Annotated in this window: 42 protein-coding genes and 2 pseudogenes; 16 read left to right on the top strand and 28 right to left on the bottom strand. The window is 71.4% G+C overall.

Translation table 11 applies throughout. From position 1 onward, the window contains the following. The 13 genes and pseudogenes from SSQG_RS43190 to SSQG_RS32350 all read right to left on the bottom strand — a co-directional run. Window positions 1-508: pseudogene (locus SSQG_RS43190) on the bottom strand (UbiA family prenyltransferase); the annotation flags it as partial. Window positions 509-551: 43 nt separating this feature from the next. Continuing rightward, window positions 552-1691, bottom strand: coding sequence for an inositol-3-phosphate synthase (locus SSQG_RS32400; RefSeq protein ID WP_003994186.1), 1140 nt, complete (start codon window positions 1689-1691; stop codon window positions 552-554). A gap of 80 nt (window positions 1692-1771) precedes the next feature. Then, window positions 1772-5494, bottom strand: a complete 3723-nt coding sequence (locus SSQG_RS32395; protein WP_003994185.1) for a ThuA domain-containing protein — start codon at window positions 5492-5494, stop codon at window positions 1772-1774. 121 nt (window positions 5495-5615) lie between these two features. Further along, complete coding sequence (locus tag SSQG_RS32390) at window positions 5616-6614, bottom strand: sugar phosphate isomerase/epimerase family protein (RefSeq protein ID WP_003994184.1); 999 nt, start codon at window positions 6612-6614, stop codon at window positions 5616-5618. Between the two features lie 15 nt (window positions 6615-6629). Then, complete coding sequence (locus tag SSQG_RS32385; RefSeq protein ID WP_003994183.1) at window positions 6630-7841, bottom strand: Gfo/Idh/MocA family protein; 1212 nt, start codon at window positions 7839-7841, stop codon at window positions 6630-6632. A gap of 53 nt (window positions 7842-7894) precedes the next feature. Next, a complete protein-coding gene (locus SSQG_RS32380) occupies window positions 7895-8941 on the bottom strand; it encodes a substrate-binding domain-containing protein (RefSeq protein WP_003994182.1) in 1047 nt (348 codons plus the stop codon). A 17-nt stretch (window positions 8942-8958) separates the two neighbouring features. After that, window positions 8959-9975, bottom strand: coding sequence for an ABC transporter permease (locus SSQG_RS32375; protein ID WP_003994181.1), 1017 nt, complete (start codon window positions 9973-9975; stop codon window positions 8959-8961). Next, on the bottom strand, window positions 9972-11489 hold the full coding sequence (locus SSQG_RS32370) for a sugar ABC transporter ATP-binding protein (protein ID WP_003994180.1): 1518 nt from the start codon (window positions 11487-11489) through the stop codon (window positions 9972-9974). The genes SSQG_RS32375 and SSQG_RS32370 overlap by 4 nt, the downstream gene beginning before the upstream one ends. A 125-nt stretch (window positions 11490-11614) precedes the next feature. Continuing rightward, on the bottom strand, window positions 11615-12796 hold the full coding sequence (locus tag SSQG_RS32365) for an ROK family transcriptional regulator (RefSeq protein WP_039934108.1): 1182 nt from the start codon (window positions 12794-12796) through the stop codon (window positions 11615-11617). 200 nt (window positions 12797-12996) lie between these two features. Then, window positions 12997-13674, bottom strand: coding sequence for a GntR family transcriptional regulator (locus SSQG_RS32360; protein ID WP_003994178.1), 678 nt, complete (start codon window positions 13672-13674; stop codon window positions 12997-12999). A gap of 176 nt (window positions 13675-13850) precedes the next feature. Beyond that, window positions 13851-14789: a beta-ketoacyl-ACP synthase III gene (locus tag SSQG_RS32355; RefSeq protein WP_003994177.1), complete on the bottom strand. Its 939-nt coding sequence runs from the start codon at window positions 14787-14789 to the stop codon at window positions 13851-13853. Window positions 14790-14940: 151 nt separating this feature from the next. Further along, window positions 14941-15081, bottom strand: coding sequence for an MFS transporter small subunit (locus SSQG_RS41980; protein ID WP_167545800.1), 141 nt, complete (start codon window positions 15079-15081; stop codon window positions 14941-14943). Next, window positions 15050-16384, bottom strand: a complete 1335-nt coding sequence (locus tag SSQG_RS32350; RefSeq protein WP_003994176.1) for an OFA family MFS transporter — start codon at window positions 16382-16384, stop codon at window positions 15050-15052. The genes SSQG_RS41980 and SSQG_RS32350 overlap by 32 nt, the downstream gene beginning before the upstream one ends. Before the next feature lie 237 nt (window positions 16385-16621). Between SSQG_RS32350 and SSQG_RS32345 the strand changes: the two genes are divergently transcribed. Genes SSQG_RS32345 through fdhD form a run of 5 tightly spaced genes read left to right on the top strand, consistent with a single transcriptional unit; the run spans window position 16622 to window position 23053 of the window. Then, window positions 16622-17593: a 2-dehydropantoate 2-reductase gene (locus SSQG_RS32345; protein ID WP_003994175.1), complete on the top strand. Its 972-nt coding sequence runs from the start codon at window positions 16622-16624 to the stop codon at window positions 17591-17593. After that, entirely contained in the window at window positions 17590-19509 is a 1920-nt protein-coding gene (locus SSQG_RS32340) for a molybdopterin oxidoreductase family protein (protein ID WP_003994174.1), read from the top strand. Before SSQG_RS32345 ends, SSQG_RS32340 begins: the two co-directional genes overlap by 4 nt. Window positions 19510-19515: 6 nt before the next feature. Further along, window positions 19516-21339 (top strand): NAD(P)H-dependent oxidoreductase subunit E, encoded by a 1824-nt coding sequence (locus tag SSQG_RS32335; protein WP_003994173.1) that lies wholly within the window; start codon window positions 19516-19518, stop codon window positions 21337-21339. Beyond that, window positions 21336-22196: a 2Fe-2S iron-sulfur cluster-binding protein gene (locus tag SSQG_RS32330; protein ID WP_003994172.1), complete on the top strand. Its 861-nt coding sequence runs from the start codon at window positions 21336-21338 to the stop codon at window positions 22194-22196. Before SSQG_RS32335 ends, SSQG_RS32330 begins: the two co-directional genes overlap by 4 nt. An 8-nt stretch (window positions 22197-22204) precedes the next feature. Then, window positions 22205-23053, top strand: a complete 849-nt coding sequence (gene fdhD / locus SSQG_RS32325; protein ID WP_003994171.1) for a formate dehydrogenase accessory sulfurtransferase FdhD — start codon at window positions 22205-22207, stop codon at window positions 23051-23053. Between the two features lie 98 nt (window positions 23054-23151). On the opposite strand, the gene SSQG_RS32320 is transcribed toward fdhD, so the two are convergent. Further along, window positions 23152-23592: a MarR family winged helix-turn-helix transcriptional regulator gene (locus SSQG_RS32320; RefSeq protein ID WP_003994170.1), complete on the bottom strand. Its 441-nt coding sequence runs from the start codon at window positions 23590-23592 to the stop codon at window positions 23152-23154. A gap of 104 nt (window positions 23593-23696) precedes the next feature. On the opposite strand from SSQG_RS32320, the gene SSQG_RS32315 reads away from it, so the two are divergent. The 3 genes from SSQG_RS32315 (at window position 23697) to SSQG_RS32305 (ending at window position 27897) form a co-directional block, all read left to right on the top strand. Then, window positions 23697-24614, top strand: coding sequence for a quinone oxidoreductase family protein (locus SSQG_RS32315; protein WP_003994169.1), 918 nt, complete (start codon window positions 23697-23699; stop codon window positions 24612-24614). 155 nt (window positions 24615-24769) lie between these two features. Further along, complete coding sequence (locus SSQG_RS32310) at window positions 24770-26650, top strand: sialidase family protein (protein WP_003994168.1); 1881 nt, start codon at window positions 24770-24772, stop codon at window positions 26648-26650. A gap of 11 nt (window positions 26651-26661) precedes the next feature. Beyond that, complete coding sequence (locus SSQG_RS32305; RefSeq protein WP_003994167.1) at window positions 26662-27897, top strand: DUF4185 domain-containing protein; 1236 nt, start codon at window positions 26662-26664, stop codon at window positions 27895-27897. Here the strand turns inward: SSQG_RS32305 and SSQG_RS32300 are convergent. Further along, the gene (locus SSQG_RS32300) at window positions 27833-28900 is read right to left on the bottom strand and encodes a bile acid:sodium symporter family protein (RefSeq protein WP_003994166.1); all 1068 of its coding nucleotides are present in this window, start codon (window positions 28898-28900) and stop codon (window positions 27833-27835) included. The two genes, SSQG_RS32305 and SSQG_RS32300, sit on opposite strands and share 65 nt — an antisense overlap. Window positions 28901-29071: 171 nt before the next feature. Here SSQG_RS32300 and SSQG_RS32295 point away from each other — a divergent pair, with 171 nt between their 5' ends. From SSQG_RS32295 to SSQG_RS32285, 3 genes are all read left to right on the top strand, one after another. Then, window positions 29072-29950 carry a LysR substrate-binding domain-containing protein gene (locus SSQG_RS32295; RefSeq protein WP_003994165.1) on the top strand — a complete coding sequence of 293 codons (879 nt, stop codon included), beginning with the start codon at window positions 29072-29074 and terminating at the stop codon, window positions 29948-29950. Between the two features lie 298 nt (window positions 29951-30248). Next, window positions 30249-32075, top strand: coding sequence for an AMP-dependent synthetase/ligase (locus SSQG_RS32290; RefSeq protein ID WP_003994164.1), 1827 nt, complete (start codon window positions 30249-30251; stop codon window positions 32073-32075). Window positions 32076-32231: 156 nt separating this feature from the next. Next, complete coding sequence (locus SSQG_RS32285) at window positions 32232-33023, top strand: aldo/keto reductase (protein ID WP_052310488.1); 792 nt, start codon at window positions 32232-32234, stop codon at window positions 33021-33023. A gap of 120 nt (window positions 33024-33143) precedes the next feature. On the opposite strand, the gene SSQG_RS32280 is transcribed toward SSQG_RS32285, so the two are convergent. The 3 genes from SSQG_RS32280 to SSQG_RS32270 all read right to left on the bottom strand — a co-directional run bounded on the left by SSQG_RS32280 (window position 33144) and on the right by SSQG_RS32270 (window position 36723). After that, complete coding sequence (locus SSQG_RS32280) at window positions 33144-33845, bottom strand: SDR family oxidoreductase (protein WP_003994162.1); 702 nt, start codon at window positions 33843-33845, stop codon at window positions 33144-33146. Window positions 33846-33926: 81 nt separating this feature from the next. Further along, window positions 33927-34868 carry a class I SAM-dependent methyltransferase gene (locus SSQG_RS32275; protein ID WP_003994161.1) on the bottom strand — a complete coding sequence of 314 codons (942 nt, stop codon included), beginning with the start codon at window positions 34866-34868 and terminating at the stop codon, window positions 33927-33929. A 133-nt stretch (window positions 34869-35001) separates the two neighbouring features. Then, window positions 35002-36723, bottom strand: a complete 1722-nt coding sequence (locus SSQG_RS32270; RefSeq protein ID WP_003994159.1) for a glycoside hydrolase family 6 protein — start codon at window positions 36721-36723, stop codon at window positions 35002-35004. Between the two features lie 401 nt (window positions 36724-37124). Between SSQG_RS32270 and SSQG_RS32265 the strand changes: the two genes are divergently transcribed. Continuing rightward, window positions 37125-40043, top strand: coding sequence for a glycoside hydrolase family 48 protein (locus tag SSQG_RS32265; protein WP_003994158.1), 2919 nt, complete (start codon window positions 37125-37127; stop codon window positions 40041-40043). A 245-nt stretch (window positions 40044-40288) separates the two neighbouring features. Continuing rightward, the gene (locus SSQG_RS32260) at window positions 40289-42949 is read left to right on the top strand and encodes a cellulose binding domain-containing protein (RefSeq protein ID WP_003994157.1); all 2661 of its coding nucleotides are present in this window, start codon (window positions 40289-40291) and stop codon (window positions 42947-42949) included. A 60-nt stretch (window positions 42950-43009) separates the two neighbouring features. Here the strand turns inward: SSQG_RS32260 and SSQG_RS41565 are convergent, their stop codons facing one another. The 3 genes from SSQG_RS41565 to SSQG_RS32250 are packed head-to-tail and all read right to left on the bottom strand — an operon-like array spanning window position 43010 to window position 44362. Further along, entirely contained in the window at window positions 43010-43282 is a 273-nt protein-coding gene (locus SSQG_RS41565; protein ID WP_003994156.1) for a hypothetical protein, read from the bottom strand. Between the two features lie 26 nt (window positions 43283-43308). Next, window positions 43309-44052 (bottom strand): class I SAM-dependent methyltransferase, encoded by a 744-nt coding sequence (locus SSQG_RS32255; protein ID WP_003994155.1) that lies wholly within the window; start codon window positions 44050-44052, stop codon window positions 43309-43311. Between the two features lie 4 nt (window positions 44053-44056). Further along, a complete protein-coding gene (locus SSQG_RS32250; protein WP_003994154.1) occupies window positions 44057-44362 on the bottom strand; it encodes a 4a-hydroxytetrahydrobiopterin dehydratase in 306 nt (101 codons plus the stop codon). 128 nt (window positions 44363-44490) lie between these two features. On the opposite strand from SSQG_RS32250, the gene SSQG_RS32245 reads away from it, so the two are divergent. Continuing rightward, entirely contained in the window at window positions 44491-45306 is an 816-nt protein-coding gene (locus tag SSQG_RS32245) for a helix-turn-helix domain-containing protein (protein ID WP_003994153.1), read from the top strand. Here SSQG_RS32245 and SSQG_RS32240 read toward each other — a convergent pair. Further along, window positions 45288-45713 (bottom strand): hypothetical protein, encoded by a 426-nt coding sequence (locus SSQG_RS32240; RefSeq protein WP_003994152.1) that lies wholly within the window; start codon window positions 45711-45713, stop codon window positions 45288-45290. The genes SSQG_RS32245 and SSQG_RS32240 overlap by 19 nt on opposite strands. 283 nt (window positions 45714-45996) lie before the next feature. Here SSQG_RS32240 and SSQG_RS32235 point away from each other — a divergent pair, with 283 nt between their 5' ends. Together SSQG_RS32235 and SSQG_RS32230 are read left to right on the top strand one after the other, a co-directional pair. Beyond that, complete coding sequence (locus SSQG_RS32235) at window positions 45997-46860, top strand: helix-turn-helix domain-containing protein (RefSeq protein WP_003994151.1); 864 nt, start codon at window positions 45997-45999, stop codon at window positions 46858-46860. 85 nt (window positions 46861-46945) lie between these two features. Further along, a complete protein-coding gene (locus tag SSQG_RS32230) occupies window positions 46946-47413 on the top strand; it encodes a nitrate reductase molybdenum cofactor assembly chaperone (protein ID WP_039934105.1) in 468 nt (155 codons plus the stop codon). On the opposite strand, the gene dnaK is transcribed toward SSQG_RS32230, so the two are convergent. From dnaK to SSQG_RS32200, 6 genes and pseudogenes are all read right to left on the bottom strand, one after another. Continuing rightward, window positions 47410-49281 carry a molecular chaperone DnaK gene (gene dnaK, locus SSQG_RS32225; protein WP_003994149.1) on the bottom strand — a complete coding sequence of 624 codons (1872 nt, stop codon included), beginning with the start codon at window positions 49279-49281 and terminating at the stop codon, window positions 47410-47412. The genes SSQG_RS32230 and dnaK overlap by 4 nt on opposite strands. Before the next feature lie 64 nt (window positions 49282-49345). Beyond that, window positions 49346-50086 carry a glycerophosphodiester phosphodiesterase family protein gene (locus tag SSQG_RS32220; protein WP_003994148.1) on the bottom strand — a complete coding sequence of 247 codons (741 nt, stop codon included), beginning with the start codon at window positions 50084-50086 and terminating at the stop codon, window positions 49346-49348. Next, window positions 50083-51465, bottom strand: coding sequence for a hypothetical protein (locus SSQG_RS32215; protein WP_003994147.1), 1383 nt, complete (start codon window positions 51463-51465; stop codon window positions 50083-50085). The genes SSQG_RS32220 and SSQG_RS32215 overlap by 4 nt, the downstream gene beginning before the upstream one ends. A 121-nt stretch (window positions 51466-51586) precedes the next feature. Further along, complete coding sequence (locus tag SSQG_RS32210) at window positions 51587-52015, bottom strand: OsmC family peroxiredoxin (protein WP_003994146.1); 429 nt, start codon at window positions 52013-52015, stop codon at window positions 51587-51589. A gap of 120 nt (window positions 52016-52135) precedes the next feature. Next, complete coding sequence (locus SSQG_RS32205; protein ID WP_039935581.1) at window positions 52136-54208, bottom strand: phage holin family protein; 2073 nt, start codon at window positions 54206-54208, stop codon at window positions 52136-52138. A 182-nt stretch (window positions 54209-54390) separates the two neighbouring features. Then, window positions 54391-54793: pseudogene (locus SSQG_RS32200) on the bottom strand (hypothetical protein). Window positions 54794-54826 lie beyond the last annotated feature (33 nt).

The following is a 54826-nucleotide window of genomic DNA, read 5'->3' as shown; positions in this document are numbered from 1 at the left end:
CAGTGCTTCTCGGGCACGGCCGGTCGTGGCGGCGGCTCCGAGGAGCAGGTCGAGTCCGCGGGCCACGGCCATGGCCACGGGGCCCGCGGGGGTGTGCTTCAGGGTGAGGTCGTAGGCCCAGACGGTCGCGGCCAGGGGCGCGGCGACGGCCAGGGCCGGACGGCCGGCGCGGGCCGCCAGGGCCAGTCCGCCTGCGGTGAGGACGCAGGCAGCGGTGAGCGCGGCGGCCGGTCGGACGCGGCCGGAGGGCAGGGGGCGGTGCGGGCGTTCCACGGCGTCGACCTCGCGGTCCGCCCAGTCGTTGAGGGCCATGCCTGCCTCGTACAGGCAGAGGGAGGAGCCGATGGCGAGCAGGGTGCGGGAGTTGGGCTGTGCCCCGGTGGCGGCGGTGCCGGCGAGGGCGTCGCCCGGCACGCTACACAGGGCGGGCAGAACGCAGGAGTTCGGCCCAGGCACGAGCGCGCCCTGAAGCGGCCGTCGCGCTCGGAGCGCGTCTCGGTGGCCGCATCCCCGCGTGCCGTCCCGGCGGCCGGGAGGGTTCTCGCGCGGCGTCACCGGCGGCCCTCCTTGTCCTCGCCAAGGCTCCGGGCGAACCGGACCAGCGCCTCGTACTGCTCACCCAGCCCCGACGGCCCCTCCCCCACCGGGTCCTTGAAGTAGAAGCCGAGGGCGCCGAGCGGTCCGGACAGTCCCGTCTCGTGGGCACGTGCCGTCAGACGGGCGAGGTCGAGGACGAGCGGAGCCGCCAGGGCGGAGTCGCAGCCCTGCCAGATGGTCTGGAGGATCATGCGGGTGCCGAGGAAACCGTCGAAGGCGATGTGGTCCCAGGCGGTCTTCCAGTCGCCTAGGGCGGGGACGTCGTCGATGTGGACCTCGCCCTCGGGGACGGTGCCGAGGGTGTCTGCGAGGACGCGTTCCTTCCCGGCGTTCTTCGCCGCCGCGGCGGCCGGGTCGGCGAGGGCCGCGCCGTCGCCGCCGCCGAGGAGGTTGGTCCCGGACCAGGCGCGGACCGTGAGGGCGCGCTGGGCGAACATCGGGCCCAGCACGGCCCGCAGCAGTGTCTGCCCGGTCTTGCCGTCCCGGCCGGCGTGGGGCAGGCCGCTCCGCCCGGCCTCCGCGGCGGCAACCGGGTGGTGCATGCCCTCGGAGGGGGTGAAGTTGACGTAGGCGCAGCCCGCGCGCAAGGCCGCCAGCGCGTACAGGGTGCTGGCCGGCAGCGGGGCGTGCGGCCCCTGGGACGCGGGTTCGGTGGAGGCGACGTTCACCACCACGGCCCGCTCCAGCTCGTGGCGGTGCACGAAGTCGCGTATGTCGCCGGCGAAGGCCGTGATCAGTTCGGCTTCGCTCCTGGTGTCCCCCGGCGTGGGGCCACCGGGCCTGATCTCCCGGTCGGCGGCGGCGAGTTCGGCGGCGACGGCGGTGGCGACGCCCGGCGGGAGGACACCACCGGCGGTCAGGGCCTCGGCGCGTTTGGGCAGGGGGCAGTCGAGGGTGTCGTGGCCGCCGAAGACGAGGTCGGACAGCGCGGGCAGGCCGCTGCCGGTGAACGCCGGTGTCTCGGTCACCATGCCGGTGGGCGGATGCAGTCCCGCGGTGACGGCGGCGCACCCCGTGACGACGGTGGTGGCGACGGAGCCTCGGGCTCCGATCAGCCACACCCCCACACGCGGTCGGGAGAGGGACGCGGACATGGGCAGCCTCCTGATCGTGCATGAACCCGGGGTGGCAGGAGACGGCGGGCGGGGGTCCGGCGTCCCCCGCCCGCCGCCGTTCAGTCGCCCTTGACGGGCAGTTCTTTCAACTGGATGTCGCGGAAGGAGACCTGGTCGTCGGCACCGTGGTTCTGCAGGCCGATGTAGCCGTCGGTCAGGCTCCGCTCGGGGTCCTTGTTGGTGAAGTCGTTGATCTTGACTCCGTTGAGGAACACCTGGAGGCGTTCGCCCTGGACCTTGATCTCGTAGGAGTTCCACTGGCCGGGCGGCCGCAGAACCTGGTCACGGGCCTTGATGTTGGCCGACTTGAACGAGTAGACGGAGCCCGTGGTGCGGTCGGCCGCGTCCGTGGCGTCGATCTGGATCTCGTAGCCCTTGTTCACGGCGGACCAGGGGTCGTCGGAGGCCGGGAAGCCCACGAAGATCCCGGAGTTGTCGTCGCCCCGCATCTTCCAGTCGAGCTTGAGCGAGTACGACTTCAGCTCCTTGGCCTGGTACCAGAGCAGGCCCATGCCGCCCTCGGTCTCCAGAGTGCCGTCCTTGACGTTGAACGTGCCGGGGCCCGCCTGCTTCCAGCCGTCCAGCGTCTGGCCGTTGAAGATCTTCCGGTAGCCCTTGCCCGGCTTGCAGTCCGCCTTCACCTGGCCGGTGGCGTACTGAAGGCCGCCGAGCAGATGGGCGCGGAAGGCTTCCTCGGCGTAGGACTCCTTGGTGTGGCCGCCGCCGGTGTAGAAGGACCGGCCGCCGCCGTAGCTCTGGCACCAGGCGATCGGGTGGTCGCCCTTCATGGTGCCGCCCTGGTAGGTGGTCTCGTCCAGGGTGGCGAGGACCTTGGCCTGCTCACGCGGGTTGGTGCGGTAGTTGTACCACTCGTCGGTGCGCTCCCAGGTATCGCCGAGGTGCGCGGTGGACGGGTGGTCGTGGTCCTCGACGCGGACGGTGGCCTTCTGAATGGCCGGGTGCGAGTCGAAGTAGGCGCCGACCAGGCCGCCGTAGAACGGCCAGTCGTACTCGGTGTCGGCGGCGGCGTGGATGCCCATGTAGCCGCCGCCGTTCTTCACGTAGTTCTCGAACGCCTGCTGCTGCTCGGCGTTGAGCACGTCACCGGTGGTGGACAGGAAGGCCACCGCGTCGTACTTGGCGAGGTTGGTCGTGGTGAACTGCCGGGCCTCCTCGGTCGCGTCGACCGTGATGCCGGCCGGGCCGCCGAGCTCCTTCAGGGCGGTGATGCCCGCCGGGATGGAGTCGTGCCGGAAGCCGCCGGTCTTGGAGAAGACCAGGACCTTCTTGCCGCCCTTGAACGGCTCCTTGGAGAACTCGAAGTCGTCCACGTCGTACAGCGCGCCCTCGCCGCCCTTGAAGACCAGGTAGATGTCCGTGGTCTTCTTCGGCAGCGACCGCAGGGGCACGTCGACGTTCTGGAACGTCTCCCAGCCACCGGTCGGCGGTATGTACGCCGAGCCGTGCAGCGGACCGTCGGGCGAGCCGGTGCGCAGCTCGATGAAGCCGCCCGCGCCGCCGGAGGAGGCCCGCACGGTCATCTTCTTCTGCCCGTCGAACCGGTAGGGGGCGAAGGAGATGTAGTCGCCGTCGTCGATGTTGCCGACGGTCTTGCCGCCGTTGGCGCCGGTCTTCTCGATGACCGACACGCCCGACTGGGTGGTGAAGTGCTCGCCCTGGCGGTGCAGCGGCTGGAGCACGGCGCGGGCGGTGCCGGTCAGCGTCTCCTGGCCGTTCGCCCCGCCGTCGGTGTAACTGGCGCCGACGACACCGTAGATGTTGGCGTTGGGGTCGTGGCCGCCGTCACCGGGGGGCGGATTCAGGGTGCCCTCGCAGCCCATCTCACTGGTCAGCTCGTGGGCGTGGGAGTCGTGGCCGAGGCTGTAGGCGACCTTGACCTTCGAGCAGTCGACGGTCTCCTCGGGGTCGGTGACGGTCACCTTGAAGGGGACGGGCTTGCCGAACTCGGCCATGGTGCCGTTGCCCGGGACGTCGATCTTCACCTTGGGCTCGGTGTTGCCGACCACGATCCGGGTGCTGGCGTTACCGGTGTGGCCCTCGGGATCCTTGGCGGTGAAGGTCGCGGTGTAGGTGCCGACCTTCTTGTACGTGTGGGTGGGGTTGAGGCCCTCGCCCTTGGTTCCGTCGCCGAAGTCCCAGCTGTAGGTGAGGTTCGGGGAGTCGGCGTCCTTGGCGGAGCCGGTGAACGTGACCTTCAGACCGGCGGCTCCGGACGTCTTGTCGGCGCTGACCTCGGCGATCGGCGAGAAGCCGTCCTCGGCGTTCTCGATGCGGTACAGCGCGGAGTGCTCGTCGCCCTGGAACCAGGAGACGCCGTAGTCGAGGACGTAGAGCGCGCCGTCGGGGCCGAACTCCATGTCCATGATCTGGGTGCCGGTCCACGGGAAGTCGTTGATCTTCGCGACGGAGCCGTCGCCGTTCTGCTCGATCCGCTTGATCCAGCGGCGGCCGAACTCACCGGCGAAGAAGTCACCGTCGTAGGCCTCGGGGAACTTCACCTTGGAGTCGAGCCCTGGGTCGTAGCGGTAGACCGGGCCGGCCATCGGGGACTCGGAGCCGCTGCCGAACTCGGGAACCGAGCTGTCGTCGTACGGGATCCAGGCGGCCTGCGCGGGCGGCAGGTTGGTGAGGCCCGTGTTGTACGGCGAGGTGTTCTTCGGGGCGGCGCAGTCGAACTTCTCGCCGGACTCCTTGGTGGCGAAGTCGTAGTCGACATAGGCGTCGTTGTTGCCGGTGCAGAACGGCCAGCCGAAGTTGGCGGCCTTGGTGACCTTGGCGAACTCGACCTGTCCCCCCGGGCCGCGCTTGGGGTCGGCGGCGCCCGCGTCGGGGCCGTAGTCGCCGACGTAGACGATGCCGGTCTTGTCGTCGACGCTCATCCGGAACGGGTTGCGGAAGCCCATCGCGTAGATCTCGGGGCGGGTCTTCTCGGTGCCCGGGGCGAAGAGGTTGCCCTGCGGGACGGTGTACGAGCCGTCCTCGGCGACCTTGATCCGCAGGATCTTGCCGCGCAGGTCGTTGGTGTTGGCGGAGCTGCGGCGGGCGTCGAAGGCGGGGTTGCGGCCCTCGCGGTCGTCGATCGGCGTGTAGCCGTCGGAGGCGAAGGGGTTGGTGTCGTCGCCGGTCGACAGGTAGAGGTTGCCGTCCGCGTCGAAGTCGATGTCGCCGCCGACGTGGCAGCAGAGGCCGCGGGAGGCCGCGACGTCGATGACCTTCTTCTCGCTGGCCGTGTTCAGCGTGCCGTTGGCGTTCAGGGTGAAGCGGGACAGGCGGTTGACGCCGTCGAACTTCTTGAACTCCTCGGCGGTGCCGGTCTCCGGGGCGTCGCCCGCGGGGGTGTCGAGCGGCGGCGCGTAGTAGAGGTAGATCGCCCGGTTGTTCTTGAAGTCCGGGTCGATGCCGACGCCCTGGAGGCCTTCCTCGTCATGGCTGTAGACGGGGATCTTGCCGGCGACCTTGGTGACACCGCCCTGGTCGGTGAGGCGCAGCGTGCCGTCGCGCGAGGTGTGCAGGACGCTGCGGTCCGGGAGCACGGCGAGCGACATCGGCTCGCCCATCTCGGGTTCGCCCTTGGCGAGCGGCACCTGCTGGAACTGCCCCTCGGCGGCGGCCGGTTCGTCGTGCTCCGGGTGGCCGGGGTGGGCGCCGGCGACGGTGGCCGGGGCGCCCACGGCAAGGAGCAGGCCGGTGAACAGGGCGAGGGCGGAGCGGAGTTCGGGTCGCCTCGAGACGCGGGCGTTTCTCGGTCTGGTTCTGTGCACGAAGTCCCTCCGGGAACGGGGTGGGCCGTACGGGGTGGGTGCGTAGACGTGCGGTGCGGGCGCCGGGGTGCGCCGTCACCCCGGAGGTGTGTGTGACCTGAACACGAGGAAGGTGCGTGGTTCAGCTGTTGAAGGCGGCGTCGAAGGACGCGCTGGGCGGCTCGAAGTCGAAGGCCTTGAGGCGGGTCAGCGCCTCGGGCGCGCCCTGGAGCCGGTCCATGCCGGCGTCCTCCCACTCGACGGAGACCGGGCCCTGGTAGTCGATGGAGCGCAGCATCCGGAAGACGTCCTCCCAGGGGACGTCGCCGTGCCCGGCGGAGACGAAGTCCCAGCCGCGCCTGGGGTCGCCCCAGGGCAGGTGGGAGCCGAGCCGGCCGTTGCGTCCGTCGAGGCGCTTGCGGGCCTCCTTGCAGTCGACGTGGTAGATGCGGTCGCGGAAGTCCCAGAGGAAGCCGACCGGGTCGAGGTCCTGCCACACGAAGTGCGAGGGGTCGAAGTTGAGGCCGAAGGCGGGGCGCCGGCCGACCGCTTCCAGCGCGCGGACCGTCGTCCAGTAGTCGTAGGCGATCTCGCTCGGGTGGACCTCGTGCGCGAACCGCACTCCCTCGGCGTCGAAGACGTCCAGGATCGGGTTCCAGCGCTCCGCGAAGTCCTGGTAGCCGCGTTCGATCATCGCGTCGGGCGCCGGCGGGAACATGGCGACCAGGTGCCAGATGGCGGAGCCGGTGAAGCCGATGACGGTGTCGACGCCGAAGGCCGCGGCGGCGCGGGCGGTGTCCTTCATGCGCTCCGCGGCCCGTTGCCGGACCCCTTCCGGGTCTCCGTCGCCCCACACCTCCCCCGGCACGATCGCCTGGTGCCGTTCGTCGATGATGGCGTCGCAGACGGCCTGGCCGACCAGGTGGTTGGAGACGGCCCAGCACTTGAGGCCGTACTTGTCGAGCAGGGCCCGGCGGCCGTCCAGGTACGAGGGGTCCGCCAGTGCCTTGTCGACCTCGAAGTGGTCTCCCCAGCAGGCGAGTTCCAGGCCGTCGTAGCCGAAGTCACGGGCCAGGCGGCAGACCTCCTCCAGGGGGAGGTCCGCCCACTGGCCGGTGAAGAGCGTGAAGGTGCGTGGCATCGAAACAGGCCCTCCTCAGACCGCGATCGGTGTGTAGACGGAGTTCTTCTCGGCGCTCTCCTCGACCGCCGCGAGCACGCGCTGCACCTGCAGCCCGTCGGCGAAGGAGGGTTCCGGGCGGCGGCCCTCGGCGATGGCGTGGACGAGGTCGCGGGCCTGGTGGACGAAGGTGTGCTCGTATCCGAGGCCGTGGCCCGGCGGCCACCAGGCGTCCAGATAGGGGTGGTCGGGTTCGGTGACGAGGATCCGGCGGAAACCCGCCTCCGCGCCGGGCTCGGTGCCGTCGTGGAAGGACAGCTCGTTGAGCCGCTCCAGGTCGAAGGCGAGCGACCCGCGCTCCCCGTTGAGTTCGATGCGCAGGGCGTTCTTGCGGCCGGTGGCGTAGCGGGTGGCCTCGAAGGAGGCGAGGGCACCGGAGGGGAAGCGGGCGGTGAAGAGGGCGGCGTCGTCCACGGTGACCTGGCCGGTGCCGGCGGAGGAGACGGTGGACAGGCCGCTCGTGGCGCCGGTGGGCAGGGGCCTCTCCCGTACGAAGGTCTCGGTCAACGCGGAGACGCCGACCAGCCGCTCCCCCACGAGGTACTGCGCGAGGTCCACGATGTGCGCGCCCAGGTCGCCGAGCGAGCCCGAGCCGGCCTGCTCCCTGCGCAGCCGCCAGGTCAGCGGGAACCGCGGGTCGACCAGCCAGTCCTGGAGGTACGTCACGCGCACGTGCCGCAGCCGGCCCAGGCGGCCCTCGGCGACCATCCGGCGGGCCTGGGCGGTGGCGGGCACCCGACGGTAGTTGAAGCCGACCATCGCCAACTGCCCGCGCTGGTAGGCCTCCTCGGCGGCCCGCGTCATCGACGTGGCTTCCTCGACGGTGTTGGCGAGGGGCTTCTCGCACAGGACGTGCTTGCCGGCCGCGAGGGCGGCGAGAGCGATCTCGGCGTGGCTGTCGCCGGGGGTGCAGATGTCGACGAGGTCGACGTCGTCCCGTTCGACGAGGGCACGCCAGTCGGTCTCGGTGGACGCCCAGCCGTGCCGGTCGGCCGCCGCCTGTACGGCGTCGGCGTCCCGGCCGCAGATCACGGCCTGCACGGGGTTCAGCGGCAGGTCGAAGACACGGCCCGCGGTGCGCCAGCCCTGGGAGTGGGCCGCGCCCATGAAGGCGTAGCCGACCATCCCCACCCTCAGGGGTGGCTTGCCTGCCTCGGTCCCCTCTGACTGCTCCTGCGGCTGTCTCATACGGGTGTCCTCCTCGTCCTGGTCGGGGTGCACGTGGGGGGTGCGGGGTGGGATCACTTGAAGCCGGTGGACATGTACTGGTCGACGTTGGTCTTGTCGACGACGGCCGAGTAGAGCGTGATCGACGACGGGATCTCGAACTCGGCCATGCCGCCGATGCCCTTGCCCTGGCCGAGGGCGCGGGCGAGGTCGATCGCCGAGGCGGCCATCGTCGGCGGGTACAGCACGGTCGCCTTCAGCACGCCGTCGTCCTGCTTGATGGCCTGGAAGGCGGAGAGCGCCCCGGCTCCTCCGACCATCAGGAAGTCGTCGCGGCCGGCCTGTTCGATGGCGCGCAGCGCGCCCACGCCCTGGTCGTCGTCGTGGTTCCACAGCGCGTCGAACTTCGACTGGGCCTGGAGCAGCTGGGCCATCTTGGCCTGTCCGGACTCGACGGTGAACTCGGCGGCCTGCCGGGCGACCTTCTTGATGTTGGGGTAGTTCTTCAGGGCGTCGTCGAAGCCCTTGGTGCGCTGTTTGGTCAGCTCCAGGTTGTCCAGGCCGGCCAGTTCGATGACGCGGGCGCCGGACTTGCCCTTGAGTTTCTCGCCGATGTAGTGGCCGGCGTTGAGGCCCATGCCGTAGTTGTCGCCGCCGATCCAGCAGCGGTAGGCCTGCGGGGTGTTGAAGATGCGGTCGAGGTTGACGACCGGGATGCCCGCGCGCATCGCCTTCAGGCCGACCTGGGTGAGGGCCTTCCCGTCGGCGGGCAGCACCACCAGGACGTCGACCTTCTTGTTGATGAGGGTCTCGATCTGGCCGATCTGCTGGGCGGTGTCGTTGGAGCCCTCGGTGATCTCCAGGGTGACGTCCGAGTACTTCTTGGCGCGGTCCTTGGCGTTGTCGTTGATGGCGTTGAGCCAGCCGTGGTCGGCCTGCGGTCCGGCGAAGCCGATGGTGACCTGCTTGCCGGGCTTGTCGTCGGCGGCCGGCTGGTTGTTCCCGGCCGGTTCGTCCTTGGACTCGGAGGGCTCGTTGCTCGTGCACCCCGTGAGGAGGGCACCGGCGGAGACGGCGGCGGCCCCGAAGAGCAGCCCTCTGCGGCTCGTGATCTCGGTCATGGCGGGGAACCCTTTCCTCAGGTCGTGCTCGCGGTACGGCGCTGGACCAGCACGGCGGCGACGATGATCGCGCCCTTGGCGATCTGCTGGACGTCGCTCTGCAGGTTGTTCAGGGCGAAGATGTTGGTGATCGTGAAGAAGATCAGGACGCCGAGCACGGAGCCGGTGATGGTGCCGCGGCCGCCGGTGAGCAGGGTGCCGCCGATGATCGCGGCGGCGATGGCGTCGAGTTCGTAGAGGTTGCCGTTGGTGTTCTGGCCGGAGCCGGACAGGACGATCAGCAGGAAGGCCGCGATGCCGCAGCACAGCCCGGACAGCAGGTAGAGGTAGAGCCGCTGGCGGCGGACGTCGATGCCCGCGAGCCGGGCCGCCTCCGGGTTGCCGCCGACGGCGACCGTGCGGCGGCCGAAGGTGGTGCGGTTGAGCACCAGCCAGCCGATGATGGTCACGACGGCGAAGACCAGGACCAGGGGCGGGATGCCGAGGACGTAGGCGTCGCGTTCACCCAGGTCGAGGACGGAGGGCACGGTGACGATCTGTGTCTTGCCGTCGGTGATCTGCAGGGCGAGGCCGCGTGCGGAGGCCAGCATGGCGAGGGTGGCGATGAACGGCACCATCGCGCCGTAGGCGATGAGCACCCCGTTGACCAGGCCGCAGCCGACTCCGACGATGATCGCAGTGAAGAGGATGCCGGCGAAGCCGTACTCCTGGGTGGCGACCGTGGTCGCCCACACCGACGCGAGGGCGACGATCGCGCCGACCGACAGGTCGATGCCGCCGGAGACGATGACGAAGGTCATGCCGACGGTGACGACGCCGACCACGGAGGCCTGGGTGAGGACCAGTTGCAGGTTGCGGGTGTCGAGGAACTCGTCGGGCTTGGTGATGCCGCCGACGACGATCAGCGCGGCGAGCACGCCGAGCAGCGAGAGGGTGCGGACGTCGGCGCGGGCCAGCAGGCCGCGCCAGGCGGGGGGCGGGGCCTCGGGCACCTTGGCGGTGCTGTCCCGCGGCGGGGAGACGGGCTGCGTCATGACGCCGGGCTTCCTTCCATGACCAGGTCGAGTACGCGGTGTTCGTCGAGTTCGCGGGCGGGCGCCGTGTGGACGACACGGCCCTCGCGCAGCACCAGGACGCGGTCGGCGAGGCCGAGCACCTCGGGCACCTCGCTGGAGACCAGCAGCACGGCGAGGCCCTCGTCCGCCAGCCGGCGGATGACGGCGTAGAGCTCGGCGCGGGCTCCGACGTCGACGCCGCGGGTGGGTTCGTCGAGCAGCAGCACCTTGCAGCCGCGCAGCAGCCAGCGGGCCAGGACGGCCTTCTGCTGGTTGCCGCCGGACAGGGTGCGTACGGGCACGGACGGGTTGTCCGGCCGGAGCGACAGCTCGCGGGTCGCGGCCCGGGCGGCGCCGAGTTCGGCGCCCCGGTCGATCCAGCCGCCGCGCGAGAAGCGGGACATGGAGGAGACCGACACGTTGCGGGTGACGGACTCCAGCATCAGCAGGGCCTGCGCCTTGCGTTCCTCGGGTGCGAGCCCGAGTCCGGCGCGTACGGCGGCCCGGACGCTGCCCGGCTTCAAAGCCCTGCCCTCGACCAGCACCTGACCGGACGTCGGTTTCCGGGCCCCGTAGACGGTCTCCAGGATCTCGGAGCGGCCCGAGCCGACGAGTCCGGCGAGGCCGACGATCTCGCCCGGCCGCACGTCGAGGTCGAGCGGCTCGAACTCCCCCTGACGGGTCAGTCCCCGGACTTCGAGGACCGGGTCGCCGGGCGGCGGGGAGACGGGCCGGTCCGGGAAGACGTACTCGACGTTGCGGCCCGTCATCAGTGCGACGACCTCGCGGGTCGGTGTGGTCTTCGCCGGGAGCCCGTTGGCGACGGCACGCCCGTCCTTCAGTACGGTCACCCGGTCGCCGATGCGGCGGATCTCCTCCAGGCGGTGCGAGATGTAGACGACGGCGACACCGGCTGCGGTGAGGTCGCCGACGATGCGGAAGAGGTTGTCGACCTCGTCCGGGTCGAGGGCGGCGGACGGCTCGTCCATCACGATGAGCCGCACGTCGTGGGAGAGCGCCCGGGCCATGGACACGATCTGCTGCTGCGCCGCGGACAGCTCCCCGACCAGCCGTGCCGGGTCGACCTCCGGATGCCCGAGTCGCCCCAGCAGAGCGGCGGTCGACTCCTTGGCCGCCTTTCCTCGGACGACGAACCCGGCGGTGGTCGGCTCATGGCCCAAGTGGACGTTCTCGGCGACCGACAGGTGCTCCACCAGGTCGAGTTCCTGGTAGATGGTGGCGATGCCGAGGCGCATGGCGGCGATCGGCGAGCGCAGGGTGACGTCCTCGCCGCGCCAGCGCAGGCGGCCGGTGTCGGGCTGGTGGGCGCCGGCCAGGACCTTGATGAGGGTCGACTTCCCGGCGCCGTTCTGGCCGAGCAGGCAGTGCACCTCACCGGCCTGGACGTCGAGGTCGACGCCGTCGAGGGCCCGGACTCCGGGGAAGGACTTGGTGATGCCGGACATGCTGAGCAGCGGTTGTTCTGGTGCCATGCGGATTCCCCTTGGCGGGCGGGCCGGTGTCAGGGCGCTTGTCGAGCAGACGTTTTCAGGGCAGGGCAGAGCAGGGCAGGGCTGAGCAGGGCGCTGTGCTGGGTGGGCCGTGCGGTCGGAAGGGACTACGCGGGTGAGAACAGGTGGTCGCTGATGAGCCGGGCCGCGCCGATGACGCCGGCGGCGGGACCCAGCTCGCCCAGCACGATGGGCAGGTTGCCGGTCGCGAGGGGCAGCGACTGGCGGTAGACCTGGGTGCGGATCGCGGCGAGCAGGGTGTGGCCGAGGCCGGTCACCCCGCCGCCGATCACCACCAGGCCGGGGTTGAAGAAGCTGACCAGGCCGGCGATGACCTGGCCGGTGCGGTCGCCGCCCTCGCGGATCAGTTCGAGCGCGGTGGCGTCACCGGCGGCGGCCGCGGCGGCGACATCGACGGCGGTGAGGCCGCCGTTCGCCTCCAGCCGTGCGGCCAGCTCCGCCGAAAGCCCCTGCTGGGCGGCCTCCATGGCGTCACGGGCCAGTGCCGCTCCACTGAAGTGGGCCTCCAGGCAGCCCCGGTTGCCGCAGGCGCAGGGGCGGCCGTCGGGCACGGCCTGGATGTGCCCGATGTCGCCGGCGCTGCCCGTCGTACCGCGGTAGACCTCACCGCCGACGACGATGCCGCAGCCGATGCCGGTGCCGATCTTGACGCAGAGGAAGTCGCCGACGGTGCGGGCGACGCCCGCGTGCTGCTCCCCCATCGCCATGAGGTTCACGTCGTTGTCGACCATGACCGGGCAGCCGAGTTCCTGGCTGAGCGCCTCCCGCACGGGGAAGCCGTCCCAGCCCGGCATGATCGGCGGAGCCACCGGGACGCCCTCGGGGAAGCGGACCGGGCCCGGAACGCCGATACCGGCGCCGTCGAACCCCTCCGCGAGCCCCGAGGCCCTCAGCTTCGCCGCCATGGCCAGCACTTGCTCGAAGACCGCGACCGGGCCCTCGCGTACGTCCATGGGCTGGTTGATGTGTCCGAGGGTCTCCAGTTCGGCGTTGGTGACGGCGACGTCGATGGAGGTCGCGCCGATGTCGACGCCGAGGAAGCGAAGCCCCGGGTTGAGCCGGATGTTGTGGGAGCGGCGGCCGCCGCGCGAGGCGGCGAGTCCGTCGGCCACGACCAGCCCCGTCTCCAGCAGCCGGTCCACCTCCACGGCGAGCTTGGACCGTGAGAGGTCGACCTGGTCGCCCAGCTGGGCACGGGAGTTGGGGCCGCCGTCGCGCAACAGCTTGAGCAGTCGGGCCTGGTGGGCGTTTCCGGGTCGTGCGGTCATGCGTCTCACGAGCCCCTCCCCGCCTCGATCGGCCTGTGCGCGCCGGTTTTCCGCCACATCAGTGGCTTGCTTTCGGAGGGAACGTAGCAGCGGCTGCCGGAGGTGGGAAGAAGTCGCGCAGGAATTGCCCTCCACTTTTTCCATTCACAGGACAAAGAAGAGGTGACGGGTGCCCGGCCTCGTAGGGGGGCGTGGCGACGCTACGAGCGCGAACGCGCGTGGTACGAGCGGCGCGTGTGCTCCGTGTGCTCGCGCATCAGCTGGGTGGCCCGCTGTTCGTCGCGGCCGGCGATCGCGGCGATGAGTTCGCGGTGCTCGATCCAGGACTGGTGGCCGCGCCGTCGGGCGACCGGGGTGTAGTACCAGCGGACCCGGCGGTCGACCTGGGCGGCGAGTTCCGCGAGGACGGCGTTGCCGGCCAGATCCATGATCTTCGTGTGGAAGCGGGCGTTCAGGGCGACGGCGGCGTCCACGTCGTCCGCCTCGACGGCCTGCTCACCCTCCGCGCAGAGCGCCTCCAGGGCGGAGATCCCGGCGCTGCCCGCGTTGGCCGCCGCGAGCCGGGCCGCCTCGGCCTCAAGGAGCGTGCGGACCGTGAGGAGCTGGTCGGCCTCCTCCTCCGTCGGCTCGTGCACGAACGCGCCCTGGGCGGGCCGCAGATCGACCCAGCCCTCGGTGTTGAGCCGCTGCAGCGCCTCGCGCACCGGCTGCCGGGAAACCCCCAGATGGCCGGCGAGTTCGCTCTCGACGAGGTGCTGGCCGGGCTGGAGGGCTCGGGTGGTGATGAGTTCGAGCAGTGCCTCGTAGACGCGGTCGCGCAGCGGACCCGGGCGTTCCAACTTGGGTACCGCCCCTTGGGGCAGGCCTGTCGACAGCATCGCGGTCCCCCTCCTCGGCAGGGCCGTGCACAGCGCGGCCGGAAGCCGGTGTCGCCGCAGAGTCAGTATCGATTGTCTTTCGTCTACAGTCTACGGCGCGTGAGTGCCAGGGCTTCGAGGAGTTGGCCGCGTCACACCGAGGACCCGTCACACCGAGACCCCGTCACACCAAGGCCTCAGGGGCAGCGGACGACCTGCCCCGCGTACGAGAGGTTCCCGCCGAAGCCGAACAGCAGGACCGGGTCGCCGGTGCTGACCGCCCCCTGTTCCACCAGCTTGGAGAAGGCGAGCGGGATGCTCGCGGCCGAGGTGTTGCCGGACTCTGTGACGTCGCGGGCGACGACCGCGTTCACGGCACCGATCTTCTCGGCGAGGGGTTCGATGATGCGCAGATTGGCCTGATGCAGCACGACCCCCGCGAGGTCCGCCGGCTCCAGCCCGGCCCGCTCGCACGCCCGGCGCGCGATGGGCGGCAGCTGTGTCGTCGCCCAGCGGTAGACGCTCTGACCCTCCTGGGCGAAGCGCGGCGGGGTGCCCTCGATGCGCACGGCGTGCCCCATCTCCGGCACCGATCCCCACAGCACCGGCCCGATGCAGGCGTCCTGGGCGGCTTCGACCACCGCGGCCCCGGCCCCGTCGCCGACGAGCACGCACGTGGTGCGGTCGCTCCAGTCGGTCACGTCGGACATCTTGTCGGCCCCGATGACCAGGGCGCGACTCGCGCCGCCCGCGCGGACGGCGTGGTCGGCGGTGGCCAGCGCGTGGGTGAAGCCGGCGCACACGACGTTGAGGTCCATCGTGGCGGGCTGCGGGATGCCGAGCCGGGAGGCGACGCGGGCGGCCGTGTTGGGCGAGCGGTCGACGGCGGTGGAGGTGGCCACCAGCACCAGGTCGATGTCGGTGGGGGCGAGGCCGGCGGCCGCGAGGGCCTTGGCGGCGGCGTGCGCGGCCAGCTCGTCGACCGGCTCGTCGGGCCCGGCGAGGTGGCGGGTGCGGATGCCCACCCGGCTCCTGATCCACTCGTCACTGGTGTCCACCATGCCCGCCAGGTCCTCGTTGGTGAGCACCTTGGCGGGCTGGTAGTGGCCGACGGCGGCGATGCGCGAGCCGTTCATCTGGGTGGGTCCCCCTCGTTGCCTTGGGTAGCGGGACCCACCAGTCTGATCAGTGACTCACGGGTACGACGGCAGGCAAGGCGACAGGAAACCAGCGCTCGGATTGTCACCTTCGGTCAGGTCCCCGGACGCCCACGCACCTGTCGAACGGCTAGCCGGTGAACAGCTGCGTCGCCTTCCGGACGAGCTCGTACAGCCCGTAGGCGAGCGGCACCCCCACCCATACCCAGGCGAGGGCGATCAGCCACCGCCGGTCCGGGCTAGGCGGACTCTGACTGCTCTCGCTGGACACGGTCGGCCTCCTTCGGCTGGGGGACGTGGTGACGGGGGTCGACGGGCCGGACGAGTTCGTTGGCGACGAAGCCGACGACCAGCAGCCCGATCATGATGATGAAGGACAGTCCGTACAGGGACGCGCCGTGCCGGCCCGCCTCCTCCTGCCGGTCGGCGATCCAGTTCACGATCAGCGGCCCGAGCACTCCCGCCGTGGACCAGGCGGTGAGCAGCCGCCCGTGGATGGCACCGACCTGGTAGGTGCCGAAGAGGTCCTTCAGATACGCGGGGACGGTCGCGAAGCCGCCGCCGTAGAAGGAGAGGATGACCAGGGCGCACAGGACGAACAGCGGCTTGGAGGAGTCGCCGAACAGGGCGATGAGCGCGTACATCAGGGCTCCGGCGCCCAGATAGACGCGGTAGATGTTCTTGCGGCCGATCAGGTCGGACGTCGAGGACCAGCCGATGCGGCCCGCCATGTTCGCCGCCGACAGCAGCGCGACGAAGCCGGCGGCGGCCGTCACCGACACCGGGGTGGAGGAGTCCGCGAAGAAGTCCGTGATCATCGGGGCGGCCTTCTCCAGGATGCCGATGCCGGCGGTGACGTTCATGCAGAGCACGGTCCACAGGAGCCAGAACTGGGGAGTGCGCAGCGCCTGTTGCGCGGACACCTGCGGGCCGGTGGGGGCTTGTCGCGCAGCTTCCCGCGCTCCTGAGGCATGAGGTGGAACCCGGACCAGCAGCACACCCAGCAGCATGAAGACGGCGTACGAGAGCCCGTGCACGAGGAAGGCCAGCGCGATCCCGGAGCTGTCACTGCCGAACGACTCCAGCATCTGCGCCGACCACGGGGAGGCGATGAGCGCGCCGCCTCCGAAGCCCATGATGGCGATGCCGGTGGCCATGCCGGGCCGGTCCGGGAACCACTTGATCAGGGTGGAGACGGGCGAGATGTAGCCGATGCCGAGACCGATGCCGCCGACGAAGCCGTACCCGAGGACGATCAGCCAGTACTGCTCCGTGGCCGCGCCCAGCGCGGAGAGCAGGAACCCGGACGAGAAGCAGACCAGTGCCACGGTCATCGCCCAGCGTGGGCCGTTGCGCTCCACGAGCGTGCCGCCGAACGCGGCCGACAGGCCCAGCATGACGATGCCCAGCTGGAAGGGCAGCGCGCTCTGCGTGCCGCTGAGGCCGAGCGCGGACTCCAGGGGCGGCTTGAACACGCTCCAGGCGTAGGCCTGGCCGATGGAGAGGTGTACGGAGAGCGCGGCGGGCGGAACGAGCCAGCGGCTCCAGCCCGGCGGTGCGACGGGGGGACTCATGAACCCCGGACGGTATTGATCCGCACGGCAGTTGAGAAGGCGGCGCGTCGACCGTATGCGGTGAACGGTATGCGGCATGCGCCGAACGGTCGGCGCGCGGACTCTTGCCGCCACCCTTGCCGCCCCAACCTCCATACTGTAGACAATATTTCGTCGACACCAGCCGTGCGCCCGTCGTAATCCGGCCGCACGGCACCCCACCTCCGCGGTATCCCTCAAACCGAACGGAGTGTTCCCGTGAAAGTCGCAGTTCTCGGCGCCGGTGCCATCGGCGCCTACGTCGGCGCCGCGCTCCACCGCGCGGGCGCCGAGGTGCATCTCATCGCCCGTGGACCCCATCTGGCGGCCATGAGGCAGTACGGAGTCCGGGTGCGCAGCCCACGCGGCGACTTCACCGCGCACCCCCACGCGACCGACGACCCGGCCGAAATCGGTCCGGCCGACTACGTCTTCCTGGGCCTGAAGGCCAACGCGTACGCGGCGTGCGGGCCGCTGATCGCGCCGCTGCTGGGCCCCGCGACGGCGATCGTGGCGGCCCAGAACGGCATCCCCTGGTGGTACTTCCACCGGCACGGCGGCCCGTACGACGGTCACCGCGTCGAGAGCGTGGACCCGGCCGGCGCGGTCAGTGCGGTGCTCGCGCCCGAACGGGCCGTCGGCTGTGTCGTCTACGCGGCGACCGAGCTCGAAGGACCGGGATTCGTACGGCACTTGGAGGGGACGCGGTTCTCGATCGGCGAGCCCGACCGCAGCGTGTCCCCACGGTCCGTGGCGTTCGGCGAGGCGATGCGGGCGGGCGGCCTGAAGTGCCCGGTCGAGCCGGACCTGCGGGGCGACATCTGGGTCAAGCTGCTCGGCAACATCTCCTTCAACCCGATCAGCGCGCTGGCCCGCGCCACCATGCGGCAGATGTGCCTGCACGGCGGCACCCGCAGGGTCATCGAGATCATGATGACCGAGACGCTCAGTGTGGCGAACGCCCTCGGCTGCGAGGTCGGCGTCTCCGTCGAGCGCCGGCTCGCGGGGGCCGAGCGGGTCGGCGACCACCGCACCTCCACGCTCCAGGACCTGGAGCGTGGCAAGCCGCTCGAACTCGACGTGCTCCTCGCGGCCGTCGTCGAGCTCGCGGACATCACCGGCGTGGAGGTGCCCACCCTGCGCACCGTGCACGCCATCTCGGACCTGCTCGCGCTGAGGAGCGCCGCATGAGGAAGCGTGAACCGAAGACCTACACCCGACTCACCCACCCCCTGGTACGGGACTCACGGGACGAGCCGCTGCGGCGGGCGAGCTGGGAGGAGGCCCTGGACCGGGCCGCCCGGGGCCTGGCCCGGGGTCGTGGCGCGTTCGGGATGTTCTCCTGCGCCCGCGCCACCAACGAGATGAACTACGTGGCGCAGAAGTTCGCCCGCGTCGTGATGGGCACCAACAACGTCGACTCCTGCAACCGCACCTGCCACGCGCCGAGCGTGGCGGGCCTGTCGGCGGCGTTCGGCTCGGGCGGCGGGACGTCCTCGTACGAGGAGATCGAGCACACCGACGTCATCGTGATGTGGGGCTCCAACGCCCGCTTCGCGCACCCGATCTTCTTCCAGCACGCGCTGAAGGGCATCCGGAACGGGGCCCGCATGTACGCGGTCGATCCGCGCCGGACGTCGACGGCCGAGTGGGCGGAGAGCTGGCTGGGCCTCAACGTCGGCACCGACATCCCGATGGCGCACGCGATCGGCCGCGAGATCATCCACGCGGGGCTCGCGAACGAGGCGTTCATCGAGCGGGCCACCACCGGCTTCGAGGAGTACCGGGCGCTGGTCGAACCCTGGACGCTGTCGCTCGCCGAGAAGGTGACGGGCGTACCGGCCGCCGCCATCCGGCAGTTGGCGCACGCCTACGCCCGTGCCGAGCGCGCCCAGCTGTGCTGGACCCTCGGCATCACCGAGCACCACAACGGCACCGACAACGTCCGCGCCCTGATCAACCTGTCACTGCTCACCGGGCACGTCGGCCGCTACGGCTCGGGCCTGCAGCCCCTGCGCGGGCAGAACAACGTGCAGGGCGGCGGGGACATGGGCGCGATCCCCAACCGGCTGCCCGGCTTCCAGGACCTCCTCGACCCGGAGGTCCGGCTGAAGTTCGAGGCGGCCTGGGACGCGGTGATCCAGCCGCACTACGGCCTGAACCTCACGGAGATGTTCGAGGCGATGGAGGACGGCTCGCTCAAGGCCGTCTACTGCGTCGGCGAGAACCCGGCCCAGTCGGAGGCCGACAGCGAGCAGGCCGTACGGCGGCTGAGGTCCCTCGACTTCCTGGTCGTCCAGGACATCTTCCTGACGAAGACGGCCGAGCTCGCGGACGTCGTCCTGCCGGCCACCGCCGGCTGGGCGGAGACCGACGGCACGACCACCAACAGCGAGCGTCGGGTGCAGCGCGTCCGCAAGGCCGTCACCCCGCCCGGAGAGGCCCGCGAGGACATCGACATCATCTGCGACCTCGCGGCCCGCCTGGGGCACGACTGGAAGTACGCCGACGCCGAGACCGTGTGGAACGAGCTGAGGTCGGTCTCGCCCGACCACTACGGCATGACGTACGACCGTCTGGAGGAGCACCAGGGCATCCAGTGGCCGTGCCCCAGCACCGAGCGGCTGGAACCCACCTATCTGCACGGCCGGTTGTGGGACCCCGACCCCGCCGGGCGCGGCCGGCTCGCCCCCTTCGGGATCGTGCAGCACGACCCGCCCGTGGACCTCACCGACGAGCAGTACCCGATCCGGCTCACCACCGGGCGGCGGCTCGACTCGTACAACACCGGTGTGCAGAGCGGCGGTTACGCGTCGCCGCTGCGGCGCGGCGAGTACGTCGAGCTGTGCCCGGAGGACGCCGAGCGCTACGGCGTGGTGGTCGGCGAGCGGGTCCAGGTGACCTCGCGGCGCGGGTCGGTGACCGCGCCCGTGTGGGTGGACACCGCGCTGCGGCCGGGGCTCGCCTTCATGACCATGCACTTCCCGGACGAGGTGGACACCAACGCGCTGACGATCGAGGCGAACTGCCCGATCGCGGGGGCGGCGGAGTTCAAGGCGTCGGCGATCCGGATCGAGAAGCTGCCCATCGCGACCATCGTGGGGTGACGCACAGTGGACCTGCACTTCGGTGACAGCAAACCGACGGACGAGGAGCGGGCGGCCGTCGACGCCCTGCTCGGGCCGCCCGAGTCCTCCTGGGAGGGCGCCGACCGCTCAGATGCCGACCTGCGTTGGGCCCGTGGCGGGCGCGAGGCCCGGGACCGCCGCGACCTGCTGCTGCCGGGGCTGCACGCCGTCAACGACCGGGTCGGCTGGATCAGCGAGGGTGCCCTCGACTACCTGTGCCGGCGGCTGACGGTGCCGCCGGCGGAGGCGTACGGGGTCGCCACCTTCTACGCGATGTTCTCCGTCAAGCCGCGTCCGGCGACCGTGCTCCACGTGTGCACGGACCTGGCGTGCGCGGCGTCCGGGGCGCCGGAGCTGTGCGCGGGGATCGAGGCACGGCTCGGCCCGGGCAGTGGGGTGAGCGTGGAGCGAAGCCCCTGTCTGGGCCTGTGCGAACGCGCTCCGGCCGCGCTCGCGATCAAGGCCGGGGATCCGGTGCGTACGGCGGTCTCGGCGCCGGCGACCGTGCACGACGCCGTCCTCGCCGCGCGTTCGCCCGACTCGGCCCCCGAGGAGCCGCCCGCGGTCCTGGCGGTGCCGCAGGCCGGGCAGGACGGCCTGATGCTGCTGCGCCGCGTCGGTGTGGTCGACCCGGCATCCCTCGACGACTACCGGGCCCACGGCGGTTACACCGCCCTGCGGCGGGCCTTCGAGCTGGGGCCCGCCGGGGTCATCCGCGAGGTCACCGACTCCGGTCTGGTCGGGCGGGGCGGCGCCGCCTTCCCCACCGGCCGCAAGTGGCAGGCCACGGCGTCCCAGCCGGACCGTCCGCACCACCTCGTCTGCAACGCCGACGAGTCGGAGCCGGGCACGTTCAAGGACCGCGTGCTCATGGAGGGCGACCCGTACGCGCTCGTCGAGGCGATGACGATCGCCGGGTACGCGACCGGCGCCCACAAGGGCTACCTCTATCTGCGCGGCGAGTACCCGCGCGCCCTGCGCCGGCTGGAGCACGCCGTCGCGCAGGCACGCGCGCGCGGGCTGCTCGGCGACGACGTCCTCGGCCAGGGCTACGCCTTCGACATCGAGATCCGGCGCGGCGCGGGCGCCTACATCTGCGGTGAGGAGACCGCCCTGTTCAACTCCATCGAGGGCTACCGGGGCGAGCCCCGCTCGAAGCCGCCGTTCCCCGTGGAGAAGGGCCTGTTCGGCAAGCCGACGGTCGAGAACAACGTGGAGACGCTGGTCAACGTCCTGCCGATCCTCACGCTGGGCGCCCCGGCGTACGCGGCGATCGGCACGGAGCGCTCCACCGGCCCGAAGCTGTTCTGCGTGTCGGGGAGTGTGGAGCGGCCCGGTGTCTACGAGGTGCCGTTCGGCGCGACGCTGGGCGACCTGCTGGCCCTCGCCGGTGTGCGGCAGGGCCTGCGGGCGGTGCTGCTCGGCGGGGCGGCCGGCGGTTTCGTGCGGGCCGACGAGCTCGACGTCCCCCTCACCTTCGAAGGGACGCGGGAGGCGGGCACGACACTCGGCTCGGGGGTGGTCATGGCCTTCGACGACAGTGTGCCCCTGCCCCGGCTCCTGCTGCGCATCGCGGAGTTCTTCCGTGACGAGTCGTGCGGGCAGTGCGTACCCTGCCGGGTCGGCACCGTGCGGCAGGAGGAGGCGCTGCACCGGATCGTGGAGCGCACCGGCGCCGACGCGGCCGGGGACATCGCCCTGCTGAGGGAGGTCGGCCGTGCCATGCGGGACGCCTCCATCTGCGGTCTGGGGCAGACCGCGTGGAACGCCGTGGAGTCCGCCATCGACCGTCTGGGGGCGTACGAATGACCGTCACACCGCTGGGGATCCCGCGCCGGCTGCTGGAGTTCACCCTCGACGGGGAGCCGGTGCGGGCGCCCGAGGGCTCCACGATCCTCGACGCCTGCCGGGCCGCCGGGAAGGACGTCCCGACCCTGTGCGAGGGCGACACGCTCCGGCCGAAGAACGCCTGCCGTGTCTGCGTCGTCGAGGTCGAGGGGGCCAGGACCCTCGTCCCGGCCTGCTCCCGCAAGGCCGAGCCCGGGATGGAGGTGCGGACCGACACCGAACGGGCCCGGCACAGCCGGAAGGTCGTCCTCGAACTGCTCGCGTCCTCGGTGGACCTGTCGACCACGCCTCGGGTCGCCGAGTGGCTCAAGGAGTACGAGGCGAAGCCGGACCGGTTCGGTCCGGACGCGGCCCGGCTCAACGAGGAGCCAAGAGTCGATAATGACCTATATATCCGTGATTACGATAAATGCATCCTCTGCTACAAGTGCGTGGACGCCTGCGGCGACCAGTGGCAGAACAGTTTCGCGATCTCGGTCGCCGGGCGCGGTTTCGACGCCCGGATCTCCGTGGAGCACGACGGGCCGCTCACCGACTCGGCGTGCGTGTACTGCGGGAACTGCATCGAGGTGTGCCCCACGGGCGCGCTGTCCTTCAAGTCCGAGTTCGACATGCGGGCGGCGGGTACCTGGGACGAGTCGCGACAGACGGAGACGACCACGGTGTGCGCGTACTGCGGAGTGGGCTGCAACCTGACACTGCACGTACAGGACAATGAGATCGTGAAGGTCACCTCACCGCACGACAACCCGGTGACCCACGGCAACCTCTGCATCAAGGGCCGCTTCGGCTACCAGCACGTACAGAACCGGGGCTGATCAGGACTATGGGACGAGTCACGGAACGACGCAAGGTGATCCGGATACGGGACGGGGCGGTCTCCAGCCGCCCGGACACGCTCGTGGCGGAGGAACCCCTGGAGATCCGGCTGAACGGCAAGCCACTGGCGATCACCATGCGCACCCCGGGCGACGACTTCGCCCTGGCGGCGGGCTTCCTGGTGAGCGAGGGGGTGCTGGGCGGGCAGCAGGACCTCCGGAACATCGTCTACTGCGCCGGGGCCACCGCCGACGGGTCGAACACCTACAACGTGGTCGACGTGCAGACGGCCCCTGACGTGGTGATCCCCGACATCACCCTGGAGCGGAACGTCTACACGACGTCCTCCTGCGGCCTGTGCGGCAAGGCGTCGCTGGACGCGGTGCGCACGACGGCCCGCTGGCCCATCGCCGACACTCCCCCGGTCCAGGTCTCCCCGGAGCTGCTCGCGAGCCTGCCCGACCGGCTGCGCGCCGCCCAGCGGGTGTTCGACCGGACCGGGGGCCTGCACGCGGCGGCGCTCTTCTCGGAGGACGGTGAACTGCTGGACGTCCGGGAGGACGTGGGCCGGCACAACGCGGTCGACAAGCTGGTCGGCCGCGCGCTGCAGAACGGCGGCCTGCCGCTGTCCCGGGCGATCCTGCTCGTCTCGGGCCGGGCCTCCTTCGAGCTGGCGCAGAAGGCCGTGATGGCCGGGATACCCGTACTGGCGGCGGTGTCCGCGCCGTCCTCGCTGGCGGTGGACCTGGCCGCCGAGACGGGCCTGACCCTGGTGGGCTTCCTGCGGGGCAGCTCCATGAACGTGTACGCGGGTGAGGACCGCATCGCCCTGCGGGCGGCGGCCGCCCAGGGCTGAGCAGGTTCTCCGCGCGACACGGCGGCGGGGCCCCGGCCGGCGGGGAGCGCCCCCTGCGCCGCAGGGGCCCCGTCTCAGCGTTTTCCGGTCGGTGCGTGTTACAGGTCACCCGTGCCGGATATCCGGCGCAGCATCCCGGTGAGCTGCTCCCGTTCCGCCGCCGACAGCGGGGCGAGCAGTTCGTCATTGGCGGCGCGGGCCGCCTTCTCGCAGCGTTTCAGCAGCCGGGCACCCTCCTCGGTGAGGGACACGGCGTTCTTGCGGCGGTCCCTCGGGTCCGGCTCGCGCACCACCAGGCCCGCCGACTGGAGGTCGTTGAGGACGCCGACCAGGTCCTTGGGGTCCAGCCGGACCCCGCGGCCGAGGTCGGCCTGGGCGACGGGGCCGAGATCGCGGACGGCGGACAGCACCACGTGGTGCCACATCCGCATGCCCTGCTCGGCCAGTGCCTCGGCCACCAGGGCCCGGCCGCGAGCGGCGGCGCGGCCGAGCAGCCAGCTGGGCAGGGAGCGGATCGCGGGGAGGGGGGCTTCCGACATGGCCGCAGCCTAACCAAGAAATCGTTGGTCCTCCCTATGATCCTCCTATACCGTTGGGCTCCCCAACGAATTCATGGGGAGTACCCACGACACTCGGAGGTGCGATGCGCCGCGTCCGCTACGAATCCCGAGGCGGCCCCCTGTTCACGGAGGAGGCACCGGCCCCCGAGCCCGGCCCCGGAGAGCTGCTCGTGCGCACGGAGGCGATCGGCGTCACCCTCCCGGTCGTACGCAAGGTCGCCGAGTCGGCCGACCCGGTCCCGCTCGGCGGCGAGATCGCCGGGGAGGTCACGGCCGTCGGCGAGGGCGTCACCCGCTTCGGCGCCGGCGACCGCGTGACGGGGCTCTGCTTCGGCCACGGCTACGCCGACTTCGCGCTCCTGCGCGAGGCCATGGCCTCCCCGGTGCCGGCGGACGCCGGCGCCGTCGACGCGGTCGCCCTGGTCCGCAGCGGCCTGGTCGCCCTCGGCGCCCTGGAGGCGGCACGGCCCGAGCCGAGCGAGGCGGCCCTGATGACGGCGGCGGCGAGCGGTGTCGGGCACCTCGCGGTGCAACTGGCCCGGACCCGGGGCGCCGGCCGGGTCGTGGGGGCCGTCTCCGACCCGGCCAAGGCCGGCTTCGTGCGCGATCTGGGCGCCGACCATGTCGTGGCGTACGGCGACGACGGCTGGGGCACCCCGGTCGACTACGCCCTGGACGCGGTCGGCGGGACGCTGCTCACCCCCGCCCTCGCCGCACTCGCCCCGGGCGGACGGCTGGTGGCGTACAGCTCGGGCGGCGGCAGCGTGCAGGCGTACGACCTGCTCGTGGGCGCCAAGTCGGTGATCGGGTTCCAGATGGCCCGTATCGCCCGCGGGAACCCGGAACTGTACGAGCGGTGGCGCCGGGAACTGTGGCGGCTGTTCGCGGCGGGAGAGATCGAGCCCGTCGTGCACGGGGAGTTCGCCCTGGAGGACGCGGCCAAGGCACACGGGGAGATCGAGGCGCGGGCCAACCTCGGCAAGGTCGTCCTGATCCCCTGACGCACGCTTCTTGTGGGGGGTCTGGGAGTCCAAGTACCGTCTGTGACCCCACACATGGGACGTGGGATGTCCGATTTCCGCATATCCGCCGCACGGACGTCCGTTCCCATGCCTCGGTGGTCCAGCCGACAGACGCATGAAGGGCAGGTCGCACCATGCCGTCAGGTCTTCGCGCACGTCTGAGATCCACCCTGACAGCCGTTCTCACCGCCGCGGCGCTGCTCGCGCCCACCGCCCCCGCCGGCGCCCGACCCGGCACGGCCTTACCGGAGTTCGAGCAACAGGTCCTCTTCAAGGCCTCCCAGGACCCCGGCTACGCCTGCTTCCGCATCCCGGCGATCGTGCGGACCACGGCCGGCACCCTGCTCGCCTTCGCCGAGGGCCGTGTCCTCAACTGCGGTGACGCGGCCGACATCGACCTCGTCGTCAAGCGCTCCACCGACGGCGGCCGCACCTGGGGACCGCTCCAGGTCGTCAACGAGGGCGCCGGCGACACGCACGGCAACCCGGCTCCGATCGTGGACCGCAGGACCGGACGGATCCTGCTGGCCGAGACGTACAACACCGGCCGTACGGACGCCGGCAGCTGCACGATTCCCTGCGACCGCACCCCGCATCTCCAGTACAGCGACGACGACGGCCGGACCTGGTCCGAGCCCCGCGATCTGAGCGACCAGATCCTGCCCGGCAACTGGAACTCCTGGTACGCCACCGGGCCCGTGCACGGCATCCAGCTCACCCGCGGCAAGCACGCCGGGCGGCTGGTGTTCGGCGTCAACACCGAGACGTGGGACGGCAGTCGGGTCACCGCGAACCACGCCGCGCTCATCGTCAGCGACGACGGCGGCGACCACTGGCGGGTCGGCGCCACCGACTCCTGGCCCATAGCTCAGGACGGCACGTTCCGGCAGAAGCCGTCCGAGGTGACCCTCACCGAACGCGCCGACGGAGCCGTGCTGGTCAGCGGCCGGGAACAGGACGGCACCGACCTGGGCCACCGCGCGCAGACCCTCAGCCTGGACGGCGGCGACAGCTTCGCCACGCCGTTCCGCGACCTCCCGGACCTCTACACCCCGCAGGTCCAGGGCGCGACCCTGCGCCTGGGCGGGCGGATGCTGCTGTCCGCACCGGCCGATCCCGACCGCCGCCGGACGATGATGGTCCGCTCCTCCTACGACGGCGGGCGCACCTGGGACAGCGTGGACCGGGGCACGGTCGTCACCACGGACTGGTCCGGCTACTCCGACATGGCGGCGGTCGACTCCTCGACGGTGGGCCTGCTGTACGAGGGCGGGGCGGTCGACGCCCGTGACGAGATCCGCTTCGCCCGTTTCACCGAGGACTGGCTGAAGCCGCGCCGCAGCCGCGACCCGACCACCCGCGACGCCGCCCCGGGCGCCACGCCGGCGGCCGTGCTGGGCGGCTCCCGGCCGACGACCGGTGTGCGCGGCGGTGCGCTGTCCTTCGACGGCGAGGATGACGCCGTACGCCTGCCGTACCGCTCCCGGCTCCCGCTCGGGGAGGGCGACTTCACTGCCTCGCTGTTCTTCCGCTACACGGCCACGACCGGCGAGCAGCCCTTCCTGTGGATGGGCGGCATCGGCACCACCCAGCCGCAGATCTGGCTGCGCGGGGAGCCCGCGAGCGACCGGGTCCGCGCTCTGATCACCACCCGCTCGGGCGCGACGACCGTGCGGACCGCCTCGGTGTCGACCGCCGGCGCCCACAACGACGGCCGCTGGCACCACCTGGTCCTGCGCCGCGGCGGCGGGAACCTGACCCTGTTCCTCGACGGTTCGCCCATGAGCACCCCGGACGTGCCGGGCTCGGTCAGCCGTAACTCCCCGTTCGGCGTGCACATCGGCCAGCGCATGGACAGCCGGGCGTTCCTCACGGGGGCGCTCGACGACGTGCGCGTCTGGAACCGGGCCCTCTCCGACGAGGAGTTGGCTTCCGGCGCCGCGGGCGCCGCGGGCGCGGCGGCCGGGGGCACGGTGCTGTGGCTGCCCATGGACCGGGTGAGCGGCAGCAACTAACGTCACGGAGCGTGCCCGACGACTCGACAGCAGCACGAGCACGACAGCGCACCGGAACCGGGATCGGCCTGCTGCTGGTCCTGGTTCTCGGGGCCGCGCTGCTCATCGCCCTGCCGGAGGACGAAAGTCCGGACGACGAGGGCTGCCGGGCACGCACGGTCCGCTCCTGGCGGGCGGACGACGGCCTCACCGCCGAGTTCGCCCGCTACGGCGACGACGCGAGCCGCAGTGACGACTGGACCGGCGGCGACGGCACCCACTCGGTGCGGTTACCCGACGGCCGGGTGCTGTGGCTGTTCTCGGACACCTACCTGGGCCGGGTGTACGGCCCGCCCAACCCGGCCGGCGAGTCCCACGCCTGGCGGGACACCACCGCGCCGCTGGTGCGCAACTCGGCCGTGCTGATGCGCGACGGCCGCCTGGAGACCACCCTGCCCGCCCCGCTGTTCGCCGACCCGGCTCCGAACCAGTGGCGCTGGCCGGTCGGTGCCCGGGTCGAGCCCCGCTCCCCCGGCTCCTCCGAGCAGGTCGTCCGGGTCCTGCTGTGGGTGCGCACGGCCGGCCAGGCCCCGTGGATCTACGGCGTGCCCACCGCCACCGAGGTCGCCACCCTGACCCTGCCCGGCCTGCGCCTGGAGTCGATCGTCAGGGTGCTCGACCAGCAACTGGTCCCCGACCCGTCCCGACGGGTGCTGTTCGGCACGACGCTGGTCGAGGAGGACGGCTGGACGTACGTCTTCGGCGGCGACGACGGCCGGGCCGCGTCACGCCCCGCCTCGCACGCGTACGCGGCCCGCGTACCGGAGGGCAGGCTCGCCGACCCGGGGGCCTGGCAGTACTGGAGCGGCTCGGCGTGGGTGCCCGGCGCCCGTCCCCGGCCGGTGCTCGGGGACGGGCGGCGGCGGGGCGTGGGCAGCGCGTTCTCGGTCGTCCGGGACGACGGGACGTACGTGCTGTTCACGATGGCCACGGGCACGAAGGGGCTGACCACCGTGGCGTCGTACTGGGCGTGCTCACCGGCGGGGCCCTGGCACGGGCCCGCGAAGGAGTTCAGCCCGTCGCTGCCGCGGGGTCAGGTGGCCGCGTACAACCCGCAGGCCCACCCCGTGCTGAGCGGCGACGGGCGTCTCGTGCTGAGCTACGACGTCAACTGGCTGGAGACGACGGGGGCCGCGGCCCAGCTCAGCCGGAACGTGTCCCTGTACCGACCGAGGTTCGTGACGCTGCGGCTCGCTCCGGAGCGGTGACCTCGGGGGCCGGGTCGTGCGAGCGGCGCTTGGCGATCACGGCGCAGACCATCAGCTGCATCTGGTGGAAGAGCATCAGCGGCAGCACGGCCAGCGAGGCGTGCGCGCCGAACAGGACGCTCGCCATCGGCAGTCCGGCGGCCAGGGACTTCTTCGAGCCGGCGAACTGCAGGACGATCCGGTCCTCCCTCTTGAAGCCCAGCGCCTTGCCGCCGTACCAGGTCAGCAGCAGCATCACGGCCAGGATCACGGATTCGACGGCGAGCAGCCCGCCCAGCCGGACGGGGCTGACCTGGTGCCAGATGCCCTGGACCATGCCCTGGCTGAACGCGGTGTAGACGACGAGCAGGATCGAGCCGCGGTCCACCAGCCCGAGGACCTTCTTGTGCCGGGTGACGAAGCCGCCCTCCCGTCGCCCACCACCACCCTGCCCGACGCGCTTCGCGCGGCCCCTCCTGACTCCCCAGCGGCGCAGCAGCTGCCCGGCGAGGAACGGCACGAGCAGTTGCAGCACGATCTTCAGCAGCGAGTCGGCGGAGAACCCGCCCCCGCTGCCGCCGAGCAGCGAGGCCGCGAGCAGCGGGGTGGCGAGGATGCCGACGAGCGAGGAGAAGGAGCCCGCGCAGATCGCGGCGGGCACGTTGCCGCGCGCCATCGAGGTGAAGGCGATCGACGACTGGACGGTCGACGGGACGAGTGTGAGGAAGAGCAGGCCCTGGTAGAGCGGGTCGGTGAGGATCACCGGCACCAGCCCGCGGGCCGCGAGACCGAGCAGCGGGAAGACGACGAACGTGGCGGCCAGAACCGTGACGTGGAGCCGCCAGTGCCGCAGGCCGTCCAGCGCCTCACGGGTGGAGAGCCGGGCTCCGTAGAGGAAGAACAGGAACGCGATCGCCGCCGTGGAGGCCCCGGACGCGACGTCGGCGGCCGACCCGCGCGCCGGGAACAGTGCGGCGACGCCCACGGTCGCCAGCAGGAGAAGGATGAACGGGTCGATCGGCATCCGGCGCGGCCGGCGCAGGCGTTTCACGGTGCTCCACTTGCTCGGTAGGTAGGTGCGGTACGGGGCCGGGGCGGCCCCCTTCCATCCTGCTCCTCGACCCGGCGATCGGGAATCCCGTATACCGCTCTCACTGCTATCGCGTCTCGCGATGACGGGCGCTAACCTGGCGCCATGTACGACCCGTCCCATCTGCGCACCTTCCTGTCGGTGGCGCAGACGCTGAGCTTCACGCAGGCCGCGCGGCGGCTCGGGCTGCGCCAGTCCACGGTCAGCCAGCACGTACGACGGCTGGAGGACGCCACCGGCCGGACGCTGTTCAGCCGGGACACGCACTCGGTGGAGCTGACGGAGGACGGCGAGGCCATGCTCGGCTTCGCCCGCCGGATCCTGGAGGTGCACGAGCAGGCGACGGCGTTCTTCACCGGCACCCGGCTGCGCGGCCGGCTGCGGTTCGGTGCCTCGGAGGACTTCGTGCTGACCAGGCTGCCCGAGATCCTCGAGGGCTTCCGGCACGAGCACCCCGAGGTGGACCTGGAGCTGACGGTCGAGCTCTCGGGCACGCTGCACGAGCAGCTCACCGCCGGGAAGCTGGACCTCGTCCTCGCCAAGCGGCGGCCCGAGGACCCGCGCGGCGAGCTGGTCCGGCACGACAGGCTGGTGTGGATCGGCGCGGAACGCCTCCGGCTCGACCCGGACCGCCCGGTGCCGCTCATCGTCTATCCCCCGCCGGGCATCACCCGCGCGCTCGCCCTGGAGGCTCTGGAGCGGCAGGGCCGTGAGTGGCGGGTGGTGTGCACCAGCGGCAGCCTCAACGGTCTGGTCGCCGCCGCCCGGGCGGGCCTCGGCGTGATGGCCCACTCGCGCGGCCTCATCCCGCCGGGCCTGGTCCGGGTCCCGGACCGCGCCGGGCTGCCGGAGCTGGGGCAGGTCGACTTCGTCGTGGTGCACGGCCGGCGGCGCCCCTCGGCACCGGGCGCCGCGGACGCCCTGGCCGCCGCGATCCTGGCCGGCGGCGACCGGCTGCACCGCAGTTCACGCAAGGGTCTGTGACAACCGGAGTGACGGAATCCGCCGCCGCCGCGCTGACAGAAGAGACCACTCTCGCGCCGCCCCGCGCCGCGCCTGGAGTCGTACAGATTCGGTGGAGATTACGGCACCGAAACTTACGCAACCGTCAGGATTCTGTCCGACCCTTCCCCCTGTGAGCGCTTTTTCCCTCGCTGACCAGCGCCGACGAGAGTTCCGCTCACCTCCGACCCCCCTGCCGCGCCCAGGTCCCTTGGGGTAGCTTTCACGGCGCTGTGCGGAGCGTCACTCAACAAAAGCGCTGAGGAGCGGGGAGCGGGGTTTGCGCGAGTTCACCAACCCTCCGTTGGCGTTGGCACCTCCGGTGGGCGGTCTGGCCGACGTGGTCTTCGAGCATGCCCGGGAAGAGCCGCTGCACATCGCGCTGGGCCGCAAGGACGAGACGGGGCACTGGCGGGACGTCACCGCCGCCGAGTTCCGTGACGAGGTCCTCGCCCTGGCCAAGGGCCTGCTGGCGAGCGGCATCCGGTTCGGCGACCGGGTCGCGATCATGTCCCGGACGCGCTACGAGTGGACGCTGTTCGACTACGCGCTGTGGACGATCGGCGCCCAGGTCGTGCCGGTCTACCCGACCTCCTCGGCCGAGCAGTGTTTCTGGATGCTGTACGACGCCGAGGTGACGGCCGCGATCGTGGAGCACGAGGACCACGCGATGACGATCGCCACGGTCATCGACCGGCTGCCGCAGCTGCGGCGCCTGTGGCAGCTCGACGCGGGCGCCCTGCACGAGCTGTACGACGCCGGGGCCCATCTCGACGACGAGGTGGTGCACCGCCACCGGCAGGCCGTCACCCCCGACTCGGTCGCCACGATCATCTACACCTCGGGCACCACCGGCCGCCCCAAGGGCTGTGTCATCTCGCACGGCAACTTCATGTACGAGGCGGACACCGTCATCGAGCGCTGGGAGCCGGTGTTCCACTCCAAGCGGGGCGACGAGGCCGCGACGCTGCTGTTCCTGCCGCTCGCCCACGTCTTCGGGCGGATGGTCCAGGTCGCGGCGATACGCGGCGGGGTGAAGTTCGGCCACCAGCCGCAGCTGAACGCGTCGGCCCTGCTGCCCGACCTCGCCGCGTTCAAGCCGACGTTCTTCCTGGCCGTGCCGTACATCTTCGAGAAGGTGTTCAACGCGGCACGCCGCAAGGCCGAGAAGGAAGGGCGCTCCGGTCCCTTCGAGAAGGCCGTGGACATCGCCATCAAGTACGCGGACGCGATCGAGGCGAAGGCCTGGGGCGTCGGACCCGGCCCCTCCGCCGGTCTGCGCATGCAGCACCAGCTGTTCGACAAGCTCGTCTACACCAAGATCCGCGCCGCGATGGGCGGCCGCATCCGGCACGCCATGTCGGGCGGCTCGGCGATGGACCGGCGGCTCGGGCTGTTCTTCGCCGGGGCGGGCGTGCACATCTACGAGGGCTACGGCCTGACGGAGTCCACGGCCGCAGCGACCGCCAATCCGCCCGGACGCACCCGCTTCGGCACGGTCGGCCAGCCCATCCCGGGAATGACCGTGCACATCGCGGACGACGGCGAGATCTGGCTGCATGGCGAGAACGTCTTCCAGGGGTACCTCAACAACCAGAAGGCCACCGACGCCACCCTGCACGACGGCTGGCTCGCCACCGGCGACCTCGGCACGCTGGACGAGGACGGCTTCCTCACCATCACCGGCCGCAAGAAGGAGATCCTGGTCACATCCGGCGGCAAGAGCGTTTCTCCCGGTGTGCTGGAGGAACGTGTCCGTGACCATCCCCTGGTCAATCAGTGCATCCTCGTCGGCAACGACCGCCCGTACATCGCCGCGCTGGTGACCCTGGACCAGGAGGCCGTGGAGCACTGGCTGGCGATGCGGGGCAAGCCGCAGCTGTCACCGGTCGAGCTGGTGCGCGACGCGGATCTGGAGACGGAGGTGCGGCGCGCGGTGGTCGCGGCCAACACCCTCGTCTCACAGGCCGAGTCGATCCGCACCTTCCGCATCCTGGCCCAGCCGTTCACCGAGGAGCACGGGTTGCTGACCCCGTCCCTGAAGCTGAAGCGCAAGGCGATCGAAAAGGCGTACGAGAACGAGGTCGAGGCGCTGTACCGGGCGTGAATGCCAGGTATCAGGGGATTTGTACGTCTGAATTCTCCCGTCAGGAATGCATCACGGCTCGTGATCGTTGACGATGGGAGCACATCTGACCACAAACCGAAGGATCGAGAGCTCGTGAGCAAGGTCCCCCCGATCATCCTGAACAACGGCGTCGAGATGCCCCAACTGGGCTTCGGCGTCTGGCAGGTGCCGGACGACGAGGCCGAGTCCGCCGTGACGACGGCGCTGGAGGCCGGGTACCGCAGCATCGACACAGCGGCGATCTACGGCAACGAGGAGGGCACCGGCAAGGCCATCGCCGCGTCCGGCCTCCCCCGCGAGGAGCTCTTCGTCACCACCAAGCTCTGGAACGCCGACCAGGGGTACGACTCCACGCTGCGCGCCTTCGACACGTCGCTGGAGAAGCTCGGCCTGGACTTCGTCGACCTGTACCTCATCCACTGGCCGATGCCGGCCCGGGGTACCTACGTCGACACCTACAAGGCGTTCGAGAAGCTGCACGCCGACGGCCGGATCCGGGCCATCGGTGTCTCCAACTTCCTTCCCGAGCACCTGGAGCGGCTGATCGGCGAGACGTCGGTCATCCCGGCCGTGAACCAGATCGAGCTGCACCCGCACCTCCAGCAGAACGCCGCCCGCGAGTACCACGCGGAGCAGGGCATCGCCACGGAGGCCTGGTCCCCGCTAGGCCAGGGCAAGGGCCTGCTGGAGGTCCCGGCGATCGTGGCCATCGCCCGGAAGCACAACCGCACCCCCGCCCAGGTCGTGCTGCGCTGGCACATCCAGCTGGGCAACGTGGTGATCCCGAAGTCCGTGACGCCGTCCCGGATCAAGGAGAACATCGAGGTCTTCGACTTCAGCCTGGACACCGAGGACCTCGCGGCCATCAGCGCCCTCAACGAGGACCGCCGCCTGGGCCCGGACCCGGCGACGTTCGACGGAGCGTGACGTTCCGCCACGACTGCCCGCAGCTCGCCATGGAGCTGCGGGCAGTCGTGCCGCCAGGGGCGGCACAAGTGGGCGCAGCGGCAGCCCGCACCGCCGGGCTGCGGACTCCCCCGGCCCCTGTCACACAGGCTGCCCGACGGGCCGCACCACCACCGTGTTGACGTCGACTCCCTCCGGCTGCCCCAACGCCCAGACGACCGAGTCCGCGATCTGCTCGGCGGTCAGCAGATGCCCCGGCGGAAGACTCCCGTAGGAGTCCCAGAACGGCGTCTCCACCCGCCCGGGCGCCACCAGCGTCACCCCCACCCCCCACTCGGTCACCTGCCGCCGCGTGTTCTCGGCCAGCCCCGTCACCGCCCACTTCGTGGCCCCGTAGATGTTGCCCGGCCCGTGCACGAACCCGGCGACGCTACCGACCAGCACGATCCGCCCACGGGTCTCCTTCAGCGCGTCGATGGACGCCCGTATCAGCAGCGCCGGACCGAGGACGTTCGTCAGCACCATGTCGGTCCAGCCGGCCGGATCCCCCTCCGCCACCGTGTCGTGCGTCGCGAAACCGGCGTTGGCGACGACCGTGTCCAGCCGGCCGAAGGCCTTCACCGTCGCATCGACCGCGGCCCGGACATCGTCGTACACCGCGGTGTCCCCCACGAACGTCAGCAACTCCCCGGGACGGCCGAGCTCCTCGGCGAACCCCCGCAGCCGCTCCTCCCCGCGCCCCGTGACGGCTACCCGGTGCCCGGCGTGCAGCAACTGCCGCGCGACCGCGGCCCCGATTCCGCTGCCGCCGCCGGTGATGAGCGCGACCCGAGACTCGGACATGAATTCCCCCTGTGATGCGGTCGGATGTGCCATGCCGGGGAGTCCACCAGTTGGAGCGCTCTCGAAGTCAAGACATCCGGGCTACACCGCCCGCACGGCAGTGTGCACGGTGTGGGCCTCCAGGACGAACAGGTCCGGGCGCCGGTGCACACTCGCCTCGTCGTCGGGATCGAGGAGCCGGTCGAGGGTCGCGAGGTCCTCGGCCTCGAACCCGTCCGGGATCCTCTCGCGCATGTGCGTCAGGGACGCGGCGACATAGGCGCGGGCCCGGTCCGAGACGGGTGCGGGAAGGTCCAGGAGGAAGCTGTGCGTCCTGGCCGGCTTCAGCCCCACCGCGGCCAGCAGGCCCGGCCAGTTCTCCGTCTCCGCCACATGCCCCGGCAGTTCGTGCCGCATCCGCGTGAACCACTCCGCCTCCAGCGCGTCGAACCGCGCCTGGAGGCCGGGCCGGCCGATGCCGATGTCACGGGGCAGGAACCGCCGGGGCAGTCCCCCCTCCACCAGGGCCAGGGTCCCGCCGGGCGCCAGCCGGGCCGCGAAGGCGGCGAGCGCGGCCCGCTGGTCACCCAGGTGATGCAGGCTGCGGCTCGCCCAGAGCAGGTCGGCAGGGTAGTCCAACTCGTCCAGCACTTCGGGCAGTTCACCGGCGATCGTGCTGAAGCGGTCGCCGACGCCCTGCCGCTCGGCCCGTGCCCTGGCCCGCTCCAGCAGCGGCGCGGAGCCGTCCACGGCCACGATCCGCGCGGCCGGGAACGTCTCGGCGAACAGACACGACACCACCCCGGGCCCGCTGCCCGCGTCGACGATCAGCCCGGGTGCGGTCACCTCCTGCGCCAGCCAGCCCAGAGCCCGCTCGTACAAGGGCGCGAACAGCTCCGCCTGGGACTCCAGCATCGGGCCCATCTCGGCCCAGTCGAGGTCCGTGTGGCCGTGCTGGTGGCCGTGATCGTGTTGGTGACCGTGGTCGTGCTTGTGGCCCTGGTCCTGGTCGTGCTTGTGGCCCTGGTCGTGGTCGTGCGCCATGGTGGTCAGCCTCTCGCTCGGATGCCGTCAGCCTGCGCCGACGCACCGGGAAGAGCCACCACTGTTGCCGCTCCCGCAAAATCCGCCGGGGCCGGAGCCCCGGCGGATCCCGTGGGGACGGGGTGTCAGCCGCTCAGGACAGCGGCGGGTACGCGTTCTGCATCAGCTGCCGGAACTGGGCGGAGAACCACTGCCCGGACAGCGGCGCGTCCGGCAGGGCCCCGGACATGTGGTTGTTGTTGCGCGGGTTGCCTTCGTAGGTCGGGTCGCACATGCGGTCGAAGCCCTTGCCCTCGTCGTTCGGGATCGCCTTGCTCGACCCGTCGGACTCGCCCGGGGGCTTCATCCACACGTACGCGTCGATCCCGGCGGCCGGAGCAGCCTTCGGGCGCTCGCCGAGGCCGGCTCCGGACTGGTTGCACCAGTTGCCGGGGTGGATGCGGCGGTCGTAACGGCCGCCGTCGACATAAGTGTCGACTGAGGTCTGCGCACCGGGGCCGGTGGGCCGGGCGGCGCCGCCCCAGCCGTTGCGGGAGGTGTCGATCAGCATGCCGATGCCGGAGTTGAAGCCGGCCGAGACCAGCTGGTTGCGGAAGCCCTGGGCGAAGGACAGCTCGTCGACGTAGCGGTTCCAGTCGACCCACTTCGACTCGCGGACGGACTTGCCGGCCACGTTGTCGTTGATGGTGAAGTTGTTCTCCTTCAGGGCGCTGTAGTTCGCGGTGTTGGTGATGAAGCCGTGGACGTCGTTGACGGTCGCGCCCTCGGCGGTGGCCGCCTCCTTGAACAGGGTCGCGGAGGGACCGAAGTTGTCGTCCCAGCCGATCCAGCCGTGGTGGCCGGCGTCGACGTAGTTGTAGACGTTCGGCACGTCGCCGAGCTTGTTCAGCGCGTAACCGACACCCTTGACGTAGTTGCCGTTGGCCTTCATCACGTCGCACTGCGGGACGGCCGTGGGGCGACTGCCGGCGTTGGTGACGAGGTTCGGCAGCGAGTCGATCTCGACCGTGGTGACGATCCGCAGCGAGGAGTACTTCGAGTCGGCGAGGATCGCCTTGATCGGGTCGATGTACTCCGTCTTGTAGCGGCCGATCTCGTCGGGCTTCAGCTCGCCGTTGGAGGCGAGGGCGGAGCAGTCACGGCCGGGCAGGTTGTAGATGACGAGCTGGACGACCAGCTCGCCGGAGCCCTTCTGGCGCAGCGCCTCGTCGAGGTGGGCACGCAGGCCCATCTTGCCGCCGGCGCCGTTGATGGCGGCGATCCGGTCCAGCCAGACGCCGGTCGGCTGGTTGGAGACGCGGCTGCCGCCCGGCTCGGCGGCGGCATTGGCGGACCACTCCGGGTTCACGTACACCTTGGCACCGGCGTAGGGGTTGTCGACCCGGTTGGACGGCCCGCCGGGGTCCGGCGGGTCGGTCGGTCCCGGGTTGCCTCCGTCGTCGACGTTGCAGGTCACACCGTCGAGGGTGAAGGTGGCCGGGACGGCGTTGCTTCCGCTGTAGCTGCCCTGGAAGCCGAAGCTGACCGAACCGCCGGTCGCGAGCTGGGCGTTGTAACTCTCGTTGGCCGCGGTGACCGCGGCACCGCTCTGGCTCAGCTTGGCGTTCCACCCGCTGGTGACCTTCTGGTCGCCGGCGTAGGACCACTTCAGCGACCAGGAGGACTTGGCGGCACTGTTGTTGGTGATGGTCACGGCGGCGGTGAAGCCGGTGCTCCACTGGTTCTGGATCTTGTAGTCGACGGTGCAGGGGACGGCGGCGGTGCCGACCCCTCCCGGGTCGACGGCGAACGCGGTGCCGGTCGCTCCGGCGACCAGGGCCATGGCGGCCAGTAACGCGGTTCTCGTGCGGCTCATGAGTGCGGGGATCCCTTTCGGTGGTGGGGGTGTCAGCCGTTCGGGACGTGCTCCGACAAGGACATGAGGAACTCGGCACCTGCGCTCGCGCAGCCGGGGACGACCGCGCCGGGGGCGGCTCCAAGTACTGAACGCGAGGGGTGTCGCACGGGCGACTCCTTGCAGGTCGGGCATGCCGTGACGGACGCGTCGACTGATGGAATCGCTCCCACTGGTGTCAAGGAAGGTAGCGGCAAGTGTCGGCAAAGAACAGGGGAGTCGCTGACTTTCGCTCAACACGAGGCGTCGAATCTTTTCGACTCTTCAAGGCCCTTGACCGATTCCGCGCCCGTCCCCACGATGGGAGCGCTCCCACTGGTTCAAGCCTTGACTTCTCCGAGCCGCAAGGAGGAACCAGCACCATGCATCCCCCACCCCGGAGACGCGGAGCGGTGCGGCGCGTGTGGATCGCCGCCGTCGCTGCTCTCGCGCTTCCGTTGACGATGCTCTCCTCAGGGTCGACTCCCGCGCAGGCGGCCGCACTTCAGTGCAGTGTCGATTACAAGACCAATGACTGGGGCTCCGGCTTCACCGCGGACCTGACCCTCACCAACCGCGGCACGGACGCCATCGACGGCTGGACGCTGACGTACGCCTACTCCGGCAACCAGAAGCTGGGGAACGGCTGGAACGGCACCTGGTCGCAGTCCGGCCAGACCGTCACCGTGAAGAACGCCCCCCACAACGCACGGGTCGCCGCGGGCGCCGCCGTCTCCACCGGCGCCCAGTTCAGCTACAGCGGCACCAACACCGCGCCGGCGTCGTTCTCGGTCAACGGCACGGTCTGCGCCGGCGCCCACCAGCCGCCGATCACCGTGCTGACCAGCCCTGCCGCGGGCGCCGTCTACACCCAGGGCGCGGCCGTCCCGCTGGCGGCCACCGCCGCCGCCGCGGACAACGCCACCATCAGCAAGGTGGAGTTCTACGACGACACCAGGCTGCTGGGCACCGACACCAGCGCGCCCTACGCGCTGTCCGTCTCCGACCTGGCCGTCGGCAGTCACTCCCTGGTGGCGAAGGCCTACGACAGCACGGGCGCCTCGGCCGACTCCACCCCCATCGGCATCACGGTCGCCTCCGGTCCCACCGTCGTCGCCTCCCCGCTCCAACTGGGCGTCCAGTCAGGCGAGTCGGGCACGTACGAGGTGAAGCTGTCCAAGCAGCCGACGTCCAACGTGACGGTGACGTCGGCCCGCGCGAGCGGCAACTCGGGCCTGTCGGTCTCGGCCGGTGGCTCGCTCACCTTCACCCCGCAGAACTGGAACACCGCGCAGAAGGTGACCGTCTCGGCGGCGGGCTCCGGCACCGGATCGGCGGTCTTCGAGTCGACGGCCGCGGGCCACGCCAAGGCCTCCGTCACCGTCACCCAGCTGGCGGCGGCGAAGACCTACGACGCCCGCTTCCTGGAGCTGTACGGGAAGATCACCAACCCGGCGAACGGCTACTTCTCCCCCGAGGGCATCCCGTACCACTCGGTCGAGACGCTGATCGTCGAGGCGCCGGACCACGGTCACGAGACCACCTCGGAGGCGTACAGCTACCTCCTGTGGCTCCAGGCCATGTACGGCAAGGTGACCGGCGACTGGTCCAAGTTCAACGGCGCGTGGGGCCTCATGGAGAAGTACATGATCCCCACCCACGCCGACCAGCCGACGAACTCCTTCTACAACGCCTCCAAGCCGGCGACCTACGCGCCCGAGCTGGACACCCCCGACGAGTACCCGGCCAAGCTCGACAGCGGTGTCTCGGTCGGCCGGGACCCGATCGCGGCCGAGCTGAAGAGCGCGTACGGCACGGACGACGTCTACGGCATGCACTGGCTCCAGGACGTCGACAACGTGTACGGCTACGGCAACGCGCCCGGCAAGTGCGAGGCGGGCCCGTCGGACACCGGCCCGTCGTACATCAACACCTTCCAGCGCGGCGCGCAGGAGTCCGTGTGGGAGACGGTGCCGCAGCCGACCTGTGACGCCTTCAAGTACGGCGGCAGGAACGGCTATCTGGACCTGTTCACCGGTGACGCCTCCTACGCCAAGCAGTGGAAGTTCACCAACGCCCCGGACGCCGACGCCCGGGCCGTGCAGGCCGCCTACTGGGCGGACCTGTGGGCGAAGGAGCAGGGCAAGGGCGGGGACGTCTCCGCGACGGTCGCCAAGGCGGCCAAGATGGGCGACTACCTGCGCTACTCGATGTACGACAAGTACTTCAAGAAGGTCGGCAACTGTGTCGGGCCCTCGGCCTGCCCGGCGGGCACCGGCAAGGACGCCTCGTTCTACCTGATGTCCTGGTACTACGCCTGGGGCGGCGCCACCGACACCTCGGCCGGCTGGGCCTGGCGCATCGGCTCCAGCCACGCCCACGGCGGCTACCAGAACCCCCTGGCGGCCTACGCGCTCAGCAGCTACGCCCCGCTGAAGCCCAAGTCGGCGACGGGCGCGGCCGACTGGGCCAAGTCCATGGACCGGCAGCTGGAGTTCTACCGCTGGCTGCAGTCGAACGAGGGTGCCATCGCGGGCGGTGCGACCAACAGCTGGCAGGGCCGGTACGCGACCCCGCCCGCCGGGAAGTCGACGTTCTACGGCATGTACTACGACGAGAAGCCCGTCTACCACGACCCGCCGTCCAACCAGTGGTTCGGCTTCCAGGCGTGGTCCATGGAGCGGGTCGCCGAGCTGTACCAGCAGACGGGGAACGCGCAGGCCAAGACGGTCCTCGACAAGTGGGTCGACTGGGCGCTGTCCAAGACCACGTTCAACCCGGACGGCACGTTCCGGATTCCGTCGACGCTGCAGTGGTCGGGCCAGCCCGACACCTGGAACGCCTCAAGCCCGGGCACCAACAGCGGACTGCACGTCACCGTCGCCGACTACACGAACGACGTCGGTGTGGCGGCCTCGTACGCCAAGACCCTGACGTACTACGCCGACCGCTCCGGTGACACGGAGGCCGCGGCGGCCGCGAAGAAGCTGCTCGACGGGATGTGGGACAACCACCAGGACGCTCTCGGGATCGCCGTTCCGGAGACCCGGGCGGACTACAACCGGTTCGACGACAAGGTGTCCATCCCGAGTGGCTGGACGGGGACGATGCCGAACGGTGACGCGATCAACTCGTCGTCGACGTTCGACTCGATCCGGTCCTTCTACGAGGACGATCCCGCCTGGTCGAAGATCGAGAGTTATCTGACCGGTGGGGCTGTCCCGTCGTTCACGTATCACCGGTTCTGGGCTCAGGCGGACATCGCCTTGGCCATGGGTTCGTACGCGGAGCTTCTCGAATAGTCCCCGCCGGGCGCTCCGCGGGTGGGGCGGGTACTTCGGCTGCGGGCCCGGCTGTGGCTGGGCGCGCGCACGCGGCGGAGCCGCATATCGATGCAGCCCCGCGCCCCCAAGACACAAACAGGTGCGTCCGAAGCTCTGCGTACTTGGCCCTGCACCTGACGCGGGGCCACCACGGCCGGGCGGTCCCCACCCGCACTGGGAGCCGCCCGGCCCTCGCACGTTCCCCTCACGGAAGGACCCCCACCGTGCGAAGAACCCGCATCCTCACCGCCGTACTCGCGCTGGCGGCCGAGCTGTTGTCGGGCGCCCCCACCGCACTGGCCGCCGATCCGCCGTCGGCGAAGATCACCGCCGACACCTACACCTGGAAGAACGCCCGGATCGACGGGGGCGGTTTTGTCCCGGGCATCGTCTTCAACCGCAGTGAGAAGAACCTCGTCTACGCCCGCACCGACATCGGCGGTGCCTATCGCTGGCAGCAGTCGTCGAAGACCTGGACGCCGTTGCTCGACTCGGTCGGGTGGGACGACTGGGGGCACACGGGTGTCGTCAGCATCGCGTCCGACTCCGTCGATCCGAACAAGGTGTACGCGGCCGTCGGTACCTACACCAACAGCTGGGACCCGAAGAACGGCGCGGTCATGCGGTCCGCCAACCGGGGCGCGAGCTGGCAGAAGGCGAACCTGCCGTTCAAGCTGGGCGGCAACATGCCGGGGCGGGGCATGGGTGAGCGGCTGGCGGTCGATCCGAACCGGAACAGCGTGCTGTACCTCGGCGCGCCCAGCGGCAAGGGGCTGTGGCGGTCGACGGACTCGGGGGTCACCTGGTCGCAGGTCACGAACTTCCCCAACGTCGGCACCTACGCGCAGGACCCGAGCGACACCTCCGGCTACGCCTCCGACAACCAGGGCATCGTGTGGGTGACGTTCGACGAGTCCACGGGCACCTCGGGCAGCGCCACGAAGACGATCTACGTCGGGGTCGCCGACCAGGACAACGCGGTGTACCGCTCGACGGACGCGGGCGCGACCTGGCAGCGGCTGGCCGGCCAGCCCACCGGCCATCTCGCCCACAAGGGCGTCCTGGACGCGAAGAACGGCTATCTGTACCTCGCCTACAGCGACAAGGGCGGCCCGTACGACGGCGGCAAGGGCCGGCTGTGGCGGTACGCGACCGGGAGCGGCACGTGGACGAACATCAGCCCGGTGGCGGAGGCCGACACGTTCTACGGCTTCAGCGGGCTGACGGTGGACCGGCAGAGGCCGGGCACGGTGATGGCGACCGCGTACAGCGCCTGGTGGCCCGACACGCAGATCTTCCGCTCCACGGACAGCGGCGCGACCTGGACGAAGGCATGGGACTACACGTCGTACCCGAACCGGGAGAACCGTTACACGATGGACGTCTCGTCGTCGCCGTGGCTCACCTGGGGCGCGAACCCGCAACCGCCCGAGCAGACCCCGAAGTTCGGATGGATGACGGAGTCCCTGGAGATCGACCCTTTCGACTCCGCCCGCATGATGTACGGGACGGGCGCGACGATCTACGGCACCGAGAACCTCACGAACTGGGACGGCGGAGGCAAGTTCACCGTCAGGCCGATGGTGCGGGGGCTGGAGGAGACGGCGGTCAACGACCTGGCCTCTCCCCCGTCGGGCGCCCCGCTGCTGAGCGCGCTCGGCGACGTCGGCGGCTTCCGGCACACCGATCTGGCCAAGGTGCCGTCGATGATGTTCACGCAGCCCACCTTCACGACGACCACGAGCCTGGACTTCGCCGAGTCGAACCCGAACACGTTCGTGCGGGTCGGCAACCTCGACGCGGGCCCGCACATCGCGTTCTCCACGGACAACGGCGCCAACTGGTTCGCCGGGAGCGACCCCTCGGGCGTGAGCGGCGGCGGCACGGTCGCCGCGGCGGCCGACGGCAGCCGGTTCGTGTGGAGCCCGCAGGGCGCCGGTGTGCACCACGCGACCGGCTTCGGCACGTCGTGGCAGGCGTCCGGTGGGATTCCCGCCGGGGCCCTCGTCGAGTCGGACCGCGTCGACCCGAAGACCTTCTACGGCTTCAAGTCCGCGAAGTTCTACATCAGTACGGACGGCGGGGCGACGTTCAAGGAGTCACCGGCGACCGGGCTGCCCGGCGGTGACAGCGTCCGCTTCAAGGCGCTGCCCGGCGGGAAGGGCGACGTGTGGCTGGCGGGCGGCGCGAGCGACGGGGCGTACGGCCTGTGGCACTCGACCGACGGCGGCACGAGTTTCGCGAAGCTGTCGAACGTCGAGCAGGCCGACACCGTCGGCTTCGGCAAGGCGGCACCCGGCGCCTCCTATCAGACGCTCTACACCAGTGCGAAGATCGGCGGCGTCCGGGGCATCTTCCGCTCGACGGACAAGGGCGCGAGCTGGACCCGCGTCAACGACGACGCCCACCAGTGGGGCTGGACGGGCGCGGCCATCACCGGCGACCCGAGGGTGTACGGCCGTGTCTATGTGTCGACGAACGGCCGTGGCGTCATCTACGGCGACAGTTCCGACGGCGGCTCCACGGATCCGGGTCCCGGGCCGGGCCCCGATCCGACTCCGACCGGCGCCTGCAAGGTGACCTACAAGGTCACCAGCCAGTGGTCGGGCGGCTTCCAGGCGGACGTACAGATCACCAACACGGGCACCGGCGCCTGGAACGGCTGGTCGCTCGCCTGGACCTTCGCCGACGGCCAGAAACTCACCCAGGCGTGGAACGCCGAGGCCGCGCAGTCGGGTTCGACGGTGACGGCGAAGAACGTCGGCTGGAACGCGGGCGTGGCGGCGGGCTCGTCGGTGGGCTTCGGCTTCACGGCGAACCGGACGGGCACGAACACCGAACCGGCCGCGTTCAGGCTGGGCGACCGGAGCTGCACGGTCGCCTGACGGGGCCTTCGTCGTGGCCGGTGAGTGCGCGCTCCCCCGGGGTGCGCACCCACCGGTGTCTCACGGGGTGTAGACGGTGGGGCGGGGAGCCGTCGGCATGGCGTCGCCGATGAAGAAGCTGACCACGCCCCGGTCGAGCTTCTCGACCTGCCGGGCGGTGGCGGCCTGGGCGGTGTCGCCGCCGCGGTCGCGGCCACCGGGAGGAGCACTCGGCGTCTGCGGTGCCTGTACGGGTGCTTCACGGACGGACCTCCTGGGAGAATGGGGGGTTCCGTCCGTGGTCGCCGCCGGTGGCGCGGGAGTTGCCGTGTTGTTCCGACGGTTCACCGCCACCGGCCGACACGGCCGGACCGCGCGGTTCAGCCGGGCTTGCGGAACGACCGCAGGCTGAACACCGGGTCCGGGCGTGGACGGTCCTGGTCGGGGAGTTCGGCCAGCCGGGTGGCGAAGCCGTCGGCGAGCGGGTCGCCGGGCGGCAGCGTGACGAACCAGCCCCGTCTGAGGTCCGCGACCGTGCGGCGCGGGCTGCGGCCCTGGCCGTGGCCCCGGAAGCGGGCCTGCCCGGCCGGAACCAGGCCGTGTCCGGCGGCGAAGCGCTCGACGTCCGCCGCCGCGTCCCGGACCGGGCTCGGCGGGCGGGACGCCAGGACGACATCGATGTCACTGCCCACGTTGTGGGAGGCGGCCTTGTCGACGGTGGTGACGTAGACCCCGCCGGGCCGCAGCACCCGGGCGCACTCGCCGACGATGGCCCGGACGTCGGCGGGGCCGGCGGCCAGATGCAGCAGCCACACGCTGCTGACGACGTCGAACGCGTCGTCCCGGAAGGGCAGCCGCCGGCTGTCGGCGAGCAGCACGGCACCGGGCAGCCTGGCCGCGGCCTGCCGGGCCATCGCCCGGGCGATGTCCACGCCGGTCACCCGCATGCCGCCGCGCGCGGCGGCGAGCCTGCGGGTCACGATGCCGGTGCCGCAGGCCACGTCGAGCAGGCTGCGGGTGTCCGGCGGCACGAGGCTCAGCACCGCTTCCGCGGCGGCGGCCGCCCTGGGCTCACCGCCGCGCGAGGCGTCGTACCGCTCCGCTTCCTTGTCGTAGTCGAGCACCCGGTCAGTGTGCCCCGTGCCCGGGGGCCAGGTCCTCCACCCTGCGGGCGAGCTCGAAGTCCTTCTCGGTGACGGTGCCGCCCGCGCTGTGCGTGTGGACGGACAGGGCGACGGTGTTGTAGCCCAGTGTGAGGTCGGAGTGGTGGTTCAGCTCCTCCTGGACCTGGGCGATGTGCACGACCATCGCGGTCGCCGCGACGTGCGAGCCGAGCCGGTAGGAGCGGGCGAGGCGGCCCTCGTCGAGCGACCAGCCCGGCAGTTCGGCCAGCCGGTCCTCGATCTCCTTCTGCGACAGCGGTTCGACGGGCATGGGCTGCGCTCCTTCCCTTGCGGCGGTGTCCTCGGTCCTGCCCTCAGCCTGCCACAGCGAGCGGCCCGGGGCCCTGGTCAGAAGGGTGTGCCTGTCCGGGACGACCGGTTCTCGACTACGGTCCCGGCATGACCACTCACCCGTCCACCGCCGGGAAGGGCGTGGGACCGCTGCTGCGGGCCTGGCGCGAGCAGCGGCGGGTCAGCCAGCTGGAGCTGGCCCTGCGCGCGGACTCCTCGGCCCGGCACATCAGCTTCGTCGAGACCGGCCGCTCCCGGCCCAGCGAGGAGATGGTGCTGCGACTCGCCGAGCACCTGGACGTTCCCGTGCGGGAGCGCAACGCGCTGCTGCTCGCGGCCGGTTACGCCCCGCGCTACCCGGAGACGCCGCTGGACGACCCGGCGCTGGGCGCGCTGAGGGACGGCATCGAGCGGCTGATCAGCGGCTACGAACCGTATCCGGCGCTGGTGGTGGACGCGGTGTACGACGTCGTGGCGGCCAACCGGGGGATCATGACGCTGGTCGACGGTGTCTGCGAGTCGCTGCTCGAGCCGCCGCTGAACGCGATGCGGCTCGCCCTGCACCCGAAGGGCCTCGCACCTCGCATCCGCAACCTGCGCGCCTGGCGCGGTCACCTGCTGGAACAGATGGAGCGGCAGATCGCGCTGCACCGCTCCGCGCCGCTGCGGGCCCTGTACGAGGAGGTCGCGGCGTATCCGGTGCCGGAGGAGGAGCCGGGAACCGGTCCTGAGGAGCCCTCGGACGCGGTGCCGTACGTCGCGCTGCCGCTGCGGATCGAGCACGAGGGGCGGACGCTGTCGTTCATCTCCTCGATCTCCACGTTCAACACGCCGATGGACGTGACCGTCGCCGAGCTGGCCATCGAGACGCTGCTCCCGGCCGACCCGGCGACGGTCAAGCACCTTCAGACGCTGCTGCCCTGACGGGCCTTCAGGGCCGTGTGCTGGAGGACGGCGAACCCGGCCACGGTGAGGGCCTGGAGCACCGTCCACACGGCGCCCGCCGTGCTCGGTGTGAGCCACAGCGCCAGGGCCGCGATGCTCGCCACCGCCCAGGCGAGGTTGGCCTCCACGACGGTCCGCACACCGGGTGCCGGCGGCGCCGGCCGGGCGGCCAGCAGGGCCACGCCCGCCGCGTAGGCGGCGAGGAAGGCACCCAGTGCGAGCAGCAGCGCGGGGTCGACGCCGAGGAAACGGCCGAGCGGACCGGGGAGCGTGAGGTAGGCGAGGGCGTTGGCGCCGGTCACCGCGGCGTCCAGGGCGAGGAAACGGCGCAGCGTCGACTGCGGCGCGGAGGTACGGGCGAGCGCGGCGAGCTGGGTCGCGGACATGGTGGATCACCCTCCGTCGGGGTCGTGGTGCGGCGGCTGGGGGCGGTCGCGGGATGCGACGCGGCCGGGGTGGTGCGGGAGCGGGCCGGGGGCCGGACCGGAGTGCGCCGGCCCGGTCCCCGGTGGCTCCACGATCCCGTCCCGGCCGCGCCCGGTCGATTACCCCCGGGGTAATGACCCGGCGCCGGTCGGTTCCCGCCATCTCCTCACCGTCGGCCCTGGGAGACTGTGAGCCGTACGTGACAGACTGAGCGCAGGCTCGGGGGCGTTGGGGAGGCGTGGCGTGAGTGAACGGCGGGCCGCACCCACCGTGGGCCAGGTGGTGCTGGGCAAGCGGCTCCAGGAGCTGCGCGAGGCGGCGGGCCTCAGCCGTGACGAGGCCGCCCGGGTGCTGCGCGTCGCGCCGGCGACCGTCCGGCGGATGGAGACGGCCGATGTCGCGCTGAAGATCCCGTACGTGCAGATCCTGCTGACGGCGTACGGCGTGGCAGACGACGAGGTGACCGCGTTCGTCGACCTCGCCGAGGAGGCGAACCGGCCGGGCTGGTGGCAGCGGTTCCACGACGTGCTGCCGGAGTGGTTCAGCCTGTACGTCAGCCTGGAGGGCGCCGCGCGGATCATCCGTTCGTACGAACCGCACTTCGTGCCGGGGCTGCTCCAGAGCGAGGGGTACGCGCGTGCCGTCCTGGAGGCGGGCACCATCGGGAACTTTGGCCCCGAGGCCGTGGAGCGGCATGTGTCGCTGCGGATGGAACGGCAGCGGCTGCTGGAGCGCCCGGACCCGCCGCACCTGTGGGTGATCATGGACGAGACGGTGCTGCGCCGCCCGGTGAGCGCCGACGGGCAGGTGATGCGCGACCAGCTGGACAAGCTGCTGGAGTACTCCGCGCGGGACCGCGTCACCCTCCAGGTCGCCGAGTTCAAGGACGGTCCGCACCCCGGGACGTACGCGCCGTTCTCGCTGTTCCGCTTCGCCGAGCCCGAACTGCCCGACATGGTCTTCACCGAGTACCTGACCGGCGCGCTCTACCTCGACTCCCGCAAGGAGGTCTCCACGCATCTGGAGGTCCTCGACCACATGACGGCGGGCGCCGCGTCGACGCAGCGCACCGAGGTCCTGCTGCGGGAGTACCGCGACAGCTACTGAGCGACCCGTTCGGGCGTAGCCGGCGGGTGCGCTGCCCGGCACGCCTCTAGCCTCGTCGGCAAGGGAGCGCACGCAAGGAGGCCTGATGCCCGGCTTCGAGCTGCTGTACCAGGCGGCCGCGCTGTGCCTGACGTACCCCGGTGACGACTTCCGTGCCCGGCTGCCGCTGCTGCGCGAAGCCGCCCCGCAGCTGCGGGAGTTCGCCGACCACGCGGCCGCCACCCCGCCGGGTGAGCTGGCCGCCCACTACCTTCAGGTCTTCGAGAGCACCGAAGGCAACAGCCTGTACCTGAGCCACTGGCGCGGGATCTCGCGGGAGCACTTCCAGGAGCTGTACAGCTCCCACGGCCTGGAGCTCACCGGCGGGGAGCTGCCCGACTTCCTGCCCGCCGTACTGGAGCTGGCGGCCCGCACCGGCAACACCGACGTGCTGACGGAGCACCGCGCCGAACTGGAGCGGCTCGGCTCCCGGCTGGCCGGCTGCGGCACTCCGTACGCGTCCGTCGTCGAGGCCGTGCACGCGACCCTGCCGGCCGGCCCGGCCACGGGCTAGGCGGCGCCGCCCTTCTCGTCCCGCTGGTCCTTCTCCTCGTCCACGATCTCCGCGTCGACCACGCCCTCCTCGTCCTGCGGGGTGCCGGGGGTCTCCTCGGTGGGGGGCTGCTGAGGCTGGGACTGGGCGTACATCGCCTGGCCCATCTGCTGGCTGACCGAGGCGAGTTTCTCGACGCCGGCGCGCAACGTCGAGGTGTCCGCCTGCTGTTCGAGCTGCTGCTTCAGTTCCGTGACGGCCGACTCGACCTGGGACTTCGTGTCGGCCGGGATCCGGTCGCCGTTCTCCCGGAGGAAGTTCTCGGTCTGGTAGACGAGTTGCTCGGCCTGGTTGCGGGTCTCGGCGGCCTCGCGGCGTTGCCGGTCCTCCTCCGCGTACTGTTCGGCCTCCCGCATCATGCGGTCGATGTCGTCCTTGGGCAGGGCCGAGCCGCCGGTGACGGTCATCTTCTGTTCGCGGCCGGTCGCCATGTCCTTGGCGGAGACGTGCATGATGCCGTTGGCGTCGATGTCGAAGGCCACCTCGATCTGCGGGACCCCGCGCGGGGCCGGCGGCAGGCCCGTCAGGTCGAAGACGCCGAGCTTCTTGTTGTAGGCGGCGATCTCCCGTTCGCCCTGGTAGACCTGGATGCCGACCGAGGGCTGGTTGTCGGCCGCCGTGGTGAAGATCTCCGAACGCCGGGTCGGGATGGTGGTGTTGCGCTCGATGAGCTTGGTCATGATGCCGCCCTTGGTCTCGATGCCCAGGGACAGCGGGGTGACGTCGAGCAGCAGCACGTCCTTGACGTCGCCGCGGATGACGCCCGCCTGGAGGGCGGCGCCGACGGCCACGACCTCGTCGGGGTTGACGCCCTTGTGCGGTTCCTTGCCGGTGAGTTCCTTGACCAGGTCGGTCACCGCGGGCATCCGTGTCGAGCCGCCGACGAGGATCACGTGGTCGATCGCGGACAGCTTCACACCGGCGTCCTCGACGGCCTGGTGGAAGGGCTTCTTGCAGCGGTCGAGCAGGTCCTGGGTCAGCTCCTGGAACTGGGCCCGGGTCAGCTTCTCGTCGAGGTGCAGCGGGCCTTCGGCGGAGGCCGTGATGTAGGGCAGGTTGATCGTCGTCTCGGTGGAGCTGGACAGCTCGATCTTGGCCTTCTCGGCTCCCTCGCGCAGCCGCTGCACGGCCATCTTGTCGTTGCCGAGGTCGACGCCGTACTGGCCCTTGAACCGCTTGACGAGGTACTCGACGATCCGCTGGTCCCAGTCGTCGCCGCCGAGGTGGGTGTCGCCGTTGGTGGCCTTCACCTCGATGACGCCCTCGCCCATCTCCAGCAGCGACACGTCGAAGGTGCCGCCGCCGAGGTCGAAGACGAGGACCGTCTGGTCGTTCTCCTTGTCCAGCCCGTAGGCGAGGGCGGCGGCCGTCGGCTCGTTGATGATCCGCAGCACCTTCAGGCCGGCGATCTCCCCGGCCTCCTTGGTCGCCTGCCGCTGGCTGTCGTCGAAGTACGCGGGGACGGTGATCACCGCGTCGGTGACGTCCTCGCCGAGGTAGGACTCCGCGTCCCGCTTCAGCTTCTGCAGCACCCGCGCGGACAGCTCCTGCGCCCGGTAGCTGGTGCCGTCGATGTCGCCGTGCTCGGGGAAGCGCCAGTGCGCGTCACCCATGTGGCGCTTGACCGAGCGGGCGGTGCGCTCCACGTTCGTCACGGCCTGCCGTTTGGCGACCTCCCCGACCAGCACCTCGCCGTTCTTGGCGAACGCCACGACCGAGGGTGTGGTCCTGGCCCCCTCCGCGTTGGCGATGACGGTGGGCTCGCCGCCCTCCAGCACGGCGACCACCGAGTTCGTGGTTCCGAGGTCGATCCCGACCGCTCGTCCCATCGCTGTCCCCTTCCGCCAGGGCGGCTCTCCACACTCTCCAGCACAAAACTTGAGTGGGCCGTTGTCAATGCCGCGAAGGGGTGATCGGCCCGCGCAGCGCCACCGCGCGCCGGGGCCGGTCGGTGACGAGCACGTCCACGCGCGGGTGGGCGAGGAAGGCGCGCATCAGGGTGTCGTCGTTGACCGTCCACACCATGGTGAACAGGCCGTGCCGGGTCGCCTCCCGCAGCACGTTGGTCCTGGCCAGCCGCTGGTGCACGGCGACGCCGTGGGCCCCGCAGGCGCGGATGCGGCGGGCCGGGAACAGCTCGCTCAGCCGGGTCCCGGGCAGCCGGGCCGGCGCCAGTTCCCTGCGGTCGCGCCCCAGGGACAGGGCGGTGCGCACCCCGGGGAAGGCCCGGGTCACGGCGGCGACGGAACGGTCCTCCAGCGTGGTCACGACCAGACCGTCGGTGCCGAGCAGGGCGACCGCCCGGTCGATCACCTCGCGCTCGTAGCCGATCTCCTTCAGGTCCAGGTGGGCCACCAGCCTCCCGGCGATCAGCGCCATGACGTCGTCCACGACCGGCACGTCGTATCCGGCCCGCTCGCTCAGCTCCGCGTGCGTGAGCGTGGACAGCGGCGGCCCGGTGTGCCCGGCCCGGGGGTCGTGGTAGACGACGAGGACACCGTCCGCGGTGCGGCGGATGTCGAACTCGACGTACTCCGCGCCGGACTCCAGCGCGTCCTTGTACGCCTCCCAGGTGGCCGCCTCGGCGCGCTCGGAGCCGCCCCGGTGGGCGGAGACGGCGGGGCGTGGCGTCATGGTCGGGGGCTCCCGGAGGGCGCGCGCGGGGGCGGTACGGGCAGGGCGTCGTCGGGCACCGGCAGCAGCGAGCCGGAGCGGGTGCTGACCCGTCTGAGCAGGACGTAGCCGATCACCACGAGGACGACGAAGGGCAGCCAGGCCAGCGCGTAGGCCGTGCCGTAGGCCCGCAGGTCGAGGATGGAGCGGTGGTCGTCGACGTTCGTGCCGTTCACGCCGAAGAAGGCCAGCAGCAGGGTCGGCGGCAGGGCGATCAGGGTGGCGGCGGCGACGAGACCGGAGACGGTGCGGTCGCGGCGGTCGTCGCGCTCGGCGAGTTCGGCGTCCAGGGCGGCGGAGCGGGCGCTGATCACCGAGGTCAGGCGCTCGACCATGCGGGCGGAGTTCTCGATGCTGTCGCGGATGCCCAGGGCGTCGCGCAGCGAGGACTGGAAGGCCTCCATGACCATCTCGGGGATCAGCAGGCTGTCGACGTAGGCCTCGACGCCGAAGGCGAGGTCCAGTTGGAGTTCGTTGACGCCCGCGGAGAGGCGGGAGATCAGGGAGCGGATCTCGGTGGGCGAGTCGGTGAGGGCCTGTTCGTTCGCCTTCATCGTCGCGAAGGCGGCGAGCCGGGTGCGCTGGAGCGCGGCAAGGGCGGAGATCATGCCGACGGCCACGAGCATCAGGCCGTTCTCCACGTGCGGGGCCCAGCCGGCCTGGACGGAGACGCCCCGGCCGAGGGCGGACAGGGTGAGGCCGTGGTTCCTGAGGTGGGGCGCGAGGCTCGCGTCGTGGGGCGTGGCGGGGTTCCAGGGCATCCTGCCGCGGTAGACGATCTCGTTGAGCAGGACCGCCTTGCGGGCCTCGTCGGCGCTGAGCAGCTCCCGCTGTAACCGGCCGCCGGGGAAGACGAGCTGGTGCACGTTCTGGCCGAGGGTCAGCGTCCGGCGGCCGAGCTGCGCGGTCAGCGCCGTCAGCAGCGGGCGGTCGTCGAGTTCGATGCGCTCGCGGTCGAAGCAGGTCGTGGCCAGCCAGGCGGCGAGGTCGCCGGCCGTGGTCTCGCCCGCGAAGACGCAGTCCACGACCAGCGTCGCGTCGCCGCGCGGGGTGGTGACGACGAGGATCCGCAGGGACGCGAGGCCGAGGCCGTGGTCACCGTGCGGCAGCCGCAGCCGCCGGGGCGCGACCTGTTCGTCCAGCATCGGTACGGGGAGCACGTCCTGGCTGGTCGTCAGGTGGGAGGTGAAACGGCCGTAGTCGTAGCGGCCGACGAGGGCGCCGAGGGCGGTGTCCCGGGGGCGCAGCCGGCCGGAGAGGCTGAACAGCAGCAGGACGCGGGTCCGGTCGCGGGTGGCGGAGTCGAGCACCGTCGCGTTCGTGGACGTTCCCGGCAGCATCGCGTTCCTTCCGGCCCATCGGTTCGAAAGCGTCTGGTTCATACCCCGGGCGCGGGTGGCGAACCGACGACATCGCGCGGGCGGCCCTGGTGGGCGGCCCGCGCGACGTGGGTGGGTCCGGTCAGGCGAGCTTGGCGGTCAGCGTGATGGGCGTGGCCTTGAGCGCCTGGCTGACCGGGCAGCCGACCTTGGCCTCGTCGGCGGCGGCGAGGAAGGCCGCCTCGTCGATGCCGGGGACGGTGCCCTCGACGGTGAGGTGGATGCCGGTGATGCCCTCGCCGGGCTGGAAGGACACGTCGGCCGAGGTGACGAGCTTGGTGGGCGGCGTCCCGGCCTTGTTGAGGATGTTGGAGAAGGCCATGGAGAAGCAGCTGGAGTGGGCGGCGGCGATCAGCTCCTCGGGGCTGGTCTTCCCGTTCGCCTCCTGGGCGCGCGAGGCCCACGTGACCGGCTGCTCGCCGATGGCACCGGAGGAGTCGAAGGTGACAACGCCGTTGCCCTCGAGCAGATTGCCTTCCCAGACGGTGTGTGCGGAGCGCGTGGTAGCCACGGTTCTTCCTTTCGCGTGCGGACTCGCGTGTGGGCCCGTCTCCGGGTCCCGTGCCCCCATCCGATCACACTCCGGTTCGGCGCACGCGGAAGACCGGGCCTTCACCGGTGCGGCCGGGTCTCAGGCGGCGCGTTCCTCGCTGCTCTCCAGCGGCACCTGGGGGCCGTTGGACTCGCGCAGCCAGCGGCGCAGCACCTGGTGGACGTGTTCGGCGCCGGCGAGCTCCGTCCCCCCGTCGACCGGCGCGGAGAGGGCGAGCGGCGACAGCAGGAACGGTTTGCCCTGTGCGCCGCCGAGACCGCCGTGGGAGCCGATCTGCTCCTCGAAGGCGAGGACTTCGCCGTCGGCCGGGTCGTGGAAGGAGTTGACCATGATGTCGGCGGTGTGCGGGAAGAGGTGCGTGCGGCGCACCACGTCGGCGGCGCCCGGCCCGAACGGGGCGAGCGGGCCCGGGTCGTCGTCGAGGTCGGCCAGCGGGATCTCGGCGCCGTACGCGCCGAGGACGACACCGCCGTGCCGCTCGCTGCGCACCAGCAGGAAGCCGACGCCGGGGTGGTTGGCGAGGGTCGTCAGCAGCGCGGGGTGGCGGGCGTCGATCTCCTCCTTGCTCATCCGGTGCGTGACGTCCGGGAAGGACACCAGGCCGAGGTTGCCGGAGGCCAGCACGATCGGCTCCGGGCGGCGTTCGGGGCGGTGCCGCTCGCCGCCCTCCTCGACCGGTATGCGCAACGCGGCGCGCACGGCGACGCGGGCCTCCGCCCCGCTGCGGGTGCGCTCCGCCCGGCGCGGCACGTGCAGTCCGCAGCCGGCCCGCACCAGGTCGCCGAGGGTGAGCCCGTAGCGGGAGCGGAACGTCTCCCCGGGGCTCTGGCCGTGGTCGGACAGCACGACGATCCGGTACGGGCGCGGGGCGTGCTCGGCGACGTTCTCGATCAGGGCGAGCGAACGGTCGAGGCGTTCGAGGACCTTCCGCGCGTCGCGGCTCGCCGGTCCGGAGTGGTGGGCGACCTCGTCGTAGGCCACGAGGTCGGCGTAGACGGCGGTGCGGCCGGCGAGCATGTCGCCCATGACGGAGGCGACGACGACGTCCCGCTCGACGACCGTCGCGAAGGCCCGGACGAAGGGGTAGAGGCCGGCGCGGGAGACGCGCGGGCGCTGCTTGCGCAGCCGGGCCCGGGTGGACTGGCCGATCTCGCGGCCGACCTCGGCGACGAAGGACAGGGCCGTGCGCACGGCGTTCGCCGGGTCCGAGAAGTAGGCGAAGTAGCCCGCGCGGGAGCGGTTCTCCCGACTGCGGCGGCGGGTGGCGATGGACAGCACGAGGGCCTGTTCGTCGGCGCCGCCGCTGAACAGGTTGCCCCGGCTGGCGCCGTCGAGGGTGAGCAGCCCGCCGTGCCCCGCGTGTTCGACGGCGCGGCGCTGGAGTTCCGCGGCGCTGGTCGGGCGGTTGCAGACCACCACCTCGCGGGAGTCCTTCTCGTACCAGCGGAAGGCGGGGACGTCGTGGTTGCTGCCGTGCAGGATGCCGAGCTGGCTCGCGCCGGTCTGGCTGGACCAGTCGGTGCGCCAGGGGGTGAGCCGGTGGGTGGGTCGGCCGCCGTCGCCCAAGTCGAGCCAGCGGGCGATGGTGGGCATCGCGCCCTTGCCGACAGCGTCCAGCAGGACGTCGTGGCCGACGCCGTCGAGTTGCAGGAAGACCGTGCCGGCGGCGGCGGGGCTGGGCGGTCGGGATCTGCGGCGGCGGTCGGAGAGCCGGTACAGCCTGCGGCGGTAGGCGTCGTCGTCGCGTACGGCCAGGGCGGCGCCCGTGGCGGACGCCACCGCGGACATCACGGCGGCGACCACGACGGCGGTCTCCGGGGCGGCGGCCCCGCGCTCGGCGGGGTTGAGGTGCAGGGCGAGCAGCAGCAGCGCGCCGTTGAGGAAGAACACCAGCAGGCCGAGCACGAGCGCCGGCACGAGGAGCAGGAGCCGGACGAGCAGCGGCCACACCAAGGCCGACAGCAGACCGAAGGCGCCGGCGCCGAAGGCCGCCGTGACGGCGATGTCGGTGGCGCTGTCACCGTTCTCCGAGCGGAGCCGGAAGTCCGGGAGGATCCCGGCGAGCACGAGCAGGGTGACGGTGCAGACCGCCCACACGGCGACGCTCCGCCCGACCTGACTGGCGACCCGCCGCCACCGCACGCCCCGCACGCCCAGCCACCTCACGTCCCGGCCCGTCACCACGGGCTTCCTGCTCACAGTGTCTCAACGCCGGTGGGACGCCTTCTGTCCCCGCATGTCATTTCCGGTCGAGATCGCTCTCTTTCCCGCCACGACGGTGCACAAGCAGGACGGCCGTACCGGGCTGCGGTGCCCGACCCGGACGCGAGCCGTCAGCGCCCGTCGTAGCCGGCCGTCGGCATGGAGAGCCGGCGGTGCACGCACGCCTTCATGGCCGCGTCGTACGCCGGCTCCGCGCTCCCCACCGTCTCGACCCGCACTCCGCGCCGTGCGCACTCCGCGGTGAACTCCTCGACGGACGCGAGCGCGCTCTCCAGGACCCGCCGGCTGGGCGCCACGAACAGGTCGAGGCCGGGCCGGACGCCGTCCCACAGCGCGCCGTGGTCGGGACGCAGTCCGCGGACCAGTAACTCCCGGCTCACCACGTAGCCGCGCTCGGCCGCCCAGCGGGCGCACATCGCGTGCTGACTGCGGGAGTCGACCAGGAACGGGGTCGTCGTCCAGCTCCTCCAGCGGCGTCAGACTCGCGATCGCCGTGACCCGGACCGGCACCATGGCCTCCCCCCTCACCTCCGGTTCAGCCGCCGA

The organism is Streptomyces viridochromogenes DSM 40736, assembly GCF_000158955.1.
GTDB lineage: Bacteria > Actinomycetota > Actinomycetes > Streptomycetales > Streptomycetaceae > Streptomyces > Streptomyces venetus.
Note: the sequence above shows the minus strand (reverse complement) of the source record. Positions and strands in the feature narration are given on the sequence as shown.

Bases quoted from the DNA above. Each gene is read 5' to 3' on its own strand.
- SSQG_RS32400 (WP_003994186.1), bottom strand. From the start codon at position 1,691: ATGTCCGCGTCCCTCTCCCGACCGCGTGTGGGGGTGTGGCTGATCGGA.
- SSQG_RS32390 (WP_003994184.1), bottom strand. From the start codon at position 6,614: ATGCCACGCACCTTCACGCTCTTCACCGGCCAGTGGGCGGACCTCCCC.
- SSQG_RS32385 (WP_003994183.1), bottom strand. From the start codon at position 7,841: ATGAGACAGCCGCAGGAGCAGTCAGAGGGGACCGAGGCAGGCAAGCCA.
- SSQG_RS32380 (WP_003994182.1), bottom strand. From the start codon at position 8,941: ATGACCGAGATCACGAGCCGCAGAGGGCTGCTCTTCGGGGCCGCCGCC.
- SSQG_RS32375 (WP_003994181.1), bottom strand. From the start codon at position 9,975: ATGACGCAGCCCGTCTCCCCGCCGCGGGACAGCACCGCCAAGGTGCCC.
- SSQG_RS32370 (WP_003994180.1), bottom strand. From the start codon at position 11,489: ATGGCACCAGAACAACCGCTGCTCAGCATGTCCGGCATCACCAAGTCC.
- SSQG_RS32365 (WP_039934108.1), bottom strand. From the start codon at position 12,796: ATGACCGCACGACCCGGAAACGCCCACCAGGCCCGACTGCTCAAGCTG.
- SSQG_RS32360 (WP_003994178.1), bottom strand. From the start codon at position 13,674: ATGCTGTCGACAGGCCTGCCCCAAGGGGCGGTACCCAAGTTGGAACGC.
- SSQG_RS32355 (WP_003994177.1), bottom strand. From the start codon at position 14,789: ATGAACGGCTCGCGCATCGCCGCCGTCGGCCACTACCAGCCCGCCAAG.
- SSQG_RS32350 (WP_003994176.1), bottom strand. From the start codon at position 16,384: ATGAGTCCCCCCGTCGCACCGCCGGGCTGGAGCCGCTGGCTCGTTCCG.
- SSQG_RS32340 (WP_003994174.1), top strand. From the start codon at position 17,590: ATGAGGAAGCGTGAACCGAAGACCTACACCCGACTCACCCACCCCCTG.
- SSQG_RS32330 (WP_003994172.1), top strand. From the start codon at position 21,336: ATGACCGTCACACCGCTGGGGATCCCGCGCCGGCTGCTGGAGTTCACC.
- fdhD (WP_003994171.1), top strand. From the start codon at position 22,205: ATGGGACGAGTCACGGAACGACGCAAGGTGATCCGGATACGGGACGGG.
- SSQG_RS32320 (WP_003994170.1), bottom strand. From the start codon at position 23,592: ATGTCGGAAGCCCCCCTCCCCGCGATCCGCTCCCTGCCCAGCTGGCTG.
- SSQG_RS32315 (WP_003994169.1), top strand. From the start codon at position 23,697: ATGCGCCGCGTCCGCTACGAATCCCGAGGCGGCCCCCTGTTCACGGAG.
- SSQG_RS32310 (WP_003994168.1), top strand. From the start codon at position 24,770: ATGCCGTCAGGTCTTCGCGCACGTCTGAGATCCACCCTGACAGCCGTT.
- SSQG_RS32300 (WP_003994166.1), bottom strand. From the start codon at position 28,900: ATGCCGATCGACCCGTTCATCCTTCTCCTGCTGGCGACCGTGGGCGTC.
- SSQG_RS32295 (WP_003994165.1), top strand. From the start codon at position 29,072: ATGTACGACCCGTCCCATCTGCGCACCTTCCTGTCGGTGGCGCAGACG.
- SSQG_RS32285 (WP_052310488.1), top strand. From the start codon at position 32,232: ATGCCCCAACTGGGCTTCGGCGTCTGGCAGGTGCCGGACGACGAGGCC.
- SSQG_RS32280 (WP_003994162.1), bottom strand. From the start codon at position 33,845: ATGTCCGAGTCTCGGGTCGCGCTCATCACCGGCGGCGGCAGCGGAATC.
- SSQG_RS32275 (WP_003994161.1), bottom strand. From the start codon at position 34,868: ATGGCGCACGACCACGACCAGGGCCACAAGCACGACCAGGACCAGGGC.
- SSQG_RS32270 (WP_003994159.1), bottom strand. From the start codon at position 36,723: ATGAGCCGCACGAGAACCGCGTTACTGGCCGCCATGGCCCTGGTCGCC.
- SSQG_RS32265 (WP_003994158.1), top strand. From the start codon at position 37,125: ATGCATCCCCCACCCCGGAGACGCGGAGCGGTGCGGCGCGTGTGGATC.
- SSQG_RS32250 (WP_003994154.1), bottom strand. From the start codon at position 44,362: ATGCCCGTCGAACCGCTGTCGCAGAAGGAGATCGAGGACCGGCTGGCC.
- SSQG_RS32245 (WP_003994153.1), top strand. From the start codon at position 44,491: ATGACCACTCACCCGTCCACCGCCGGGAAGGGCGTGGGACCGCTGCTG.
- SSQG_RS32240 (WP_003994152.1), bottom strand. From the start codon at position 45,713: ATGTCCGCGACCCAGCTCGCCGCGCTCGCCCGTACCTCCGCGCCGCAG.
- SSQG_RS32230 (WP_039934105.1), top strand. From the start codon at position 46,946: ATGCCCGGCTTCGAGCTGCTGTACCAGGCGGCCGCGCTGTGCCTGACG.
- dnaK (WP_003994149.1), bottom strand. From the start codon at position 49,281: ATGGGACGAGCGGTCGGGATCGACCTCGGAACCACGAACTCGGTGGTC.
- SSQG_RS32220 (WP_003994148.1), bottom strand. From the start codon at position 50,086: ATGACGCCACGCCCCGCCGTCTCCGCCCACCGGGGCGGCTCCGAGCGC.
- SSQG_RS32215 (WP_003994147.1), bottom strand. From the start codon at position 51,465: ATGCTGCCGGGAACGTCCACGAACGCGACGGTGCTCGACTCCGCCACC.